Below are 57671 nucleotides of genomic sequence, written 5' to 3'. Positions count from 1 at the left end.
GCGGTTCCGTTTTCGGCGGGGGCCAGTTCGGTGGTCGTGGCACTCGGCTACACCGCCGCCGCAGCCAGCTCAGTGCAGTGTTTTGCCAGCGGCTATCGCACTGTCAATGAAATCCGCAACCCTGCCAAGAATGATCAGCTCGACAGCGAAGAGTGGTACCAATACACCATGATTGCGCTGGATGCCGCCTCGTTGGTCGGGGTGGGTGCATCGTCACTGGCGACGCTCAAACTGGTCCGGCTGAACAAGGCGACCACCGGGAAAAGTGTGAGAGAGGTGCTCCGTGGCTTGAACCGTCAGGAGCGTGCCAAACTCACGAAGGAGCTATTGAGTATCAACGACCCACGCCTGACATCGAAGATGATCAAGTTGAAGCAACTGTCGGGCGAGCTGCCAAAACGGTTCACGCCCACCGAGGTCAAGCACGCGACTGTGACGCAAATCAAGGATGCCTTGGGCGCAGCCATCGGCTTCACCGGCAGCGCGGTTTCGGGGAACGTGCGCACGATTGCGGTGGGGTTGTATGAGGAAGCCGAGCAATGAGTGAGTTTCCCAGTATCCGCAGCTTTCTATCGACCTACTTTCCGGTTTTCATGGGGGCGATATTCGCCTCCATTTTTACCTTGGTGTTTGCGGTGCCGCAGTTTTTCGACAGTTACTTACCCCGCCTTTCCATGGAGGACAACGCCAAGTATTCCTTCCTGGGAGGCATAGCACTCACCTTGGTCATTGTGCATTGCAACTTCATGATTGCCCGTGGATACCCGCAGTGGGTACGGCCGCTGGTGGGGCTACTGGGGCTCTGCTTTCTGGGTGTATTGCCAACCTTTAGTGATCAACCGCACCGCCTCATGTTTGGCTTGAGCTTGCTGTTCCCGTTAATCGGGCTGCTACTGCTCAACAGCCAGCGCCATCGCGAAATGCGTCAGAAACTGCGCGAAGTGCGCCACCTGCGTGAAGCCGTGATTGCCCGCCACAAATCCCTGTGACTGGGTAGATTCCCCACCCCGCTTCACACTCGCGCCACAAATATGTGCGTCACTCGCACCATGGCACCCCCGTCGGCGCCGTTTTGGTGCTGTACTGCACCGGGTCTTACGATAAAGCGCAATGACCGCCGCTCTGGCATAAGTCTTGCGCGCTTTGTTTCCATGCCCTGGCTCGCAGGAGGCCGCCGTGTCGATTCATGTCGCGTTGCACCACGTTACGCATTACCGCTATGACCGCGCTGTCGAACTCGGCCCACAGATCGTGCGGTTGCGCCCGGCCGCCCATAGCCGCACGCGGATTCTGTCCTATGCACTGAAAGTGCTGCCCGAGCAGCATTTCATCAATTGGCAGCAAGACCCCCAAGGCAACTACTTGGCGCGCCTGGTGTTCCCGGAAAAGACCGATGAGCTGCGCATCGAAGTCGACCTGGTTGCCGAAATGGCGGTGTTCAACCCGTTCGACTTTTTCCTGGAGCCCTACGCCGAAAAAATCCCCTTCAGCTACGCCGCCGATGAGCAACGTGAGCTGGCGCCGTACCTGGAAACCCTCCCGCTGACGCCGAAATTCGCGCAGTACCTGGCGGGTATCGACCGTACGCCTTTGCCGGCGGTGGATTTCCTGGTGGGCCTCAACCAGCGCCTGGCCGCGGATATTGGCTACCTGATCCGCATGGAACCGGGCGTGCAAACTCCGGAATTCACCCTGGAGAACGCCTCCGGTTCCTGCCGTGATTCGGCGTGGCTGCTGGTGCAGATCCTGCGCAACCTGGGGCTGGCGGCGCGGTTTGTCTCGGGTTACCTGATCCAGCTCACCGCCGACGTCAAAGCCCTCGACGGCCCTTCCGGCACGGAAGTGGACTTCACCGACCTGCACGCCTGGTGTGAGGTGTATTTGCCCGGTGCCGGCTGGATCGGCCTGGATGCCACCTCGGGCCTGTTCGCCGGTGAAGGTCATATCCCATTGGCCTGTAGTCCTGATCCCTCGTCTGCCGCGCCGATCAGTGGGTTGGTGGAACCTTGCGAGTGCGAATTCACCCACGAGATGTCGGTTGAGCGGATTTGGGAGGCGCCGCGCGTCACCAAGCCCTACACCGAAGAACAATGGCTGGCGATTCAAGCGCTGGGTCGGCAGATCGACGGCGACCTGCTCAAGGACGATGTGCGCCTGACCATGGGCGGCGAGCCGACCTTCGTGTCCATTGATGACCCCGACGGCGCCGAGTGGAACACCGCCGCCCTCGGGCCAGACAAGCGACGCTTGTCTGCCGAGTTGTTCCAGCGCATGCGCAAGCATTACGCACCCAAAGGCCTGGTGCACTTTGGCCAAGGCAAGTGGTACCCCGGCGAGCAATTGCCGCGCTGGTCGCTCAACTGCTACTGGCGCCGCGACGGTGTGCCGATCTGGCACAACAGCGCGCTGATTGCCGATGAACAAGAAGATTACGGCGCTGACGGCGAGACGGCCGGGCGCTTCCTGGCCAGCGTGGCCGAGCGCCTTAAACTGCCGGCGCGGTTTGTGTTCCCGGCCTATGAAGACAATTTCTACTACTTGTGGCGCGAAGGTGCGTTGCCGCAAAACGTCACCGCCCAGGACCCACGCCTGAGCGACGATTTGGAGCGCGAACGCCTGCGCAACGTGTTCAGCCAGGGCCTGGATAAAGTCATCGGCCAAGTGCTGCCGCTGGCGCGCACGGCAGCCAACGACCGCTGGCAGAGTGGTCGCTGGTACCTGCGGGACAATCATTGCCGCCTGGTGCCAGGTGACTCGCCGCTGGGCTATCGCCTGCCGTTGGCCTCGCAGCCGTGGGTGACGGCGGCCGAATACCCGTTCGTGCATCCCTCCGACCCCAATCAGGATCTGCCAGAGCTGCCGACCACGGCCCAACTGCAAACGCACGACGAGCCCGCGCCGAGTGATGAGCGCGTACCGAAGGTGGACCAGTCCGCCGACTGGCTGACCCGCACCGCGTTGTGCGCCGAAGCACGAGCAGGGCGCTTGTACCTGTTCATGCCGCCTCTGGAGCGGGTCGAGGATTACCTTGAGCTGGTGGCCGCCATCGAGGCCACGGCCGAAGAACTGCATTGCCCGGTGCTGCTGGAAGGCTACGAGCCACCGGCCGATACGCGCCTGAGCAACTTTCGTGTGACCCCTGACCCGGGTGTGATCGAAGTGAATGTGCAGCCGTCCGCAACATGGGACGAGTTGGTGGAACGCACCGAATTTCTCTACGAAGAGGCGCGGCAAACCCGCCTTACCACGGAAAAATTCATGATTGACGGGCGCCACACCGGTACCGGTGGCGGCAACCACTTCGTGCTGGGCGGCGCCACGCCCAAGGATTCACCGTTTTTGCGTCGGCCCGATCTGCTGCGCAGCTTGATCAGTTATTGGCATAACCATCCCTCTTTGTCGTACCTGTTTTCCGGCCTGTTTATCGGCCCGACGTCCCAGGCACCTCGGGTGGATGAAGCCCGTAACGATGCGCTGTATGAGCTGGAGATCGCCTTCGCGCAAATGCCTGCGCCCGGTGAGGACTGCCCGCCGTGGTTGGTGGACCGCCTGCTGCGCAACCTGCTGATCGACGTGACGGGCAACACCCATCGCGCCGAATTCTGCATCGACAAACTCTACTCGCCGGATGGCGCCACCGGCCGCCTGGGCCTGCTGGAGCTGCGCGCCTTTGAAATGCCGCCCCATGCACGCATGAGCCTGACCCAGCAGTTGCTGCTGCGTGCCTTGGTCGCACGTTTCTGGCGTGAACCCTATGCGCCGCCGAAGCTGGCGCGCTGGGGCACAGAGCTGCATGACCGTTTCTTGCTGCCACATTTTATCGAGCAAGACTTTGCCGACGTGATCGTCGAACTCAACGCCGCAGGCTACCCACTGCGTGCCGAATGGTTTGCGGCGCACCTGGAGTTCCGCTTTCCCAAGGTCGGCGACTACGCCGTCAGCGGGATCGAACTGGAGCTGCGCCAGGCCCTGGAGCCTTGGCATGTGCTGGGCGAGGAGGGCGCGGTGGGTGGCACGGTGCGCTACGTGGATTCATCCCTGGAGCGCCTGCAAGTCAAGCTCACCGGGCTGGCGCCGCAACGCTACCTGCTGACCTGCAACGGCGTCCCGGTGCCGCTGCACGCCACCGGCCGGGTGGGTGAGTTCGTCGCCGGCGTACGCTATCGCGCCTGGCAACCGGCCAACTGCCTGCAACCGACTATCCCGGTGCATGCGCCGTTGGTGTTCGACGTGCTCGACACCTGGATGCAACGCTCGCTGGGGGGCTGCCAGTATCATGTGGCGCATCCGGGTGGGCGCAATTACGACAGCCTGCCGGTGAATGCCAACGAAGCGGAGAGCCGACGCATGGCACGGTTTTTCCGCTTGGGGCACACCCCCGGGAAACAACCGGTGCCCGCCCTGGTGATCAACGATGAGTTGCCAATGACCCTCGATCTGCGGCGTTTTCCCCCTAAAAATGACTAAACCCAATCCCCCTGTAGGAGCCGGCTTGCCGGCGATGGCGGTGTACCAGCCACCCGCTAGGTTGCCTGAACCAACGCGATCGCCGGCAAGCCGGCTCCTACGGTAGATTGCGGTGGATTTGAATTAAACTGAGCCCCCTTGCCTCTGCCGAGCGTTCCATGTCTGACTTGCTCGACCGTTACCCGCTGACCGCGGGCACTTATCACGAACTGCTGGATGACAGTGGCCAGGTGCGCGCTCATTGGCAGCGCCTGCTCGACCACCTGCAACGCAGCACGCCCGCGCAGTTGGCCCAGCGCCAGGCGCTGCTGACCCGGCAGATCCAGGAAAACGGCGTGACCTACAACGTCTACGCCGACCCCAAGGGCGCCGACCGCCCCTGGGAGCTGGACTTGTTGCCCCATGTGTTGGCCGCCGATGAATGGCAGCAGCTGTCGGCCGGTATCGCCCAGCGTGCGCGCCTGCTCAATGCGGTGCTGGCCGACCTGTATGGCCCGCAACGTTTGATCAAGGAAGGCCTGCTGCCCGCCGAGCTGGTGTTCGGACACAACAATTTCCTGTGGCCGTGCCAGGGCATCCAGCCCCCCGACGGCGCGTTCCTGCACCTGTACGCGGTGGACCTGGCACGCACGCCCGACGGTCGCTGGTGGGTCACGGCCGACCGTACCCAGGCGCCGTCGGGTGCCGGCTATGCGTTGGAAAACCGCACCATCGTGTCCCGTGCGTTCCCGGACCTCTACCGCGATTTGCAGGTGCAGCACCTCACCGGGTTCTTCCGCACGCTGCAGGAAACCCTGGCCCGCCAGGCGCCGGGTGATGATCAGCCGCCGTTGATCGTGCTGCTTACACCCGGGCGGTTCAACGAAAGCTATTTCGAACACCTCTACCTCGCCCGGCAGCTCGGCTACCCGCTGGTGGAGGGCGGCGACCTCACCGTGCGCGACAGTACCGTGTTCCTCAAGACCCTCAGCGGCCTGCGCCGGGTGCACGCGATCATGCGGCGCCTGGACGATGATTTCTGCGACCCGCTGGAACTGCGCACCGACTCGGCCCTGGGCGTGCCCGGCCTGCTCGACGCGGTGCGCCAGGGCAACGTGTTGGTGGCCAACGCCTTGGGTAGCGGCGTGCTGGAATCCCCCGGCCTGCTGGGCTTCCTGCCGAAGATCAACTACTACCTGTTTGGCGAAGAGCTGATCCTGCCGTCCATCGCCACGTGGTGGTGCGGCGAAGCGCCGGTGCTGGCCGAAGCGCTGGAAAAGCTGCCGGAGTTGCTGATCAAGCCGGCCTTTCCGTCGCAAAGCTTTGCCCCGGTGTTTGGTCGTGACTTGAACGACGAACAACGCCAGGCCCTGGCCGATCGCATGCGGGCGCGGCCTTATGCCTATGTCGCCCAGGAATTGGCGCAGCTGTCCCAGGCGCCGGTGTGGCACACCGTGGATGACCACCTGCAACACCGCGCCATCGGCATGCGCGTGTACGCCGTGGCCAGCGACGAGGGTTACCGGGTGCTGCCCGGTGGCCTGACCCGTGTGGCCGCCGAGGCCGACGCCGAAGTGGTGTCGATGCAGCGCGGTGGCGCCAGCAAGGACACCTGGGTGCTCGGCGAACGGGCTGCCGGTGGCGAACACTGGCGTGCCCAGCGCGCCATCGGTGCCCATGATCTGGTGCGCCGCGACCCCTATCTGCCGTCGCGAGTGGTGGAAAACCTGTTCTGGTTTGGCCGCTATTGCGAGCGTTGCGATGACAGCGCGCGCTGGCTGCGAATCGTGCTGGCGCGCTATGTGGACGGCGATGATCCACTGGCGTTGCAGGCGGCGGTGGAGTTGGGCGAGACCCTGCGCCTGCTGCCGGACGAGGGCGAGTTGCCCGAGCGCCTGCAGGCGGCCTTGCTCGGTGATGACTGGCCGTCGAGCCTGCGCGCCAACCTGCAGCGCTTGCAGTGGGCGGCGTCCCAGGTGCGCGGCAAGCTGTCCCGGGAGAACTGGCAGGCGTTGGTCGAGCTGCAGCGCGAAGCGCTGGAGCTGGAAAGCGACACCCCGGACTTTGGCGAGTTGCTGGATTTCCTCAACCGTCTGGTGATGTCCCTGGCGGCGCTGTCCGGGTTTGCCCTGGACGACATGACCCGTGACGAAGGCTGGCGCTTCCTGATGATGGGCCGGCGCATCGAGCGCCTGCAGTTTTTGAGCAGCAGCCTGGCGGCGTTCCTGCGCGGCGTGGCGGTGTTCGACCAGGCGGGGCTTGAGTGGTTGCTGGAACTGGGCAACAGCAGCATCACTTACCGCTCGCGCTACCTGGCGGTGCCGCAGTTGATCCCGGTGCTCGACCTGTTGTTGCTGGACGAGCAGAACCCCCATGCGGTGTTGTTCCAGCTCAAGTTGGTCAGCCGTACGTTGCGGCGGCTCAATGATGATTTCGGCGTGCCCCGGGAAACCGGCCTGGGCCCGTTGGTGGAGCGCCTGGCGCGTTTCGACCTGGGCTGCCTGGAGAACCCGTTGTTTGGCGAGTCCAGCGTGCGTGCCGCACTGGACGGCCTGGCCGACCTGCTGCAAGCGGTGGCCGATGAGAGTGGGCAAGTGTCGGATCGTTTGGCGTTGCGCCATTTTGCCCATGTGGATGATGTCAGCCAGCAAACGGTGTCGGTGTGATGAGTGCGCGCTACCAGATTTTCCACGATACCCACTATCACTACGACAGCCCGGTGTCCCTGGCCCAGCAGTTGGCGCACCTCTGGCCACGGCCCTGTGCCTGGCAGCGTTGCAGCTCGCAACAGCTGGACATCAGCCCACAGCCGTCGTCGCGCCGTGATGAGCTGGATGTGTTTGGCAACCCGATCACCCGCCTGGCGTTTGAGCGGCCCCATGATGAGTTGCTGGTCAACGCCGGCTTGACCGTGGAAGTGCTGGCGCGCCCGGCGCTGGACTTCCAGTTATCGCCGGCCTGGGAACAGACCCGCGACAGCCTCACCTACGGCAGCCAGCCGATGTCCGAGGCGTTGATCGAAGCGTGCCGTTTTCGCTTCGAGTCGCCCTACGTGCACCTGAAAAAGAACTTCGTCGAATTCTCCGAGAGCTGCTTCCCGGCCGGCCGCCCGCTGTTACTGGGCGTGCAGGCACTGATGGAAAAGATCTTCGGCGAATTCACCTTTGATGCCGAAGCCACCCAGGTCGCCACGCCGCTGGTGGAAGTGCTGGAGCGCCGGCGTGGTGTGTGCCAGGACTTTGCCCACCTGATGCTCGCGTGCCTGCGTTCACGGGGCCTGGCGGCGCGTTACATCAGTGGCTACCTGCTCACCCAGCCACCGCCCGGCCAGCCACGGCTGATCGGCGCCGATGCGTCCCACGCGTGGGTCTCGGTGTATTGCCCGGTGTCAGGCTGGGTGGATTTTGATCCGACGAACAACGTTCAGCCGGCGCTGGAACACATCACCCTGGCCTGGGGCCGGGACTTCTCGGATGTGTCGCCGTTGCGCGGGGTGATCCTGGGGGGAGGGAACCATGACCCCGAAGTACGGGTGACGGTGATGCCACTGGAATAGAGCCTGACAGGCTAGCGTGTGTGGGAGCTGGCTTGCCTGCGATGGCCGCTACTCGATCTGACGGATACACCGAGTCGCCTGCATCGCGGGCAAGCCCGGCTCCCACATGAGCGATCATTCCCACACTCTGCGTGGGAACAATCAATTATTCAGCAGGATCTTTTGGTGTTTCGGTCTCGTCGTTCGTTTCTTCACCATCAACTTCGGCGGTCAGACCATTGGCCTCTTCTTCTGCAGCGGCTTTCTTGCGTTGCAGTTTTTCCTCTTTCTTCTGCTCCTTGGCCAAGTCTCTCTGACGTTTGGCGAAGGAGTAATTAGGTTTGGCCATGGGCGATCCTCTAGGGTCGAAGGTGAGGGTGGCGGCGCGCAGCTGCCTTGGGCTGCCATGGTAGCAGCTTAGCAGCGCGCTTGGCCTTCACTTACCGCAGGCGTAGGCGGCCAGCAGGCCGTTGAACAGTTGGTTGAGGTGCATGGCTCGGGCTCCAGTGGGTGATGGCCCGATCATAGGCAGGTCGTTGCACTTTGGCTGGTAGATTGTGTTGATCAGTCTGATAGCCTAAAGTTGTATACAATCTGTTGATGCAGATCATAAGAATTCCTGCCTGCTTCAGGCACCCTTGTCGCAATACGCGTTTTTTAAACCCTGCCTTGGAGATTCACATGTTTGCCAAACTCGTTGCTGTTTCCCTGCTGACTCTGGCGAGCGGCCAGTTGCTTGCTGCAGAGTGCGCGGTCACCGTCGACTCCACCGACCAGATGTCGTTCAACACCAAAGAAATCACCATCGACAAGAGCTGCAAGACCTTCACCGTGAACCTGGAGCACTCGGGCAGCTTGCCGAAAAACGTCATGGGCCATAACTGGGTCCTGACCTCGGCCGCCGACATGCAGCCGGTAGCCACCGACGGCATGGCCGCAGGCATCGACAAGAACTACCTGAAGGAAGGCGACGCACGCATCATCGCCCACACCAAGATCATCGGTGCTGGCGAGAAAGATTCGGTGAGCTTTGATGTGTCCAAGCTGAAGGCGGGCACTGACTACGCGTTCTTCTGCTCGTTCCCGGGCCACATCTCGATGATGAAAGGCACGGTGGTGGTTAAGTAAGACCGCGTCATCGTTCATCGCAGGCAAGCCAGCTCCCACATTCAACCGCATTCTCATGTTGGAATTCGGTCAACTGTGGGAGCTGGCTTGCCTGCGATGGCGATCAAATAATCAATACAAAACTACCTGTCTCACCTCACGGCGCAAACGGCATGACCCGCTTGTGCTCCGTCTTGCGGTAGGTATCGCAGATAATCTTGAACGCTTCCTCACGCACGGGCTCACCGTGCAGGAACGCATCGATCTCGGCGTAGGTCACGCCATGTGACGCTTCGTCCGGCTTGCCCGGCGACAGGTCTTCCAAATCCGCCGTCGGCACTTTCTCGACCAGTGATTCCGGCGCGCCAAAATGCCGTGCAATGGCTCGCACCTGGTTCTTCACCAACCCGCTCAACGGCGCCAGGTCGCACGCGCCATCGCCGAACTTGGTGAAAAAGCCCATCACCGCTTCCGCCGCATGGTCGGTACCAATCACCAACCCACCCGCTGCACCTGCGATGGTGTACTGCGCCACCATGCGCATGCGCGCCTTGGTGTTGCCCAGCACGAAATCACGGGACACCGCCGCCTTGCCTTCAAACGCCGCCACTTCATTGGCCAGCGCCTTCACCGCCGGGCCGATGTTCACGGTGTGGCGTTCGTCGGGCTTGATAAAGTCCACTGACGCCGTGGCATCGATTTCATCGAACTGGGTTTCGTAGGGCAGGCGCACCGAGATAAAGCGGTAGGCTGTATCGCCCGTGCTTTCGCGCAGTTCTTTCATCGCGCGCTGGGCCAGGAGGCCTGCGGTCAGGGAATCCACGCCGCCGCTGATGCCCAGCACCAGGGTCTTGAGCCCGGAATTGCGCAAGCAATCCTGGATGAAAGTGATGCGGCGGGAAACCTCAGCCTCAAGGGCGGCCTGGTCGTTGAACGGTGCTTGAACCTTGAGCTGCTGCGCAATCTCACGCTGTACGGCTTGCATGATTCACTCCTTGCTGGAAAGGGCAGGTACTTTGAAAACGTGCCGCAAATAGGCGACAAAATTGGGATCGGTGCAGTGGGTCTTGCCCGCTTCATCGGAGATCTTCGCGACGGGCTGGCCATTGCAGGCGGTCATTTTAAGCACGATGCTCATCGGCTCCACACCCGGGATGTCGCAGGTCAGGTTGGTGCCGATGCCGAAGCTCACATTGATGCGACCGCGCAGCGCCCGGAATATTTCCAGAGCCTTGGGCAGCGACAGGCTGTCGGAGAACACCAAGGTCTTGCTCATCGGCTCGATGCCGAGCTTGTGGTAATGGGCGATGGCTTTTTCGGCCCATTGCACCGGGTCGCCGGAGTCGTGGCGCAGGCCGTCGAACAGCTTGGCGAAGTACAGATCGAAATCGCCCAGGAACGCGTCGGTGGTGATGCAATCGGTCAGGGCGATGCCCAGCAGGCCACGGTATTCACGCACCCAGCAATCGAGGGCGGCGATCTGGCTGTCGATCAGGCGCGGGCCGAGTTGCTGGTGGGCCATGATCCACTCGTGGGCCATGGTGCCCAGGGGTTTCATGTTGAGCTCGCGGGCCAGGTGCACGTTGCTGGTGCCGACAAAACGCCCGGGGAAGTCATGCTTGAGCACATTGACCACTTCTTCCTGCACGCGGTACGAGAAGCGGCGGCGGGTGCCGAAGTCGGCCACCTGCAACTCGGACAGCTCTTCGCTGCTGGCATTGGCGGTAAGCCAATCGAATTTGCGATACAGCTGCTCGCGGGCCTGTTCAAGGATCACGGTCTGGTAGCGGTAGCGGTTACGCACTTCGCTGACGATGGCCAGCATCGGCACTTCAAACAGGATCACATGCAGCCATGGCCCGCGCAGGCGAATGAATAATTCGCCGTTCTCGATGCCGGTCTGCACGTAACGCAGGTTGAAGCGGAACAGCCCGAGAAAACGCAAAAAATCCGGCTTCATGAAGCTGATGCGTTCCAGGAAACCCAACTGGTCGGGGCTCAGGCTCAACTCGGCGAGGCGCTCGATCTGGTAACGGATCTCCGCCAGGTACGGGCGCAGGTCTTCACTGTTACGGCAACGAAACTCCCATTCAACTTCCACGTTCGGGTAGTTGTGCAGCACCGCCTGCATCATGGTCAGCTTGTAGAAGTCGGTGTCGAGCAGGTTCTGCACGATGCGATCGGCAAACACACTCTCGCTCATAACGGGAATCTCCAGACGGGTCGGCGATGGGCGCCGGCCTTTACGCACAATTAAGGAATGGCGCTAGTGGCGCATAGACCTGTGGGGTTTTGCCAGTGATTTTTTCAGTGCAGCCACTGGCCTCATCGCAGGCAAGCCAGCTCCCACAGATGAAATGCATTCCAAATGTGGGAGCTGGCTTGCCTGCGATGGCGATATTCCAGGCACTAAATCACCTGCTCCATCATCCACTTCACAAACTCCCTCACCTTGGGCACCTCCGCCGAATGCTCTGGGTACGCCAGGTAATACGCATCCTGGCTCGGCATTGCATGCTGCCAGGGAATCACCAACTTGCCGTCCGCCAGTTCCTCCTCCACCAGAAACCGCGGTAACAACGCCACGCCACAACCCACCTGCGCGGCACGAATGCACATATAAAAAGTGTCGAAACGCGGCCCGTGATAACTGTGCTCGGTCTGGTAGCCCTGGCTGGCGAACCAGTCGTGCCAGCCCTGTGGCCGCGAGGCATTTTGCAGCAGCACCAGATCACTCAATTGCGTGGGGTCAGTAAAAGGCCGCGTCGGCAGGCTTTCTGGTGCGCACACCGGCACCAGCTCTTCGCTGAACAGCTTCAGGCTCTCGGTGCCGGGCCGTGAACCCTGGCCAAAGTAGAAGGCCATGTCGGCCTTGCCTTGCAGCAGCTCATCGGGCTCCTGCTCGTTGCACAGGTCCAGGTGGATCTGCGGGTGGCGCAGCCGCCAGCCCTTGAGGCGCGGCACCAGCCAGCGTGCGCCGAAGGTGTAGGGCGTGGACACCCGCAGCACTTCGGTCTCACCACCATAAGAGCGCAGGTAGTGAGTGGACATCTCTACCTGCGTCAGAATCTTGCGCACTTCCACCAGGTACAGGTCACCCGCCGGGGTCATCTGCAGGCGCCGGCGCACGCGGCGGAACAGCAGGTGCTGCAAGAGTTCTTCAAGCTGGGCCACTTGCTTGCTCACCGCGCTCTGAGTGAGGTTCAGCTCCTCGGCGGCGCGGGTGAAGCTCAAGTGGCGGGTGGCGGCTTCGAAGCACTGCAGGGCGGTGATCGAGGGCAAATGTCTTTTGTTCAGCACGGCGTGCCTCTTTTTATGCTTTGCATGAATAAACGGAATGATATCTCGCCTAATCGTCGTTTGTTGGCAAGTCTTGGGCCAGCTACAAATAAGGTCTGGATCGCCGTGTGTGCCGCGGCGCGAATTTTCTGTTTGAGATTGAAGGAGTGACCCATGGTTGCCGCATTGCTTGATCGTCTCGGGGTGAACCCGGCGCTGTACCAGGCGGGCAAACAGCCCGTGCATTCGCCGATTGATGGCAGTCGCATCGGCAGCGTGCAGTGGGAAGGTGCTGCCGAGGTGGAGCAGCAGGTCAGTCGCGCCGAGCATGCATTCGAGGCCTGGCGCAAAGTGCCAGCACCGCGTCGCGGCGAGCTGGTGCGTCAGTTCGGTGACGTGTTGCGCGAATACAAGGCCGACCTGGGTGAGCTGGTGTCCTGGGAAGCCGGCAAGATCACCCAGGAAGGCCTGGGTGAAGTGCAGGAAATGATCGACATCTGCGACTTCGCCGTCGGCCTGTCGCGTCAGCTGTACGGCTTGACCATCGCCTCCGAGCGCCCGGGCCACCACATGCGTGAAACCTGGCACCCGCTGGGTGTGGTCGGTGTGATCAGTGCGTTCAACTTCCCGGTGGCCGTGTGGGCATGGAACACCACCCTGGCCCTGGTCTGCGGCAACGCGGTGATCTGGAAACCCTCGGAAAAGACCCCGCTCACCGCCCTGGCCTGCCAGGCGCTGTTCGAGCGCGTGCTGAAGAATTTCAACGATGCCCCGCAGTACCTCAGCCAAGTCATCATCGGCGGCCGCGATGCCGGCGCCGCGCTGGTGGATGACCCGCGCGTGGCCTTGATCAGCGCCACAGGCAGCACCCGCATGGGCCGTGAAGTGGCCCCCAAAGTCGCCGCGCGCTTTGCTCGCAGCATCCTTGAGCTGGGCGGTAACAACGCCATGATCCTCGGCCCAAGCGCCGACCTGGACATGGCCGTGCGCGCCATCCTGTTCAGCGCCGTCGGTACGGCTGGCCAGCGCTGCACCACCCTGCGTCGCCTGATCGCCCATGAGTCGGTGAAAGAAGAGATCGTTACCCGCCTCAAGGCCGCTTATTCCAAAGTGCGCATCGGCCACCCACTGGAAGGCAACCTGATCGGCCCGCTGATCGACAAGCACGGCTTCGACAACATGCAGGACGCCCTGGAGCAAGCCTTGAGCGAAGGCGGTAAGGTGTTTGGCGGCAAGCGCCAGCTGGAAGACAAATTCCCCAACGCCTACTACGTGTCGCCGGCCATCGTGGAAATGCCCGAGCAGAGCGACGTGGTGTGCACCGAGACGTTCGCGCCAATCCTCTATGTGATCGGCTACAAGGATTTTCCTGAAGCCCTGCGTCTGAACAACGCCGTGCCTCAAGGCCTGTCGTCGTGCATCTTCACCACCGACGTGCGTGAGGCCGAGCAGTTCATGTCGGCGGTGGGCAGCGACTGCGGCATCGCCAACGTCAACATCGGCCCGAGCGGCGCGGAAATCGGCGGCGCGTTTGGGGGTGAGAAAGAAACCGGTGGCGGGCGTGAATCGGGTTCGGATGCATGGCGCGGCTACATGCGTCGCCAGACCAACACCGTGAACTACTCGCTGGAGTTGCCGCTGGCACAGGGCATCACTTTCGACTGATCCACTATCGAAACGCGGTTAAAAATGTGGGAGCTGGCTTGCCTGCGATAGCGGTGTATCAGTCGCCGCCGCCATCGCAGGCAAGCCAGCTCCCACAGTTGATTGGGTTTGCAATTCAGAATAATGGTTGTTTGTTGGGTCTCATCGGAGTCTGGCAATGGCATTACGCGAAACATGCTTGTGGGAACAACTTACCCCTGGCCGGCCGGATCGCGCCGCGCTCAAGGGCGAGGTCAAGGTGGATGTGTGCGTGATCGGCGCCGGCATCACCGGTTTGTCGGCAGCCATTCACTTGCTTGAACAAGGCAAAAGCGTCGCCGTGCTTGAGGCTCATCGCACCGGCCACGGCGGCTCGGGGCGCAACGTCGGGCTGGTCAACGCCGGCCTGTGGATCCCGCCAGACGAGATCGAAGCCGGTTTCGGCGAGGCGGTCGGCAGCCAGCTCAACCGCATGCTCGGCGCGGCACCGTCCCTGGTGTTCAGCCTCATCGATAAGTACAACATTGATTGCCAGCTGCGCCGCGAAGGCACCTTGCACATGGCGCACAACGCCCGGGGCGAGGCGGACCTGCGCAGCCGTGAAGAACAATGGAAGCGCCGTGGCGCGCCGGTGGAATTGCTCACCGGCCAGGCCTGCGAGCAGGCCACCGGCACCAAAAAAATCGCCGCTGCCCTGTTGGATCGGCGTGCCGGCACTCTTAACCCGATGGCTTACACCACCGGTCTGGCGAATGCGGCGGCCGGGCTGGGCGGGCAGTTGTTCGACCATTCCCCGGTTACTCAGCTTGAGCGCCAAGGCGCGCACTGGTCGGTGCAGACCGCCCAGGGTTCGGTGCAGGCGGCGCAGGTGGTGATCGCCTCCAATGCCTACACCGAAGGCGAATGGACCGAGTTGCGGCGCAATTTCTTCCCCGGCTATTACTACCAGGTGGCGTCAGCTCCGCTCACGGACGACGCGGCCCAGCAGATCCTGCCAGGTGGCCAGGGCTCGTGGGACACGCGCCAGGTGTTGAGCAGCATCCGCCGCGATGCCGACGGTCGCCTGTTGCTCGGCAGCCTGGGCAACGGCAATCAGAAACCGGCGTGGTTTCTCAAGGCGTGGGCCGATCGGGTGCAGCAGCACTACTTCCCGTACCTCAAATCGGTGCAGTGGGAGTGCACCTGGACCGGCTGCATTGCCTTCACCCCGGACCACTTGATGCGCCTGTTCGAGCCAGCACCGGGCCTGGTGGCAGTAACGGGCTATAACGGGCGTGGCGTGACCACTGGCAGCGTGGTCGGCAAGGCGTTTGCCGATTACCTGTGTCACCAGAATCCCCAGGCCTTGCCCATTCCCTTCGCGCCGATGCGTCCGCTGGCCGGGGTGGGCCTGCGCAGTTGCCTGTATGAAGCGGGGTTCTCGCTGTATCACGCCGGGCAATGCCTGCGGATCGTGATCTGATCAGCGAAATACCGCCCAGAAGCCTGCATTTTCTTAGCAAGCTACTAATCTGTATTGGTGCAAGTCGTAGCAATCGCGCACTGTAAATGTGCAGTTCCGTTACGCACATTGTTACAGGTGTAGGAACTGTCGTTTATACGCTTGGTTGCAGGTGCGACCTGCCAGGGTTGTACTTTTTGGATCCATTGGTTGCACCTCTTGGTGCTAGGCGGTTGCACGTCCTGGCAAAAGGAGTCGAAACGCCTGTAATAACAATGACACCGTGTCTTTTTGATTAATAAAAACGTAATGGCACGCGCCTTGCTCTGGGCTTTCTCGTGAAAGTTTGCAGTGAACTCGTAGTGCCAATAAACAAAAACCTCGGAGCACCACTCATGTCCCAGACGTTTTACAAGAAAGGTTTTCTGGCCCTCGCCGTGACAGCGGCACTGGGTGTTTCTACGTTTGTTCAAGCTGATGTGAAGATTGGCGTGGCGGGCCCGATGACGGGCGCCAACGCAGCTTTCGGTGAGCAGTACATGAAAGGTGCCCAAGCGGCAGCCGATGTGATCAACAAGGCCGGCGGTATCAACGGCGAGCAGATCAAGCTGGTGGCCGGTGACGATGCCTGCGAACCCAAGCAGGCCGTGGCCGTGGCCAACCGCCTGGCCGACCAGGACAAAGTGATCGGCGTGGTCGGGCACTTCTGCTCCTCCAACACCATCCCGGCGTCCGAGGTCTACGACGAAGCGGGCATTATCATGATCACCCCGGGCTCCACCAACCCACAGGTGACCGAGCGTGGCCTGGGCGCCGTGTTCCGTATGTGCGGGCGTGACGACCAGCAAGGCATCGTGGCCGGCGACTACATCGTCGACGTGCTCAAGGGCAAGAAAGTCGCGGTCATCAACGACAAAGACACCTACGGCAAAGGCCTGGCTGACGCCACTGCTGCCCAGTTGACCAAGCGCGGCGTGAAACCTGTGCTGGAAGAAGGCCTGACCCGTGGCGAGAAAGACTTCAGCGCCCTGGTCACCAAAATCCGCTCCACCGGTGCTGACGTCGTGTACTTCGGCGGCCTGCACCCTGAAGCCGGTCCTCTGGTTCGCCAGATCCGTGAAGCCGGCCTCAAAGACGTCAAGTTCATGTCCGATGACGGTGTCGTGACCGACGAATTGGTGGCCACCGCTGGCGGCGCGCAATACGTAGACGGCGTGTACATGACCTTCGGCGCCGACCCTCGCCTGCTGCCTGACAGCAAGGCCGTTGTGGAGCAATTCCGCAAAGCTGGCGTAGAACCTGAAGGCTACACCCTGTACGCCTACGCCTCGATCCAGGCCCTGGCTGCCGGCTTCAATGGCGCCAAGTCCAACAAGGGCGAAGACGCGGCCAAGTGGCTCAAGGCTCACCCAGTCCAGACCGTCATGGGCAAGAAAGAGTGGGACGGCAAGGGCGACCTGAAAATCTCCGACTACGTGGTTTACCAGTGGGATAAAGACGGCAAATACCACCAGCTGGAAAAACAGAAGTAATCAACGCGACAGCTTGAACACCCTCCATCCCTGTGGGAGCTGGCTTGCCTGCGATTGCATCACAGCAGTACACCTGAAGCACCGCGGTGTCTGCATCGCAGGCAAGCCAGCTCCCACATGGACAGTGGTTGTTTGAGCCCGGCCACAAATCTGTCTTTTCCTCCAGAAGCGCCGCACACCCACCGGTGTGCAGGTGCTCACCGCGTGAGATTGCGTTATGGATGGTATTTTCCTGCAGCAACTGGTCAACGGCCTGACCCTCGGGTCGGTCTATGGCCTGATCGCCATCGGCTACACAATGGTCTATGGCATCATTGGCATGATCAACTTCGCCCATGGCGAGGTTTATATGATTTCCGCTTACCTCGCGGCGATCAGTCTGGCACTGCTGGCTTACTTCGGCATCGAATCCTTCCCGCTGCTCATTCTCGGCACCTTGATCTTCACCGTCGTCGTCACCGGCGTTTACGGTTGGGTCATCGAGCGTGTCGCCTACAAACCGCTGCGCAACTCCACCCGACTGGCACCGCTGATCAGCGCCATCGGCATCTCCCTGATCCTGCAGAACTACGCCCAGATCGCCCAGGGCGCCAAGCAACAAGGTATTCCCACCCTGCTGGCCGGGGCCTGGCGTGTCGACTTCGGCACAGGCTTCGTTCAGTTGACGTACACCAAGGTCTTCATCCTGGTCGCAGCCTTCGCGGGCATGGCCCTGCTGACCTATGTCATCAAATACACCAAGCTCGGCCGCATGTGCCGCGCCACCCAGCAAGACCGCAAGATGGCGTCCATCCTCGGCATCAACACCGACCGCGTGATCTCCTACGTGTTTGTCATCGGTGCCGCCATGGCCGCTCTGGCCGGTGTGTTGATCACCTTGAACTACGGCACCTTCGACTTCTATGCCGGCTTCATCATCGGCATCAAGGCATTTACCGCAGCGGTACTCGGCGGCATCGGCTCCCTGCCTGGGGCCATGCTCGGCGGGATCATCCTGGGTATTTCCGAGTCGTTGTTCTCGGGGTTGATCAACTCTGACTACAAAGACGTGTTCAGTTTCTCCCTGCTGGTGGTGATTCTGATTTTCCGTCCCCAGGGCCTGCTCGGTCGCCCACTCGTGGCGAAGGTGTAAACATGTCTGCTGCCAAATCGATTGATATCAAGAAAAGTGTGGTCGACACGATCCTCGCCGGGCTGATTTCGCTGATTGTGTTCGGCCCGATCGTCGGCGTGGTCCTCGACGGCTACAGCTTCAACCTGGAACCGGCCCGCGTGGCCTCGCTGGTCGCCATCGTGATGGCCGGCCGCTTCGCCCTGAGCCTGTTCCTGCAAACCCCCAAGGGCCTGAAGATCCTTCAAGGTTTCGAGAGCAGTGGCTCCGGCGTGCACGTACTGCCACCGGACTACAAGTCGCGGCTGCGCTGGATCATCCCGGCGCTGATCGTGATCGCGATCGTGTTCCCGATCTTCGCCAACAAGTATCTGCTGACCGTGGTGATCCTCGGGCTGATTTACGTGTTGCTGGGCCTGGGCCTGAACATCGTGGTCGGCCTGGCCGGCTTGCTCGATCTGGGTTACGTGGCGTTCTACGCCATCGGTGCCTACGGCCTGGCGCTGGGCTATCAATACCTCGGCCTGGGCTTCTGGACGGTGCTGCCGCTGGCGGCAATCTGCGCGGCGCTGGCGGGGTGCATACTTGGCTTCCCGGTGTTGCGCATGCACGGTGACTACCTGGCAATCGTGACCCTGGGCTTCGGTGAAATCATCCGCCTGGTGCTCAACAACTGGCTGTCGTTCACCGGTGGCCCGAACGGCATGCCGGTGCCGTCGCCGACTTTCCTGGGCCTGGAGTTCGGGCGCAAGGCGAAGGACGGCGGGATTCCCTTCCACGAGTTCTTCGGCATCGATTACAACCCCAACATCAAGTTCATGTTCATCTACATCGTGCTGTTTTTGGTGGTGCTGGCCGTGCTGTACATCAAGCACCGCCTGACCCGCATGCCGGTGGGCCGCGCCTGGGAAGCCTTGCGCGAAGATGAAATCGCCTGCCGTTCCATGGGCCTGAACCACGTGCTGGTCAAGCTCTCGGCGTTCACCATCGGTGCGTCTACAGCCGGTTTGGCCGGGGTGTTCTTTGCCAGCTACCAGGGCTTCGTCAACCCGTCGTCCTTCACCTTTTTCGAGTCGGCACTGATCCTGGCCATCGTGGTGTTGGGCGGCATGGGGTCGACGGTGGGCGTGGTGATCGCGGCGTTCGTCTTAACCGTCGCGCCGGAACTGCTGCGCAGCTTCTCCGAATACCGTGTGCTGCTGTTTGGCGTGTTGATGGTGGTGATGATGATCTGGCGACCGCGCGGCTTGATCCGCATCAGCCGTACCGGTGTGACCCCACGTAAAGGAGTGGCGCCATGAGCAAGGAAGTCGTCCTTTCCGTTGAACATTTGATGATGCACTTCGGTGGCATCAAAGCCTTGAGCGATGTGAGCCTCAAGGTCGAGCGCAACTCGATCTTCGCCCTGATCGGCCCCAACGGCGCCGGCAAGACCACGGTGTTCAACTGCCTCACCGGCTTCTACAAAGCCAGCGGCGGCAAGATCGAACTCAACGTGCGTGGCAAGCAGACCAATGTGATCCAGCTGCTCGGTGAGCGTTTCCAGCCCATCGACTTTGTTTCGCCGAAAAGCTTCCTCAGCCGCGTCTACTACAAGATGTTCGGTGGCACCCACCTGGTGAACCGCGCCGGCCTGGCCCGGACGTTCCAGAACATTCGCCTGTTCAAGGAAATGTCGGTGCTGGAAAACCTGCTGGTGGCCCAGCACATGTGGGTCAACCGCAACATGCTGGCCGGCATCCTCAACACCAAGGGCTACCGCAAAGCCGAAAGCGACGCCCTCGACCACGCCTTCTACTGGCTGGAAGTGGTGGACCTGGTGGACTGCGCCAACCGCCTGGCCGGTGAGCTTTCCTACGGCCAGCAGCGTCGCCTGGAAATCGCCCGCGCCATGTGCACCCGGCCGCAGATCATCTGCCTGGACGAACCGGCAGCGGGCCTCAACCCTCAGGAAACCGAAGCCCTCAGCGCGATGATTCGCCTGTTGCGCGACGAACACGACCTCACGGTGGTGCTGATCGAACACGACATGGGCATGGTGATGAGTATTTCCGACCACATCGTGGTGCTGGACCACGGCAACGTGATCGCCGAAGGCGGGCCGGACGCGATCCGCAACGACCCGAAAGTGATTGCGGCCTACCTGGGCGCCGACGAAGAGGAGCTGGTATGAGTGCACCTATCCTCGAAATGAAGGACCTGGACGTGTTCTACGGCCCGATCCAGGCCCTGAAAAAAGTCTCGCTGCACATCAACGAAGGCGAAACCGTAAGCCTGATCGGCTCCAACGGCGCGGGTAAATCCACGCTGCTGATGTCGATCTTCGGCCAGCCACGGGCCGAGTCGGGGCAGATCATCTACAACGGCGTCGACATCACCCACAAGTCGTCCCACTACATCGCCTCCAACGGCATTGCGCAGTCGCCGGAAGGGCGGCGGGTGTTCCCCGACATGACCGTCGAGGAAAACCTGCTGATGGGCACCATCCCCATTGGTGACAAGTTCGCCCAGGAAGACATGCAGCGCATGTTCGAGCTGTTCCCACGGCTCAAGGAACGCCGTAACCAGCGGGCCATGACCATGTCCGGTGGCGAGCAGCAAATGCTCGCCATCGCCCGTGCGCTGATGAGCCGGCCCAAACTGCTGTTGCTGGACGAACCCAGCCTGGGCCTGGCGCCGATTGTGGTGAAGCAGATCTTCGCCACCCTGCGCGAGCTGGCGGCCACCGGCATGACCATCTTCCTGGTGGAGCAGAATGCCAACCACGCGCTGCGCCTGTCGGACCGGGCGTATGTAATGGTCAACGGCGAGATCCGCCTGACGGGCACCGGTAAAGAGCTGCTGGTGAACGAGGAAGTGCGCAACGCCTACCTCGGCGGGCACTGATCTAACCAACAACGCGGACCCTATAGGAGCCGGCTTTGTGTGGGAGCTGGCTTGCCTGCGATGCAGACACCTCGGTTTGTCAGGGACACCGAGGTGATGCCATCGCAGGCAAGCCAGCTCCCACATGAGGCGGTTCCCACATTCTTTTTTGTGCTATCCACAGACCGTTCTGGAAATTGTGGAAAACAAATCTGGCTCCCCTCCAAAGCGCGACATATAGCCGCCGCAAATCCCTGTTTTGTCACAGTTTTGACTTGTCCCCATCCGCTGTGGAACCGGCTGTGGGTAACGTGGGAGTAGCTGGCTGAAAGCCAATGAATACGTGGCCTGTAGCGCGACGGTTGTTTTTTGATCAGCGGTTTTTTCGTGACCTGCCGAGGGCTTTGTCAACCTGTTTAAAGACACAGGTATATGACCGATTTATGTCCACTCAGCCTGTGGATAAGTCTGTGATTAAACTCTGGAAAGACCTCCGCAGAGGCCGGAATGACTGGCCTGGAGCCATCGCTCGGTTTTCCTCTCGCTCGATGGGCCTACATACGGCCCCGCCCAGGTCAAGCAAAAAACTTTCTAAAACCGCCTGCAAGCCCCGCATACAGGGGCTTCGGGCTTTTTGCACTTGCCCCCAAAGACTGTGGGCGCAGTTGTGGATAACCTGCGTGCATATGGCTGCAGGCCACGTTTTATAAGGCTTTGCGCGACGTGGTTAATAAATGATCAGGCTTGCATGAAGTTATGCGCATAGCGGTTGCCGCAACGGCGGTGTAAGGGCATTCTGCTGGCTGCTTTTTTTCCCGATGCCCGCAAGGAGAACACCATGTCCGACACGCTGTTTATTACTGGCGCAACTTCTGGTTTTGGCGAGGCCTGCGCCCGCCGTTTTGCCGAAGCCGGCTGGAAACTGGTGCTCACTGGCCGTCGTGCCGACCGCCTCAATGCGCTGGTCGAAGAGCTTTCCAGGCAAACCGAAGTCCACGGCCTGGTGGTGGACGTGCGTGACCGCAAGGGCATGGAAGACGCCATCGCCAACCTGCCGCCGTCGTTCGCCAAGCTTCGCGGGCTGATCAACAACGCCGGCCTGGCCGTGGGCACCGACCCTGCGCCCAAGTGCAACCTCGACGATTGGGAAACCATGGTCGACACCAACATCAAGGGCCTGCTGACCACCACCAACCTGCTGTTGCCACGCCTGATCGCCCACGGCCGTGGCGCGGGCATCATCAACCTGGGTTCCATCGCCGGCAACTACCCGTACCCGGGCAGTCACGTGTACGGCGGCTCCAAGGCGTTCGTGAAGCAGTTCTCGCTGAACCTGCGCTGCGACCTGCAGGGTACCGGCGTGCGTGTGACCAATATCGAGCCAGGCCTGTGTGAGAGCGAGTTCTCGCTGGTGCGCTTTGGCGGTGACCAGGCGCGTTACGACGCGACTTATGCGGGTGCCGAGCCGATCCAGCCGCAGGACATTGCCGACACGATCTTCTGGGTCATGAACACCCCGGCGCATGTGAACATCAACCGCCTGGAGTTGATGCCGGTGAGCCAGACGTGGGCGGGGTTTGCGATTGAGCGTGGGGCCAAGTAAGGCTTTAGACCGCGCCGCGCCCATCGCAGGCAAGCCAGCTCCCACACTTGGATGTGTGAATACATTCAAATGTGGGAGCTGGCTTGCCTGCGATGGCGTCATATCGGTCAAAAACAGGCCATAAGGTACACTCCCCTCCTGAAAGCCCCTCCGCACTGTGCGGATTTAAGGTTTTGACGGGAGGAAATGTGAGTAACCGAGGTGAGCAGGCACTGCTCAAGCAATCAACGATTCTGATGTTCGCCGTCGCGATCGCCGGGATTGTCACGGGTGTGGTATCTGGCGCCCAATCCATTCTGTTCGACGGCTTTTTCTCGCTGATCGCCACCGCCATCAAGGTGTTGATGCTGATCACGGCCAAGCTGATCGCCAAGAAAAGCAACGAACGCTTCCAGTTCGGCTATTGGCACCTGGAACCCATGGTGCTGCTGATCGAAGGCAGTTTCCTGTTGCTGATCGCCATCTACGCGTTCCTCAACGGTGTGTTCGGCATTATCAATGGCGGGCGCGACATCGAGTTGGGGCTGGTGATCATTTATGCGGCGGTGTTCACCGTTGTGGAGTTCGCCTACTTCTTCTACGTGCGTTATCGCAATCGCACGCTCAAGTCGTCGCTGATCCAGTTCGACAACATCAGCTGGCTGGTGGATGCGATGCTGTCGATCGGCTTGCTGATCAGCTTCCTGGCGGCACTGTTGCTCAAGTCCCAGGGCTATGGCAAGTGGGCGGTGTATGTCGACCCGTTAATCCTGATCCTGCTGGCCCTGAGCATGCTGGCGCCAGCGCTGAAGATCCTGCGCCCGGCCTTGCGCGAGGTGCTGGGGATTGCCCCGGACCAGTTGGACGACAAGGTGCGCGAAGTGATGGAAGCGGCCCAGGCCAAGCATGGTTTCGACGACTACGTGTCCTACGTGCAAAAGCACGGGCGGGCGCGGTTTATCGAGATTCATGTGGTGTTGCCGGCGGATTACCCGGTGGACAACGTCGCGACCCTGGATGGGCTGCGCGAAGAGATATCCACAGGGCTGGGGAAACCGGATGCGGCGCGCTGGTTGACGATCAGCTTCACCGGGGATCGCAAGTGGATTGCGTGATCGGCAGTTAGACCGAGGTGAGGCCATCGCCGGCAAGCAGGCTCCTACAGAGGAATGCGATCAACCTGTAGGAGCCGGCTTGCCGGCGATAGGGCCCTAAAGGTCAGCCCAAATGCTGGATCAACCCCTGATAACAGGTCGCCAAATGATAAGGCGTGGTTGACGGCATATCCCGCCGGCTGACAAGCCCCTGATCATTCAGGCACTCATTCCAACCCTTCTCATGCAAGAACCGCAGTTGCAGCGCCCGTAGCTGGCGCTGCAACACCGCTTCGCTGTTCAGCCGCAAGGTGAGTGCCCGCAGGTATTCGGCCTGGGCCCAGATACGCTGCGTGCCATCGCGCACGGTGCCGTCCAGGGCCAGCATGCCGCTGACGGCCCCCGTCACGTTATCCACACCCATTTGCTCGGCGTAGGCAAACGCGCGGGTCAATGACGCATGCAGCGGCGTGCCGCGCAGCACGTCGGACGATTCCAACAAAAAGAACCACTCGAACTGGTGGCCCGGTTCAAACCAGTTATCCACAGCGCCCAGCGGTTTCTCCATCATCACGCCCTGCTGGCGGTCGATGAAGCGCTGCTGCATGGCCGTCGCCAAGGCCAGCAGGGCCGCTTGTACGTCGGCATCGTCGCGCACCGCGAGGGTGGCGAGGAAACCTTCGGCCAAGTGCATCAACGGGTTTTGCAACGGGCCGGACTTGAGGGACGACCAGTTGCGTTCCAGCACCGCTTCGTACAGGCCGTCGCCGGTGGCAAAGCGCTGGGCAACCACTTCCAGGGCGGCGTTGAGCACCGATTCCACCAGCGGCTCGCGCACTTTGGCCCAGTAGTGGGCACAGGCGAAGATGATGAAGGCGTGGGTGTAGAGGTCTTTGCGCTTGTCCAGCGGCTTGCCGGCCGGGTCGATGCTGTAGAACCAGCCGCCGTGCTCGGCATCGTGGAAATGCCGTTGCAAGGAGCGGAACAGCGCAGCGGCGCGTTCCTCGGCAAACGCGGCGCCGGGTTCGCCGATCAGGCTGGCGAACAGGTACAACTGCCGGGCGCAGGCCATGGCGCGGTAGCGTTGCGGGGGCAGCGGCTGATGGTCGGCGTCCAGTGCTTCATAGGGCAAGGCCAGGTCGGCATTCCAGCCCGGGCCTTGCCAGAGCGGCACGATCAGGCTGTGGAAGTGCGTGAGCACGGCGTTCAAGGCGGAGTGTGGAGCGGTGGGCATTGGCTGGCGTCGTCACGGCAGGGGTGTAGGCGCGCATGGTAGCAGGGTTGGGTTCTGTGGTGTCTGTGGGACCGCTATCGCAGGCAAGCCAGCTCCCACATTTGATTGGGTTCGCAGATCAAAATGTGGGAGCTGGCTTGCCTGCGATGAGGCCCTGACAGGCGCCGCAAATCAGCCCGCGAGCAACCAAACCCCAGTCGCCGCCGAAGCCGCCCCGGCAATCCGCACCAACGGCGCCGCCGCAGCCGGCAGGAAACGCACCACGCCATAACCAGCGGCGTGCAGCACGGCGGTCGCCCCCACAAACCCGGCCGCATACGCCCAAGGGCTGGACATGTCCGGCAGTTCAAGGCCATGGGCCACGCCGTGGAACAAGGCAAACAATGCAGTCGCCCCGACGGCCACGAACAACGGCGGGCGAACGGCCAAGGCCACCGCCAGGCCCAGCGCGAGCACCGAGGCGGCAATCCCGCTTTCCAGCGCCGGCAGTTCCAGGCCTTCAAAGCCCAGCAGGCCGCCGATCAGCATGGTGCCGACGAACGCACACGGCAGCGCCCAGCGCGCGTTGCCTTTTTGCTGCGCGGCCCACAGGCCGACAGCGACCATGGCCAGCAAGTGATCGATACCGCCCAGAGGGTGGCTGATGCCGGCCACCAGCCCGTTATCGCCATGCCCGGGGTGAGCAAAGGCGAGGGCGGGGGCGAGCAGCAGGGCGGCGGTGGCGAGAAGTTTGTTGAGACCCATGAGCAGGCTCCTTTCAGGGTGGGATCAGGCCGCAGTCAGCAGGCCCTGACGTTCGATAAAGGCGACGATGTCATCCAGGCCGACACCGGTTTTCTGGTTGCTGAACACAAAGGGTTTGCCGTTACGCATGCGTGTGGTGTCGCTGTTCATCAGCTCCAGCGATGCACCGACCAACGGCGCCAGGTCGATCTTGTTGATCACCAGCAAGTCGGATTTGCAGATACCCGGGCCGCCCTTGCGTGGCAGCTTGTCGCCGGCCGACACATCGATCACGTAGATGGTCAGGTCCGACAGCTCCGGGCTGAAGGTCGCCGACAGGTTGTCGCCACCGGACTCCACCAGGATCAGATCCAGGCCGGGAAAGCGCCGGTTGAGCTGGTCGACGGCTTCCAGGTTGATCGATGCATCCTCGCGGATCGCGGTGTGCGGGCAGCCACCGGTTTCCACGCCGATGATGCGCTCGGGCGCCAGGGCCTGGTTGCGCACCAAAAAGTCAGCGTCTTCACGGGTATAGATGTCGTTGGTGACCACGGCCAGGTTGTAGCGGTCACGCAGGGCCAGGCACAGGGCCAGGGTCAGCGCGGTTTTGCCGGAGCCCACCGGGCCGCCGATGCCGACGCGCAGGGGTTGTGTGTTCATGTGCTTCTCCAAGGTAATGGGGCTCTAGGAACGAAACAGGCGGCTGTACTGGCGCTCATGGGCCATGCACGCCAGGGACAGGCCGAATGCAGCACTGCCGATGTGGTTGAGATCGATGCGGCTGGCGTCCTGCTGGGCTTGCTGCAACAAGGGCAGCAGCTCACTGGTCAGGCGCTGCGCCGCTTGTTGGCCCAGGGGCAGGGTTTTCATCAATACGGCCAACTGGTTTTCCAGCCAGCTCCACAGCCACGCGGCCAAGGCGTCATCGGGGCTGATGTGCCAGGCGCGGGCGGCCAGGGCCCAGCCGAGCGCCAGGTGCGGTTCGGCCTGTTGTTCAAGAAAGTGGCGTGCGGCGGCGTCGAGTTCGGGCAAGCCATTCAATAACTGCTGCAGGGAGTAGCCCATTTGGCGACTCTCTTGATACAGCTCGCGGGTCTCACGGCTGGCGCGGTGTTCCTCGCATAACTGCGCCAGACGCGGCCAGTCCTGCTCGGCGGCGGCGCGGCAATGGGCGAGCAGCAGCGGCGCTTCGAAACGGGCCAGGTTGAGCAGCAATTGGTCGCTGATCCAGCGCCGGGCGCTGGATGCTTCATTGACGCGGCCGTTCTCCACGGCCATCTCCAGGCCCTGGGAATAGCTGTAGCCGCCAATCGGCAGTTGCGGGCTGGCCAGGCGCAGCAGCGCCCATGCTGGGTTCATAGGCGTACGCCGAACTGGTGCAGCTTGGGCGGGTAGTTGAAGTCTTCATCGCCATGGCGCGAATGGTGGTGGCCGCCCCCATAGGCGCCGTGTTCCGGCTGGAACGGTGCCTCGATGGTTTCAGTGGTGGCGCCCAGTTGTTCGAGCATGGCCTTGAGCACGTAATCGTCGAGCAGGCGCAGCCAGCCGTCGCCGACTTGCAGGGCCACATGCCGGTTGCCGAGGTGATAGGCGGCGCGGGTCAGTTCAAAGGCGCTGCTGCAGGTGACGTGCAGCAGTTGTTCAGGGCGTGCGCACACGCGTACGACACGTCCGTCTTCTGCTTGTAGGAATTCGCCATCGTGCAGCGGTGGCTGGCCGCGCTCCAGGAACAGGCCGACGTCTTCACCTTCGGCACTGAAACAGCGCAGGCGGCTTTTGCTGCGGGCTTCGAAATTCAGCAGCAGTTCGGCGGCCCAGAGGGCTTGGGGGGCGATTCGGCGGTGGATCACCAGCATCAGGAAGCTTCCAGCTAAGAGCGATGAAAGAGCTAGAGCAAGGGCCTTGCCAATCACGCCGGGGAGTGGGAATTCCCTGTAGGCAGGCACGGACGTGCCACCCAATAGGGCGTCGAACCATTGGTTGAGTGTTTCAAAATGGTGCGTGCCTGGATTTATAGCACCGGATCCGGGCGTTTTGCGTTGAGAACGGCTCTGCGCTGCATGAAGTTTCTTTCATCTATTTCGCGCTGGTGTTTTTTCGGATTTGTCCTACGCGGTATGGGGATTTGCCGTTCGTGCCGTTACGCGGGGGTTCTTTAGGCTTTGCGCCGTGTTTAATCCACTGCGACGTTCATCATGTTTCGATCAATTTTGTGTTTAGTCATTGTCAGTCTGTCTTTCTTCACGGCCTCGGCCTCGGCCAATGTTCAACCCCGTGCCGCGTTCGGCGCTTCACTGCAGGGCATAAAGCCCACCTCCATCGACGACGTCATCGATCGTGCCCACGAGTTATTGGGTACGCCGTATAAATGGGGCGGGACGTCGGCGGAGCAGGGTTTCGATTGCAGCAGCCTGCTGGTCTATTTGTTCAAGACTGAAGCCAATATCCAGATCCCGCGCACGACGGCGGCCATGCACCGTTCAACGGCGCAGACCATCAAGCGTGAGGCGCTCAAGCCCGGGGACGCGGTGTTCTTCAAGGGCAACGGGCGTGGCCAGGTCAGCCATGTTGGCCTTTATATCGGGGCGGGCAAGTTCATTCATTCGCCGCGCACGGGCAAAAACGTGCGTATCGATTCGTTAAGCAATAGTTACTGGAACAAGCACTACACCACCGCCAAACGCTTTCACACGTCGGGATGACCTTTTTACTCGGTGCTGCCCAGGCCTTGCCAATGCTTGAGGCCGATAAAGATAAAGCGCAGTTGCTGGGTGATTTTCGCCTGGGGCGTGAGGTGGGCCGGCAGGGCCTGGGCCGGAGGGTCGATGATGTCCGGCAGGGTGGCGAACACACTCTTGACGATCAAGTCGGCCATCACATGCAAGCCTTCGGCATCCAGGTGCTGGAGTTTGGGCATCAACGTGAGGTCGGCCGCCAGGTCGCGGGTGATGTCTTCACGCAACGCACCGATGGCCTGGCGCACGGCCAGGCAGCCACCGTATTGCTCGCGGGCGAGGAACAAAAATTGGGAGCGGTTGGCCGAGACCACGTCGAGGAAGATCCGCACGGACGCATCGATGATCCCGCCCATCACGAATTCGTTATGGCGCACCAGGCGAATGGTTGCGCGGAAGGTCTGGCCGACTTCACTGACCAGCACAAGCCCGAGCTGGTCCATGTCGTCAAAGTGGCGGTAGAACCCGGTGGGCACGATGCCCGCGGTCTTTGCTACTTCACGCAGGCTCAAACTGCCAAATCCACGGCCACACTCCATCAGATGGCGGGCTGCGTCCATCAAGGCAAGGCGGGTCTGTTGCTTCTGTTCGGCGCGGGGCAGCATGGCGAGCGGGCTTTGTCGGCAAGTACAGCGACGCACTCTAGCAAAACCGCTTTGCCGGCGTCGAACTTGGCGGGGGTGGTGCGAGGCGTGATCTATAGAAAAGCAAAAGCCCGATCGGCAGATCGGGCTTTTTTCTGGGCCACCACGGGCTTAGCTCTGAGCTTGATGCAGTTCTTGCAGGCGGTCTGCACCACCTTCGGCAACGCCATCGGTGTAAGCGCGTTTGTTGGCTTGTTCAGCGCCGCCTTCAGCCAGGCCTTTCTGTTCCAGGCGATCACGGCCACCTTCAGCAACACCTTCGGTGTAGGCGCGTTTGTTGGCGTGTTCCGAACCGTTTTCAGCAACACCTTTGGCGTAGTCGCGGTTCTCTTCTTCTTGCGAACCGCTGCGAGCCAGGGTCTGGCTGGACTGAACGGCTTGCGCTTTGTTCTGTGGGGTGGCCTGTTCGGCGGCTGGCAGGGCAAAGGCACTGGAGGCCAGGACAGACAGCAGGACGGTAGCGAGTACTTGGCGTTTCATGATGGTTGCTCCTTGGGAGGGCGATAAAGTGGGTACAGGGCTAATGCTACTCTCGATAAGTCGATATAAAAGTTCATAAACACAATGGTAATAATCAACAGAATTGATTGTTCCCGGCAGAGGCTCTAGAACGCGCCTCTCAAGCCCGCGGTTTTGCACCGTGGTGGGTATTTTCGACACGACCCTGGGTAACAATGGTGCGCCGTCGATGCTGGAAACTGTCCGTTCGATCAGAAAACTGGCTTTTTGCGACTAAAACGGTGATCCGGTTAAACCCCCGCGCCGTTTGCCAGTCGTAGCCTTATGAGCTGTAGTTCAGCTAGTCGTATTCAGGAGTCATGTGCAATGACGCGCACTCGTAAAATCGTTGTCTGGAGCTGCGCCAGCTTCGCTCTGTTAATCGCTGCGCTGGTGTTGGTCCTGGTGTTTTTCGATTGGAACCGCATCAAGCCGCCGCTCAATGCCAAAGTCTCCGAAGAGCTGCATCGACCGTTTGCCATCAATGGCAACCTGGCGGTGGTGTGGGCGCGTGAGCCGGATCAAGGCGGCTGGCGTGCCTGGGTGCCGTGGCCCCATGTGATTGCCGAAGACCTGACCTTGGGCAACCCCGACTGGTCGAAGAAACCGCAGATGGTCACCCTCAAGCGTGTGGAATTGCGCATCTCGCCGCTGGCGTTATTGGCCCAGCGTGTAGTGATCCCGCGCATCGACCTCACTGAACCGAGCGCCGACCTGCAACGCTTGGCCGATGGCCGTGCCAACTGGACCTTCACGTTCGACCCCAAAGACCCGAATGCCGAACCGTCGAGTTGGGTAGTGGATATCGGTGCCATCGGCTTCGATAAAGGTCATGTGACCCTCGACGACCAGACCCTCAAGACGCAGTTGGATGTGACTATCGATCTGCTGGGCAAACCGATTCCTTTTGGTGAGATCGTCGGCGCCGCCGATGCCAAGAAGGCCCAGGACAAAGGATCAAACCCCCAGGACTATGCGTTCGGCCTCAAGGTCAAAGGCCAGTACCACGGCCAGAAGCTCGACGGCACTGGCAAGATCGGTGGCCTGCTCGCCTTGCAGGACGCGGCCAAGCCGTTCCCGTTGCAGGCTCAGGTGAAAATCGCCGACACCAGCATCGCCTTGGCCGGTACGTTGACCGACCCCCTCAACCTCGGCGCCCTCGACCTGCGCCTGAAACTCTCCGGCTCCAGCCTGGGCAACCTTTACCCGCTCACCGGCGTCACCTTGCCGGATTCGCCGGCGTATTCCACCGACGGCCACTTGATTGCCAAGCTACATGAAGCCAACGGCGCCTCGTTCACCTACGAGAACTTCAACGGCAAGATCGGCAACAGCGATATCCATGGCAACCTCGGCTACGTCGCCAGCCAGCCACGGCCCAAGCTCACGGGCTCGCTGGTGTCCAACCAACTGTTGATGACCGACCTGGCTCCGCTGATCGGCGCCGATTCCAACGCCAAGCAAAAGGCCCGTGGTGGCGAAAGCAAACAACCCGCGACCAAAGTGCTGCCGGTGGAAGAATTCCGTACCGAGCGCTGGCGCGACATGGATGCCGATGTGGAATTCACCGGCAAGCGCATCGTGCAGAGCGCCGAATTGCCGTTCACTGACCTCTATACGCACCTGGTGCTCAACGATGGTGAACTGAGCCTTGAGCCCCTGCGCTTTGGCGTGGCCGGTGGCAAGCTGGATGCGCAGATTCGCTTGAACGGCCGCACCACGCCGATGGAAGGTCGCGCCAAACTCACCGCGCGCAACTTCAAGCTCAAGCAACTGTTCCCGACGTTCGAACCGATGAAAACCAGCTTTGGTGAGCTCAATGGCGACGCGGACATTGCCGGGCGTGGCAACTCCGTTGCAGCGCTGCTGGGCAGCTCCGACGGCAACCTCAAGATGCTGATCAATGACGGCGCCATCAGCCGTGGCCTGATGGAAATTGCCGGGCTCAACGTGGGCAACTACGTGGTCGGTCGCCTGTTTGGTGACAAGGAAGTGAAGATCAACTGCGCAGCGGCGGACTTCGGCATCAAGACCGGCCTGGCGACCACTCGCCTGTTTGTGTTCGATACCGAGAACGCGATCATCTACATCGACGGCACCGCGAACATGGCCACCGAGCAACTGGACCTGACCATCACGCCGGAGTCCAAGGGCTTTCGCATGTTCTCGTTACGTTCGCCGCTGTACGTCAACGGGCCGTTCATCAAGCCCAATGCTGGCGTGAAAGCCGTACCGCTGATGCTGCGTGGCGCGGGGATGGTGGCGCTGGGTGTGATCGTCGGGCCTGCGGCCGGGCTGCTGGCGCTGGTGGCGCCGAGTGGTGATGTGCCCAACCAGTGCGCGCCGCTGTTGCAGCAGATGAAGGAAGGCAAGGCGCCGAAAACGGTGAAGGGCTAACTGACTAAACCGCAACCAAAAATGTGGGAGCTGGCTTGCCTGCGATAGCGCTGTAACAGTCAACAGATGCGTTGACGGTTGGATAGCTATCGCGGGCAAGCCCGCTCCCACATTGGGTTCAGAGGTGTTGCGGTTTACAGGTCTTGCAGAATGTCCGCCATGTCGTCGGCGTGCTCTTCTTCCTGGGCCAGGATTTCTTCGAACAGGCGGCGGGTGGTTGGGTCTTTGTCGCCGATGTATTGGATGATCTCGCGGTAGCTGTCCACCGCGATGCGCTCAGCCACCAGGTCTTCGTAGACCATTTCCTTGAGGTCCTTGCCCGCGACGTACTGCGCGTGGGAGTGCTTGGACAGCAGGTCCGGGTTGAACTCCGGCTCGCCGCCCAGTTGCACGATGCGTTCGGCCAGTTTGTCGGCATGCTCGGCTTCCTGGGTGGCGTGCTCCAGGAATTCGCTGGCGGCCACGCTGGCCTTGAGGCCGTTGGCCATGAAGTAGTGGCGCTTGTAGCGCAGCACGCAGACCAGCTCAGTGGCCAGCGACTCGTTGAGCAAGCGGAGGATTTCTTCGCGGTCGGCGTCATAGCCTTCAGTGACGGCGCCGTTTTCGACGTGCTGGCGGGCGCGGCTGCGCAGGGTGGCAACGTCGGTCAAGTGTGCTTCAGTCATCTCAATCTCCTGGTGCTAATCCGGTTTTACGCCACGCTCTGTTGGCGTGATCGCTCCAAGTTGTGAGTGTTGGCTGAAGCAAAAAGTTTTATCGGATTTCAAAGGGCATGGCCGGACAGCTTTGCCTCCGCCTGCACCCACTGGAAAAACGCACGCACCGGCGGATGACGCTCACGCCCCGGCACGCACAGGGCGCTGTAGCCGGCGCCGTCGACGTGGACCTGCGGCTTGTAGGGCGCCAGCAAACCGGTGGCAACACTCTCCGACACCAGGATGTTGCTCGCCAGCACCAACCCCTGGCCGGCAATGGCCGCCTGCAACGCGTAATGCTCCTCGTCGTATTCGCGCAGCAAGGCCGTGTGAGCCAGCCATGTCTCGCCTGATTTCTCACACCAAGCCTGCCAGCCCAAGGCGTACAGCTCAGAGTTGTGCCAGCGCACGCTGATCAGCGTCGGCACCTGGCTGCTCGCCCGTGCGACCTGTTCGGGGGCGCCGTACACCGCAAAGCGCTCATCGAACAGGCTCTCGCCGTACAGGTGCGGGTAGTCGCCTAGGCTGTAGCGAATTACCAGGTCGACGCTGGCGTCCTGTTGCAGGTCGACCACGTCGCACTGGGTGTCCAGGCGCAGGCTGATGTCGGGGTGGGCAGCATAAAAACGCCCCAGCCGGGGCACCAGCCACAACGCGGCAAACGCCGGAGTGGTGGAGACGGTGAGCTGCCCGGCGCTGCGTTGCGGGCGCAACGTGTCGAGGCTATGGGCGACGTCCAGCAAGGCGCCGTGCGCGCTGCGAAACAGCCGCTCACCGCCCTCGGTAAGGCGTACCTGGCGTGGCAGGCGCTCGAACAACGGCACGCCCAGCCAGGTTTCCAGGCTGCGAATCTGGTGGGACACCGCCGTGGGCGTCACCGACAGCTCCAGGGCGGCCGCCTTGAAGCTCAATAGTCGCGCTGCCGATTCAAAAGTGCGCAGAGCGGTGAGGGGCAGTGAGGCAAACATCGGGGCTCCATGGATGAAATAAACTCATCCGGATTAACTATTGCTCATTTGTCGGGCCGTGCGCTCATCACTAGATTTGCGAGCAAGAGCGGTGGCCAGTCAGGTCGCCAGAGTCTAACTCGTGAAGGTGATACAGATGAAAAAAATGCTAGTAATTCACGCCAGCCCGCGTGGCGAACGTTCCCACTCCCGACGCTTGGCCGAGTCGTTTCTCGATGCCTGGCAGGCTGGCAACCCGGGTGCACAAGTGACCCGTCGCGAAGTCGGCCGGGCGTTTATCCCCCATGTGACAGAGGCCTTCGTGGCGGCCAATTTCTATCCCGAACCGCAGGCGTTGCCGAAGGTAATGAAGGCCGACCTGCAGTTGAGTGACGAACTGGTGGGCGAGTTGATCGAGCACGAACTGCTGGTGATTTCGATGCCCCTCTACAACTTCGGCGTGCCCAGTGGCCTCAAGGCCTGGATCGATCAGATCGTGCGCATGGGCCTGACCTTCAACATCACCCAGGACAGCAACGGTATCGCCCAGTATGAAGGGCTGTTGAAGGGTAAAAAGGCGCTGATCATCACCAGTCGCGGTGGCAGCGGGTTCGGCCCGGGTGGCGAGTTCGAGTGGATGAACCATGCCGACCCGCACCTGCGCACGGCGTTGGGCTATATCGGTATCGACGATATCAGCGTGATTGCCGCCGAGGGTGAAGAGTCGGACAAAAGTGTATTCAAGCGCTCCTACGACGAAGCCGAGCGCCAATTGCACGATTTCGCCGGGCGCTTTTAAGGTGTCATGAGTCTGTCACCGGGTGGTCATGTCGATTTATGAAACGCTGGTCTAGGATGGGTTCATCGCCTTCCCTATCAGGACCCCTGTGCCATGCCGCACTCCCTTGCCACGCGTTATCCCCTAGTGCTGGTGCCCGGCATGCTGGGGTTCGTGCGCCTGGGGTGGTTTCCCTACTGGTATGGCATCGTCCCTGCGCTGCGCAACGGTGGCGCACAGGTCTTCCCGGTGCAGGTGGCGCCGCTGGATTCCAGTGAGGTGCGTGGCGAGCAATTGCTGGTGCAGATCGAGCGGATCCGCCGCGAAACCGCTGCCGACAAGGTCAACCTGATTGGCCACAGCCAGGGCTCGCTCACCGCCCGTTACGCGGCGGCCAAGCGCCCGGAATGGGTGGCGTCGGTCACCTCGGTGGCGGGGCCCAACCATGGGTCGGAACTGGCAGACCATATCCACACCCATTACCCCGCCGACAGCGTGAAAGGGCGCCTCATGAGTGCGCTGTTTCACTTGGTGGCCGGGGTGATGAGCCTGTTGGAAACCGGTTATCGGGGGCCGCGTTTCAAGGCCGACTTGCACGCCTCCCACCTGTCCCTGACCAGCGCGGGTGTGGCGCTGTTCAACCGCCAGTACCCACAAGGTTTGCCGCAGACCTGGGGCGGGCAGGGCGCAGAAGAGGTCAATGGCGTTCGCTACTACTCGTGGTCTGGCACCTTGCAGCCGGGCAAGACCGATCGCGGGCGCAACCTGCTGGACGGCACGAACCGCAGCTGCCGCTTGTTTGCCCGAAGCTTTGTGCGGGAAAAGGGCCAGTGCGATGGCATGGTGGGACGCTACAGCTCACACTTGGGGTTGGTGATTGGCGACGACTACGCGCTGGACCACTTCGACATCGTTAACCAATCGATGGGCTTGGTTGGGAAGGGGGCTGAGCCGATTCGGTTGTTTGTCGAGCATGCACAGCGGTTGAAAGCCGCGGGGGTTTAGTCGAGAGACCGCGTTATCGTTCATCGCCGGCAAGCCGGCTCCTACAGGGGAACGCATTCCAAATGTAGGAGCCGGCTTGCCGGCGATAGCGCCGGATCAGGCAACACCAACCTCGCGGCGCACCGGCGTCGTCCAACGCTCCGACAAAATCACCCCACCCAAGGTCAGTAAACCGCCGACCAAGTGATACATCGCCAATTGCTCCTTCAACACCACCGCCGCAATCAACGCGGTGATCAGCGGCAGCAGGTTGAAAAACAGCGTGGTACGGCTCGGCCCGAGCGTCTTCACCGAGTGCATCCACGCCAGCGGCGCCAACATCGAGGCGAGCAAGCAGGCGTACAGCACCAGCGGGATGTTCGCCCAGCCCAGGCCCGCTTTTGTCGAGAACAGGAACAGCGGAAACAACACCACCACGGCCACCAGGATCTGCAAGTACAGCAGCACCAGGGGCGGCAGGCGCAGGTGCCACTTTTTCAGCAAGGTGCTGTAGACCGCGTAGGCCAGGGTGGCGACCAACATCATCGCGTCCCCCAGGTTGACCCCGTGTTGCAACAGCGCGCCCAGGCTACCGGCCGAGACCACCACCACCACGCCGGCGAAGGACAGCACGGCACCGGTCAGCGCGCCAAAGGTGAGGCGCTGGCCGAGGCTGATGATCGCGGCCGTCAGCGCCATCAACGGCATCAGCGACAGGATGATGCCCATGTTGGTCGCCGTGGTGACCGTCGCCGCGTAGTACGCCAGGCTTTGGTACACCGCCATGCCGAGTACGCCGAGGATGAAAATCTTGCCCAGGTTCGGGCGGATCTGCGCCCAGTTGGCGATCACCGGCTTGAGCATGAACGGCGTGAACAGCAGCGCCGCCAGCAGCCAGCGGTAAAAGCCGATCTCGGCGGGGAAAATCGAGCCCACGGCGAGTTTGTTGACCACGGTGTTGCCGGCCCAGATAAAGATGGCCAGCAGGGGATACGCGTATTGCATCGAAAGAAACCAGATAGGTTGGTGAGGCAGGATTATCCCTTGTCTGGATCGCAGCCTATACTGCGAACCAGCCAACCGACCTCTGTATCCAGACAACATGCCCAGACACACCGTCCGCCTCGCGGATTTCCCCAGCCTGCCGAGTCCGGTCTACTTCCGTTATTCCGAGTTTGCCCCCGACACCGAGTGCACGCCGCACCGGCATTTCTGGGGTTCGCTGGACTATTCGGCCAGCGGCGTGATGCGCATGGAGGTGGCGGGCAGCCGGTTTATGTCGCCGCCGCAGTACGCCGTGTGGATCCCGCCGGATACCGAACACAGCTCCTACAACGCCCAGGCGATTGTCTACCGCTCCGTGGGCCTGGCGCCGGAGCTGTGCGAGCACCTGCCACAGGTGCCCTGCACCCTGGCCGTCAGTGAGATCCTCAAGGCCATCCTCAGTGACTTTGCCCGGCGCGACGTCAACATCCCGCGGACCGAGGCTGATATTCGCCTGGCCCAGGTGCTGGTGGACCAGCTCAAGCAGGCGCCGGTCCACGATTGCTTCCTGCCCTACGCCCGCCACCCTGGAGTCTTGGGTGTGCTGGAGGGCATGCAGGCCGATCCGGGTGACAACCGCCCCCTGGCGCAATGGGCCGAGCAGGTGCACGTGAGCGAGCGCACCCTGGCCCGGCAATTTGTGCGGGAGGTGGGCATGAGTTTTGGCGAGTGGCGCCAGCGCCTGCGTTACCTGGCAGCGATTGACGCGCTGGGCAGCGAACGCAGCGTGCAGCATGTGGCGTTTGACCTGGGCTACAGCACCGCGTCGGCGTTTATTGCGATGTTCCAGCGCCACGCCGGTTGCACCCCCGAGCAGTACCGTCGGTCGAATATCCGCGCCCGCTGAAGATGTAACAGGCTTTGACTACACTGCTGGGTAGGCCGCGCCCCTTCGGTGCGGTAACAGGGAGAAAACTCCATGAAGATGCTGCGTATTCCGCTGTTGATGATGGGCCTGCTGCTGTGTTCCCAGGGTTTTGCCGCGACCGCCCAGCAAAATAAGATGACCACCTGCAACGCCGACGCCACCACCAAGGCCTTGAAAGGCGATGAGCGCAAAGCCTTCATGAGCACCTGCCTGAAGGCAACCCCGGCCGCCAACGACGCCAAGACCCTGACGCCGCAACAGCAGAAGATGAAAGACTGCAATGCGTCGGCGAAAACCAAGGCGCTGACTGGCGATGCGCGCAAGACATTTATGAGTACGTGTCTAAAAGGCTGATTAAATTTGCCCAGGCGCTGGCGTTCAATGTGGGAGCTGGCTTGCCTGCGATAGCCTCGCCTCGGTCTGACTGAGGCACCGAGTTGCCTGCATCGCAGGCAAGCCAGCTCCCACACTTGATCGCATTCGCAACCAACCCACTCGCTTGATTCCTTCAAGGCTGGCAGACTGCCAATCCTTTAAAGCCGTTCGTTTTGAGGCTGTATGCCAACGTTTTCTCAGCGTCACGTGATATTGCTGGCCAGCTACATCATCATTTTCGGCGGACTGCTGCTGGTACTGCCGCTCAAGTTGCTGCCCAGCCTGCTGGCCGGCCTGCTGGTTTTTGAACTGGTCAATATGCTCACCCCCCAACTGCAACGGCTGATCGAAGGCCGGCGTGCGCGTTGGCTGGCGGTGGCCTTGCTCGGCACCTTGATCGTCAGCGTGCTGACCCTGATCTTTGCCGGCGCCATCAGCTTCTTGCTCCACGAAGCGGAAAACCCCGGGGCCTCCCTCGACAAATTCATGGGCGTGGTCGACCGCGCGCGCGGCCAGCTGCCGCCGTTCCTCGACGCCTACCTGCCGGCCAGCGCTGCCGAGTTCCGCGTGGCCATCGGCGATTGGTTGAGCAAGCACCTGAGCGAGCTGCAACTGGTGGGCAAAGATGCCGCCCACATGTTCGTCACCCTGCTGATCGGCATGGTGCTCGGCGCGATCATCGCCCTGCAGCGCGTGCCCGACCTGACCAAGCGCAAACCCCTGGCCGCCGCACTGTTCGACCGCCTGCACCTGCTGGTCCAGGCCTTTCGCAACATTGTCTTCGCCCAGATCAAGATCGCCGCGCTGAACACCGCCTTCACCGCGATCTTCCTCGCGGTGGTGCTGCCGTTGTGCGGAATCCACCTGCCGCTGACCAAAACCCTGATCGTACTGACCTTCCTGCTCGGCCTGCTGCCGGTGATCGGCAACCTGATGTCCAACACACTGATCACCATCGTCGCGCTGTCGCTGTCGATCTGGGTGGCGGTGGCGGCGTTGGGCTATTTGATCGTGATCCACAAGATCGAGTACTTCCTCAACGCGCGCATCGTGGGCGGGCAGATCAGTGCCAAATCGTGGGAATTGCTGCTGGCGATGCTGGTATTCGAGGCGGCATTCGGCCTGCCTGGCGTAGTGGCGGGGCCGATTTATTATGCGTATCTCAAGAGCGAGCTGAAGCTCGGCGGGATGGTTTGACGCGATAACGGAAGCGCTTTTGCTTCGTGGACTTTAAAGGGACTTAGAGGGAAGTAGACAGTGAGCGACAACATCTACGCGCCGCCAACGGCGCAGTTGAGCGATAGGGTAAAGGCATCGCCTGAGTTTTACGTCATCTCCAAAAAGAAGCTGCTGATTCTCAGCCTGCTCAGTTTTGGGCTGTACACCTATATCTGGTCGTATAAAAACTGGCGCCTGTACAAGGACTTCCACCAGGTGGATATCTGGCCGCTGGCCCGGGCCATTTTCTTTTTTTTCTTCATGCATCAGTTGTATCGACGGGCCGATGATCGCGTGGCCCGCAGCGGTCGCAAATTCGATTTTGACTTCGAACAATGGGCGACCGTGTTCGTGGTGGTCACCTTAGGTTCCAGGTTTTTCGGAGCGGCCGCGAGGCGGATCGATCGCTGGGAGGCCTACGAGCCCCTGACGATTCTGGCGGTGCCGCTGTGTGCCTATATCCTCCAGCAAGCCCAAGGCCTGATCAATTTCGCGGCAGATGATCCAGAAGGCTTGAGCAACGACCGTTTCACGCTGTGGAACTACTTGGTGATCGTGCCGGGCGTGGTCATGTGGTGCCTGACGTTGGTTGGGCTTTGGGCCATCTACTTTGAGGGGAAGGTCTGAGGCTGGACTACCGCCATCGCCGGCAAGCCGGCTCCTACAGGTTTACGCAAACCCTTGTAGGAGCCGGCTTGCCGGCGATCGCGATTTCACTGGCGCGAAGCCTCAGTAGCCGTACCGCTTACTGGCCTCAATCGCCAGACCACTGCCGATACTGCCAAAGATATTGCCTTCCACATGCCGCGCATTCGGCAGCATCGCCGAGATGCTGTGGCGCAGCGCCGGGATCCCGCTGGAGCCGCCGGTAAAGAACACCGTGTCCACCTGCGCCACGCTCACCGAAGCGTCGTTGAGCAATTGCGTCACGCTGCCACGCACGCGCTCCAGCAGGCCGTCGATGGAGGATTCGAACAACGCCCGGCTCAAGTTCACGCTCAAGCCCGCTTCGATACGGTCCAACGCCACGTGGCGGTTTTCTTCGTGGGTCAGCTGGATCTTGGTCTCTTCCACTTCCATCGCCAGCCAGTGCCCGGCGCGCTGTTCGATCAACTTGAACAGGCGGTCGATGCCACCGGTGTCTTCGATGTCGTAGCGCATGCTGCCCAGGGCCAGCTGGGATTTCTGCGAGTACACCGAGTTGATGGTGTGCCAGGTGGCCAGGTTCATGTGGTGGCTGGTGGGCATGTAGGCGCCACTCTTCATGCGGCTGCCGTAGCCGAACAGCGGCATCATGCCGTTGAGCGAGAGCTGCTTGTCGAAGTCGGTCCCGCCGATGTGCACACCGCCGGTGGCGAGGATGTCGTCGTGGCGGTTGTCGTTGTGGCGACGGTCCGGCGACAGGCGCACCAGGGAGAAGTCCGACGTACCACCGCCGATGTCGACGATCAGTACCAGCTCTTCTTTCTCGATGGTGGACTCGTAGTCGAATGCGGCCGCGATCGGTTCGTACTGGAACGAGATGTCCTTGAAACCGATCTTGCGCGCCACGTCCACCAGGGTGTTCTCGGCTTCCTGGTCGGCCAGCGGGTCGTCATCGACGAAAAACACCGGGCGGCCCAGCACCACTTCTTCGAACTCGCGGCCGGCGGTGGCTTCGGCACGGCTCTTGAGTTGGCCGATAAACAGCGCCAGCAGGTCGGTAAATGGCATCGCTGTGCCCAGTACGCTGGTGTCGTGCTTGATCAGCTTGGAACCCAGCAGGCTCTTGAGCGAGCGCATCAAGCGGCCTTCGTAGTTTTCCAGGTACTCGTGCAGTGCCAGGCGACCGTACACCGGGCGGCGCTCTTCGAAGTTGAAGAACACCACCGACGGCAAGGTGATCTTGTCGTCCTCCAGCGCCAGGAGTGTTTCCATGCCGGGGCGGATCCAGCCGACGGTGGAGTTGGACGTGCCAAAGTCGATACCGCAGGCACGGGCTGGGGATGGGTTTTCCATGACAATCAGGTTCCGGTTGAAAAACGGCCGCGCAGTGTATGCCAGTCGAAGGCGGATGCGTAGGCCGACCATCCGTTAAATCACGCTTGAAACTGCACGATTCGCCCCCACATCGGGTACATACGGCAAGCGCCGATAACACTTTGACGCACCCCCAGGCCACATCACTCAACAGGTGCAATGCAGCGCACGTTGTGCCCCGGGCTGTGCGATCTCGATTAAGGATGGTGAACCGCCGATGGATTTCAAAGACTACTACAAGATTCTGGGTGTCGAGCCGACGGCTGACGACAAGGAAATCAAGGCCGCGTACCGCAAGCTCGCGCGCAAATACCACCCGGATGTGAGCAAGGAAAAAGACGCCGAAGCCAAGTTCAAGGACGCGTCCGAAGCCTACGAAGCGCTCAAGAGCGCCGACAAGCGCGCCGAGTACGACGAGCTGCGCAAATACGGCCAGCATGGCCAGCCGTTCCAGGGGCCGCCGGGCTGGCAGAGCCGTGGCGGTTTTGGCGGCGGTGGCGGCGGAGAGGACTTCTCGGACTTCTTCAGTTCGATCTTCGGCTCCCGTGGCGACGGCTTTGGTGGCGGCCAACGTCGCCCGGCCGGGCGCAAGGGCCAGGACGTGGAGATGCAACTGACCGTGTCCCTTGAGGAGACGTTGTCAGCCGAGTCCAAGCAGATCAGCTTCCAGGTGCCGCAGTACGACGCCTCGGGCCGGCATGTGACCAACACCACCAAGAGCCTGAACGTGAAGATCCCCGCCGGCGTGGCCGACGGTGAGCGCATCCGCCTCAAGGCACAGGGCGCGCCAGGTATTGGTGGCGGCGCCAATGGCGACCTGTACCTGATCATCAAGTTTGCGCCGCATTCGAAGTTCGACGTCGAAGGCGAAAACCTGGTGATCACCCTGCCGCTGGCGCCGTGGGAACTGGCGCTGGGCGCCGAAGTGGCGGTGCCGACCCTGACCGGCAAGATCAACCTCAAGGTGCCTGCCGGCAGCCAGAACGGCCAGCGCATGCGTGCCAAGGGCCATGGTTTGCTGAACAAGGCCGGGGAGCGTGGTTTCCTCTACGTGCAACTCAAGGCGGTCATGCCCAAGCAGGCCGATGACGAGACCATTGCGCTGTGGCAGGAACTGGCGAAAAAGGCTGCGTTCAACCCTCGGGAAAACTTTTGATCACACGGCTCGGTAACTAACTACCGCTGAGCGCTCTCGCGGGCATGGTGTGCTGACTCTCTATTTCACAGGAGAGGCACCATGCCCGTTACCCCAGAACTCCCCCCCGCGTCCCTCAGCCTGCATGCTCCGCTGATCGAACAATCCCTGCCCGGCTGGGTCACCCAGGCCACGCCGCAACGACGTGAGGCGCTCAAGCAAAGTCCAGCGTCCGTTCCCGACTGGTATCGCCAAGCCTCCCCCGCGCAACGTCAGGCGCTCAATGATGCCGCCGTCGCCAGTTTCACTGCCCAGACCCAACTGGATCAGGCCGTGGCGACCCTGCAAGACATCGACAGCTTCGCCGAGCCCTTACTGGTCAAGGCACTGCAAGACCAGTTCAACGTGCAGCTGGATGTGCACAAGACGCTGCTGCGGCTGGTCAAACCGGTGGCGCTCGGCGTATTCAACATTGAGATTTCCAGCTTTGAGGCACTGCGCCTTCCTCTGCTGCAAGCGGCACTGCATAACTTCGAAGCCGCCGAAGCCGAATCGGACGCTTTCCATCATACCTCCGGGTTTATCGGCCAGGACTCACAAGGCGGGCAGGCTGCTATCAACACCCCATTAAGCGTGGCGCAGTTCATTGGGCTGTGCCGCTCGTTGGATATTGGCGCGAAATATCAGGCGTACCTGAAAGCGTTTTTCTATCCGGACGATGCCCAGGCGCTGGCAACGCTGCGCTCGACCTTCACGAACGCACAAAAAGGAGCCCTGGGTGCCGCCGCTCAGTTGGCGCTGCTGAACAAAGACATTGAGCAGGCCGACTACCGCATGATCCGATCCGTCATCGACGGTGAGGTCGCCCCCCGGATTGGCGGTAAGCCGGTCTGGTTTCGCGACCTCGCGTTGATGAACCACCGCATGACCGGCTGCATCGTGTTTGTTATCTGCGAGAAATACCGCTACAGCGACGAGCTGATTCTCTACATTCCCAACGACCCCTTCGCGCCGCTCAAACGCCACACTTGGACCAGCCTGCAGACACGGTTCAAACAGCGCTTTACCACGCGTGACGTACCCGAGCCTGGGAATGGCCGTCCCAGCGTTTACCAGCGTTTTTTCAGCCAGTTCGTTGCCTATGCCGACCGGCCGGATTACTTCAGCCAGTTCACCCAGGACGCGTCAGGTACGGTCATTGATGACGTGCTGGCGCCCTTTGCCGCCTTGCTTAAGCAAATAAGCGAGGGCACCAACCCGTTCAGGCTGTTCACCGAGATCAAGGGGGCTCCACCCATGCGGGCAACCCCTCAAGTGCCCAATGACGATCCCTATCTGGCCCCCGCCGCCCGGTCGCGCCCCGGTCACGGTATGTGGCCGGAAAACATCGATCTATGGGGTTACCTGTTCGACCGTCATCGCGAACAACTGATCGCTGACGCGCGCAGCCATGCTGTTCCGACGGCCGATGTGGATGCCCGGGTGCGTTCGGAGAAGTTCGCTCGCCTGCTCAATATCGGCATGCTGGTGTTCAATGCGGTGGCGATGCTAGTGCCCGTGCTGGGCGAAGCGATGATGGTGGTGATGGCGGGCCAGTTGCTGTACGAAACCTTCGACGGCGCCATTGAGTGGGGCGAAGACAACCGCAGGGCCGCCAAGGCACACTTACTCGATGTAGCAGAAAATATCGCCCTGCTTGCGGTCATGGCGGGGGCGGGCAAGGGCCTTGCCAAGCTGGCGGCGGTCAAGCCAGAGCCTGTGATCGAAGCGCTGGAACCCGTGGTGTCGGCAGACGGTAAAGCGCGGTTATGGAGGCCCGACCTCAGCGCTTATGAAAGCCCCGTCACGCTGCCTGAAGGCGCCCGGCCCAATGCCTTGGGGCAATTCCAGGTCAACGGCAAAACCTATATTCGCCAGGCCGGCAAAGTCTATGAACAAACCTTTGACGAAGCGGCGCAGCGCTGGCGTATCCAGCACCTTACCGATGGCCGCGCGTATGCGCCGCCTCTCAGTCACAACCGTGCCGGTGCCTGGCGACACACACTTGAGCGTCCGCAAACCTGGGACCGTCTCACTTTGTTACGGCGCATGGGGCACGTCACTGAGGCTTTTAACGACGAGCAATTGTTAAGCATCGCCGACATCAGCGGTATCGGTGATGCGCAATTGCGCAAGATGCACCTGGACAACGCGCCGCCGCCAGCGGCCCTTGCAGACACCCTGCGCCTGTTCGAAGCGGATCAGGGGGTGACGCGGGTGATCGAACAGGTCGAGACCGGCCAGGCCGTGGACGAGCATTACCTCTACGTGTTGCCCCTGGTGACCGAGATGCCGCGCTGGCCCCTGGGCCGTGTGCTGCAAGTGTTCGACGGGCCGCAACTGTCAGGGGCGTCGATCACGTATGGCGCTGAGCGGCTCTATCCGGGAGCGCCGTATAAACCGCCCATCCGCATCACCCGTGCGGACGTGCTGGGCAGCCAATTGCCGGATCGGATCCTGGCAGCGCTGGATGAATCCGAAGTCACCCAACTGTTGGGCGGCGAGCCGGCCCGGGTGAGGGAAAATCGAGTCCAGGAATTCAGAAAGCAGATCGTCGACCATGCGCGCACCCGTCAGCCGGCGTTGTTTGAAAGTCTTTGTCGGGGCAATGCCAGCAAAGACCCGCTGGTGACAAAGCTGCAGCGGTTGTATCCAGGGCTTGGCGAGTCAGGTGCCGAGGCGGTGCTGGCCGACGCTGACGCGCAGCAACTGGCTGACCTGCGTGCTACCGGTCGCGTACCGCTGCGCCTGCAAGAGCAGGCACGCTGGTACGTGCAGCAGAATCAGCTGGGGCATGCCATTGCCGGTTTACATATGGAAAATCTGGCCTCAGCCGCCAGCAAACGCTTGGCCCTGCACACCCTCGCCAGGCTGCCGGGTTGGTCCGACGCTGTGCGTCTGGAGCTGCGTGAGGAGCACATTGGTGGCCGTTTGCTGGAGGCTATCGGCAGCGACTCCGCTACCCAGCGCAAATATGTGGTCAAGAGTGGCCCGATGTTCCAGGCATTCAACGAGCGTGGCGAGGCACTCAACAGCCTGCCGCGCCAGGGTGACAACTTTTACGCATCGATCATGCACGCGTTGCCCGATGGTTCACGCCAGGCCCTCGGTGTTCCACAGGTGGCGCAGAGCGCGCAATTGCGTCGGGCAATCATTGACCAGGCGGTACGCCAGCGGCCCGAATCCCGAGCCATTGTCGACGGCGGTACGAGGAAAAACCGCTGGTTCAAGCCACCGCAACGCATTTCTGCACAGTTGATCGGTTACCCCGCCAGTGGCGGTGGCCAATTGCACGCACCTCTGCTGGGAAGCCGGGTGCGTGACGTTTACCCGCAACTCACCGACGGTCAGGTCAATGGTTTTATCTTTCAGCGGATGGTGGCCGGTGACAGCGAGCAGCAAATTTTCAATCTGCTTGGCAATCGCCTGCGCGAGTGGCAAAACCTTGAGGGAGTCCTTGATCAGTGGGTGGCTGAACAGGCGCCTCAGCCGCGTGGTGAAGTGTTTGCCGAAAGGAATGGGCGACGGCAAGCGGCACAGGCCATCAAAGACTGCTGGAGGGCGTCGCCCCTGGCGGAATTGCCACGCTTTGGGGACCTGAATCTGTTCCTGGACGAGCCACTACCGTCCCTGGATGCGGACTTTTCCCACGTGCGCAGCCTGAGTATCGGTGGACGCGGCGTCAGCGACACCAATATCGAGCAGGTGCTCGGGTATTTCGCTGAGGTGCAGAAGCTGACAGTCATCGTCACCCACCCGCAGTTGCGCACCGTGCCTGCGGCGCTTGCCAGGGTGCCGCAGGTGTCACGGCTGCATATCGCTTCGAACTTCGCCTTCGACGCCGAGCAAACTGCACGGTTCTCAACGCTCACCGGGCTGACTGAGCTGCACTTGGATGGCGCCGTGCCCCCTGGGCATGTATTGGATGTCAGCCAGATGCAGCAACTGCGCGATTTGAAGATAAGCCGAAGCTATCAGGCAGGACTGCCCACCGGGGTTCTGGACCTGCCGCTGCTGGAGCGTCTGGACCTCAAAGGTACCGCCATCAGCCGTTTGCCAGCGCGTCTATACGAACCGGGGCACGAGCGCCTGTGGTCAGGCTTGTCCCTGGACTGGTCATGCTTTGCGCGGGAAGACTTCCGCCAAGCCTATGACTATGTCCGCAGTCAGCCTATGCATCTGCTGGACCAGGAAGAAATGGTCAGTGGCTATTGCAAGGGTCAGTTGCAGCGCCTGGCCCGACTGGACAGCAGTGGTGCTTATTTCCCGCCGGCGCCTGGCCAGGTCGGAGAGTTGCAGCCGCTGTTCCTCCAGCTTTGGCCCGATGCCCCGGCGCGCTGGTCGGCTATTGAGGCGTTGACGGCGCAGCACGATCTTTTGGTGCAACCCCTGGAAGCCTGGGTTACCAACGGCGTATCCATGGAAGTCATACAGCGCAATAACATGGCAGGCGGTCTCAAACGCAGTTGGTACCAGGGTTTGCTCAAGCGCTATGGCGCGCTGCAGTATTCGGCAGACTTGGAGTTGCCCCGCGTGCGAATCAGCGAGTTTCCCCCGATGCCTCAACAGGGTTTCGAGCATGTGCAATCGCTGAACTTCAAAGGTGCCCGTTTGCCCGCGCAGACGCTGCCGGGTTTTGTGAGTGGTTTCAGCGGCCTGCGCGCTCTGAACCTGGGGGATTGCAGCCTCGCCGACCTGCCCTTGGGTACAGGTGATTGGGCGAGGCTGGAACATCTGGACCTGAGCCACAATCCGCTTGAAGGCCTGGATGTCGGCGCGATGGTCCACCTGCGTACGCTGGGGTTGAGTCACACCAGCCTGTCGGCTTGGCCATTGGGTTGGGAGAATTTGCCTGCACTGGAATGGCTAGATTTGCGCGGCAGCTACATCACCCAAGTGCCGCAGGGGGTGCTGGCTGATGACGCGGCCGTCCTGAGCACCAACCTGCTTGGCACACCGCTGACCGAGGCGGCCAGCTCGCACTGGGCTGCGGCCATGCAGCGGGTGGAACTGAACCAGGGGCTGTCGGCAGGCACCCTGGAGCGTTTTGGCCTGGAGCCCGTTCCCGAGCGGTTTCCACCTCAGGAAACCGGCCGTTCGTTGACCCATCACTTATTGCCCTTGCCCGCTCCGGAAGCGGCGAACAGCCCGCCGCAGCAACGCGTGTTGCGCCTATGGCCTGAGCTTCAGGCTGACGAGCTGCAGCGCTGGGCCACACGGATGGCCGACGAAGGCGTGAGCGAGCAACAGTTGCATACCCGGCTCGATGGGTGGAGTGGCCAGTTCGAGGCACTGGTGCGCCGGCTCAATGGCTGGCTGTTCACCCGTGAAGCCCGTGGTTCAACGTGGACGGTGAGCGCCCAGATCCGCCGGCAGGCGGCTCTGCGGATCGTTGACGCCTGGCGCGAGGGACTGCGCGTGCGCGCTGTCGAACCGCTACGAAGCCTTGAACTGGAAGGCTTGCAATTGGGCGATCTGCCCCGGCTTCCCGACGCATTCGAGCACATTGAAACCTTGAACGCCGCGGGTGTGTTGCTTTCCGAGACTGGCTCCGAAGGTTTCTTCGAAGCGTTTCCCCATGTTCGCACGCTAGTGCTCAATAACAATGCGTTGAGCGAACTGCCCCGTGGGATTGCAGGCATGGCGCATCTGGAACGCCTGGAGCTGGCGGGGAACCTGCTCGCCGAGGGTGACGGGTTGTGTGCCACCCTGGCGCGATACCCCAACCTGCAGTGGCTGGACGTGAGCCAGAATCAGCTAGACGTTTTCAGCGTCGACGGTCTGCCACGCCTGCAAACCCTGCATATCAGCAGCAACCGCTTGGAGGACTGGCCCGACGCAGTGTTGCAGTCGAGCGCCCTGCGTACCCTGGACCTGCGCAACAACAACATCGAGTCCATACCCGCCGAGGCCCTCGACGGAACTCATGATCAATTGATGGAGGGCGTCGACCTGTCCGACAACATTGAATTGTCACGCGACAGCCTGGAGCGCTTACAGGGGTACGCTGCTGATACGGAGCGTTCCGTGGCTCTAGGACTGAGCCGTCGTGAGATCGAAGAGTTGTTGGACGACAACCCGCAAAGTGACGGCGAGACAGTGGAATCCGATGAGGAACTGCCCGAACCGCCACCGGTGGATGAACAGGTGGGTGGTTGGTTGGGTAGTGTGCCGGTCGATGAGCAGAATCTGCGTCGTGAACGGTGGGCGCAATTGCTGAGCGAACCGGGTAATGCGGCCTTCTTCCACCTGCTCGAACGCTTGCAAGACACCGAGGAGTACCGACTGGCGCGTGCCGATCTGACTCACCGGGTCTGGAGGGTGATGGACGCCGTCAACGATGATGCCGAGTTGCGCGGCATCGTGTTTGCCATGTCCAGCACCCACGGCACCTGCGTTGACGGGCGCATGCTCACCTTCAGCAACCTGGAGATCAAGGTTTTCGAGCATGATGCCTTACAACGCATCGACCCCACGCGCTTGGATCAGAAAGGCCCGGCCCTGTTGAAGTTGGCGCGTCAGTTATTCCGCCTCGACAAGGTTGAAGCCTTGGCCAACCAGGAAGCCAGCCCGGGCATGGACGCGGCCGAAGTGCGCCTGGAGTATCGTATCGGCCTGCGTGATGCGCTGGACTTGCCAGGGCAGCCGACATACATGAGGTTCGGCAGGCCCCTGCGCGGCGCGGCGCAGAGCCGGGCGCTGGAGGCCGTGCGTGCGGCGGAAAGCTCCGAGGCGTTTTATGAGTACTTGATTAACGTCGATTACTGGGCTGCTTATCTTGAGGAAAAGTACCCCGCCGAGTTCGCTGAACTGGAACGCGTCAAATCGCAAAAGCGTGAGGCGTTGGAAATCGCCCATCCGCAGATCGACCAGCAATACGCCGAAGCCGCGACCATGCTGGATATCGAGTTGTCCACGGCGCGCAATGAAAAACTGATCGCCCTGTCACGTCGGGAAGTCGCCGAGCAGTCTGCCCAGCCCGGCCCTTCCAGAGACATTGCCTGAGGCACAACAATAACTATCTAGGCTTTGACTGCGGGGGACATCCGATAGGCTGGTTTTTTCAGTCAAGCGGAGTCCCCCATGTCAGAAAACCCTGTGCCCGTTTCCTCTCCCGAAGGAACGTTAAACGTTGACCCTCGAGGTGTTCACTACGACTTTCTCAAGTCGCGCATACCCCGCTGGTTCATGCAGGCCGCACCTGATCGCCAGCGGGCTTTGGCCGATCACCCATTGAGCTTGCCCGCGTGGTATTCCACGGCGCCTGCTGTCGCCAGGCAGGCGCTGGCGGGCGGGCAGACCCGGTTCCAGGAGCGGCTCAACGAGGTCGATGCCTGGTTTGGCCGCATCGAAGCCATTGCGGCATTCGCCGAGCCCAGGCTCAAGGCGGCCATCAAGCAACAATTCAACCTCGATCTGGATGTGCGCAATGTGTATTTTGCGCGCAAATACGGCTTCCAGAAGCGAGATGACCTGTATGGCTTTTTTGTGTTTGACGTAAGCCGTGATTCCGCCCTCGATTACCGCTATCGAGGGGTAACGTTGCTGGAGGCGGCCCTGGCCAATTTCACGCCGCAGGAAGAAGAGCCTATTTCCTGTGATGATTGCCAGATCATCACCCACTGGGGCGACTTCGACGGTGATGTCATCCCCTCGTTTGCCGTGCTGGCCGAGTACGCCGTGCCCATCACGCCTCACGCCTTTGCCAAGCTGTGCCGCACACTGGATCTTGGGGCGCTCTACCAGGCGCATATAAAAGCTGTCGTGCAGCCGGAAAATACCTCGGAAAAAACCAGGCTTGAACAGCAGCTTGAACAGTTCCTGTGCGAACAGTTCGGGCTGTGCCTGGAGGTGGCCCACATGCAGGGCGTCATCAGTGTGTCGGCATTACCCAATGCTGGCCAGGATACTCGCCGGGCAGCCAGGTACGTGGGGCGCGAACAAGCCTGTGAGCTCCGCCGCCCTGCAAGTGTTTGACAGTGTGCTGGTCGGGCCTCTGCTGATCGGACCGGAGCGCCTGGACAGTGGTACGAGCGAGCGTCTGGTGGTCTACCTGCCCGATGACCCGCAACAACCGCTCAAGGAATACGCCAACAGCGGCGAGTTCATGGCGGACCTGCGAGCACGTTTGCACAGCGCCAGTTATCGACGCTTTTTCAGCCGATATATCCCTGCCCGCGAGCAGGGTCTGTTTTTCCAGCGTTTCGATACGCTGTATCAGCCCGCCGGTGAGAAAAAAACCAACCAGGACTATCCGCTCAGAGGGCACCTGCCGCGCCTGCCCATGAACGAAGTCGCGATCACCGGAGCACTGTGGGAACGCGTGCGCCAGGCCTATGTGCGCAAGCAGTTTGCCGATGCCGCCGCGGTGGCTGTGCCGACCGGGGTAGAAGACCAGGTTGCACGTATGGCGCGGCTGGACAGCTACCTGGAGGCCGTAGTGAACGTGCTTAACCTGGCAGCCTTCGTAGTGCCCGGGCTTGGTCCCATCATGCTGACGGTGGGGGCTGCGCAGATGATGTCGGATGTTTTCGAAGGGGTGCATGCCTATGAGCAAGGCGATCTCGGGGGCATGTGGGCACATTTCTCGTCGGTGGCACTCAATACGGCGTTCATCGCCGCTGGCGCCAGCGTATTGCCGCACATCCAGCTAAGCGGCGCGGTCGATCATTTGAAACGTGTGACATTGGCCTCAGGCGAGCAACGTCTCTGGAACCCGGACCTTACAGCCTATGAGTCGGTGAATGGGAAGCCGCAAACCCAACCAGATGCCCACGGCCTGTATGTCGACAACGACGCCACGACCCTGACGATTCAGGATCGTTACTACCGCGTCGAAGCGGACCCGGACAGCGGCGCTTATCGCATCAGCCATCCGAGCCGTCCCGATGCCTACCAGCCGCGCGTGAGGCATAACGGTCAAGGCGCCTGGTTACACGAAGCCGATTGGCCCCAGACCTGGAGCGGTACACAGTTGATGCGGCGCCTGGGTCCGGTCACGGATGGCTTTACCGACAGCGAGCTGGAACAGATTCGCCAGGTCAGCGGTGTCGAAGAGTCACAATTGCGCCGCATGCACACCGAGGGCGAGCCGACACCTGCCGTACTGCTCGATACCGCACACCGGTTTCGCGCCTATGGCGACGCCATCAAAGTCAGCCAGCAGATACACGCCGGCACCCCATCCGATGAGCTGTGCGGGTTTGGCGCCGCGCTGAGTGTTGAGCTGCCTGGCTGGCCGGCGGGCAAGGCCATTGAGGTGCAGGGCGATGTAGAAGGCGCCCCCCTGCGTTATGGCGTCGCGACGCCAGCTGATGACGTGGTGCGTATCCGGCGCAGTGAGTTGATTCAGGGCCAACTGCCTGCTCGTATCGTCGACAGCCTGACCTCAGAGCAACTCCAGCAGATCCTGGGCCAGCACCTGCCTGCCACAAAACCCCAGCGTGCTCTGTTACTGGCCCAGCGCTTGAGTACCCATGGGATAAAAAATCGCGCAAGACTGTTTCAGAGTATCTATAGCGAGCGACTGCCTGCGGGTAATCCGGCGGTGCGCCTCATGCAGCGAGACTTTAAGCATTTGCCAACCTTGATGGTGCAGGAACTGTTGGACAGTGCGTCTGCCGACGAATTGGCGATGGTCAATAGCCGCAATCGCATTCCCCTGCGGCTGGCGGAGGCGGCGCGCAAACTCCAGGCCCGTGTGCGCCTGGCGCATGCCTACGAAGGCCTTTACCTGCGCGACCTGGCCAACGCCGATACCGAAGCGCTGGTACTCAATACCTTGGAGAAATTGCCGGGCTGGCATAACGCTCTACGCCTGGAAGTGCGCGACGCTTCATTCAGTGGAACGCTGCGTGCCGAGTTTGGCCCCACTGGCGCTGACAGCCGTAAGGTGCTGGTACGGATGGGCGATGGGCGCTACCAGCCCTTCGATGAGCAGGGCCAGGAGCTGCATGGCATCAATGGCTTATACGGTGCGCTGCAACGCGCGCTGCCCGACAGCCACCGCAAGGCGATCGGTCTGCCCCATGTGGGTCAGGGGGAGCAACTGGAAGGGTTGGTTATCGACAAAGCGTTGAATCGTGATCAATTGCGTCAGGTGCTGCGCATGCAGCCCGAGCGAAAACCCGCCTGGCGGCAGCCACGGCGCCTGACGGATAACCGCTTGGGCTATCCGCTCAGCGGACGGGGGGCGGGGCGCCCGGTGACCGTTCGGGAGCGTGTACGCATGCTTTACCCCACCATCAACGACCTGCAACTCACTGAATTCCTGCGGGATCAGCCTGCTACGGATGACGCTTGGCTTCGCGCCCTTGAGAACGAGTTTGAGCAACTGGACAACGCCCTCAATCGCTGGTTGGCAACCGGGCCAAGAGACGTGCCGAACCTGAGGGTTCGTCGCCAGATCCGTGATGTGATTCGAAGCGCCTGGCAAAAAAGCTGTGAGTGGGACGTGGATACCCACGACAACTATCGGGGCCAGCGTATTCGCCTGGAAAACAGACGTGTGGGCGCGCAGCTGGCCACCTTGCCGGCGTTACCGGGCAACTTCGATCATGTTTCGAGCTTGCATCTGCCGGGGTGCGGGTTGACCGACCAGAGCAATGGCTTTCTTTCATCATTCCGCGCGCTGCGCATTCTGAACCTGGAGGGTAATAACCTGACACGGTTGCCGGACGTGTGCGCAGGCATGCCTCGGTTGGAAGGGCTGGACCTCTCCGATAACCGGATCGTATTGACCGAACAGACCGCCTCGCACATTCGCGGGATGCACCGGCTCATTTGGGTGGCATTGGAGGGCAACCCGCTGGGGCGCTCGGTGGATATCAGCCGCATGCCTCAGCTCAAATGGCTGTACCTGGCCGGATGTGGCCTGCAGGAATGGCCGCCAGGGCTGTTTGGCGCGCCGCGGCCGCGGGACTTTTTGCTGGGTTTGAGCGGTAACCACCTCAATGCAATCCCCAACGTGGCGCCCGGCTCCGAACGTGCAAGGATCATTGCCCGAAGTGTCGTGACACGTGCTTATCTCTCACCTGAGGTATCCGAAACCCTCAACCTATATACGGAGTCTGTGGGCATGGACCCAAACCGCCGGTTCCCACCCAGGGGCACCCAGGACAGCGCGCACTGGATGAGCGGCATGCCCCAGCAGAACTGGATGAACAAACAACCGGTGTGGGATGACCTTGAAGAGGCGCCAGGCAGCGAGCCGTTTTTTGATGAGCTTCGCAAACTGAGCGAGCACTTGAGCGAGCGCAGCGAGGCCTACAGGGACGACTTGACAGCCAAGGTCTGGCGCATGCTTGAGGCCATGGCGCGCGACAGTGCGTTGCGCGAGCGTTTGTTCGAGATGGCGCTGGCGCCCACCACCTGTGTGGATGCGGGCGCGCAGCTGTTCAATGCCATGGGGGTCGAGGTGTTGCTGCATGAAGCACTGGGGCTAACCGACCCGGGACTGATGCGCCTTGAACTGCTGGACCTCGCCAAAGGCAAGGCGCGCCTCGACGAGCTGGGGCGCATCGCCCATGCGCGGGTAGCCGAGTTGCTGGCTAACGGCCGTCACTTCCCTGAGTACGACAGCGACGACGGCTTGATCCAGAGCTCCGACGCCGAAGGCAACCCGGTTGCCAGCATTGACGAGGTGGAAATTCACCTGGCATACGTCACGCGCCTGGCGGATCGCCTGGACCTGCCCTGGCAGTCGGCCATGTTTTACAACGAGCCTGATGTCACCCCTGCCATGATCGAGCAGGCCTACACCCGTGTCCGCGAGCTGGAGAGCGGCGACCTGTTGCGCGATGGCATCATCGAGCAGCCGTTCTGGGCTGATTACGTGCAAACAACCTTCGCGGCAGACTTCGCACCGGTCAGCGCGAAGAGCGAAGCCTTGATCAACCTGTATACCGCCCAGCAGGAATGGCTCGACGATGACTCGATATCCGCAGAGCGCAAGGATGAACTGCGCAAGATTATCGATGCGTCGGCGCAGGTGTTGGGTAAGTCGGCGTCGCAGGTCAGTCCGGGCCAGGTGATGAGCGACGACGAATACTATGCCGAGATGGCACGCCTGGGCGATGAGCGCAAAAACGTCCTGCGTACCTTGACCGACCGGATCATGGGCCGTGCGTCTTAGAACAGGAAATACCGCTGGGCCATCGGCAGCACCTCCGCCGGTTCGCACCACAGCAATACGCCATCGGCCTTGACCTGATAGGTCTGCGGGTCAACCTCGATCTCCGGCAGGTAGTCGTTGTGGATCAAGTCGGTTTTCTGCACTTCGCGGCAACCCTTGACCACCGCGATCTGCTTCTTCAAACCCAGGGCTTGCGGCACGCCTGCCGCCTGCGCTGCCTGGCTGATAAAGGTCAGGCTGGTGGCGTGCAGCGAACTGCCGAAGCTGGCGAACATCGGGCGGTAGTGCACCGGTTGCGGCGTGGGGATGGAGCCGTTGATGTCGCCCATCAGGCTGGAGGCAATCGCGCCGCCCTTGAGAATCAGGGTCGGCTTGATGCCGAAGAACGCCGGGCGCCACAGCACCAGGTCGGCCCATTTGCCCACCTCGATGGACCCCACGATATGGCTCACCCCATGGGTGATCGCCGGGTTGATGGTGTACTTGGCGATGTAGCGTTTGGCGCGGAAGTTGTCGTTGCCAGGGCCGTCGCCAGGCAGCGGGCCGCGCTGTTTCTTCATCTTGTCGGCGGTCTGCCAGGTGCGGGTGATCACCTCGCCGACGCGGCCCATGGCCTGGCTGTCGGAGCTGATCATCGAGAACGCGCCGAGGTCGTGCAGGATGTCTTCGGCGGCGATGGTTTCGCGGCGGATGCGACTTTCGGCGAAGGCCACGTCCTCGGCAATGCTCGGGTCCAGGTGATGGCAGACCATCAGCATGTCCAGGTGTTCGTCGATGGTGTTGCGGGTGAACGGCCGCGTCGGGTTGGTGGAACTGGGCAGCACGTTGGGGAAGCCGCAAGCCTTGATGATGTCCGGCGCGTGACCGCCACCGGCCCCTTCGGTGTGGTAGGTGTGGATAGTGCGGCCCTTGAGGGCGGCCAAGGTGGTTTCGACGAAACCCGACTCGTTGAGGGTGTCACTGTGGATCGCCACCTGCACATCGTATTCGTCGGCGACGCTCAGGCAGTTGTCGATGCTTGCGGGCGTGGTACCCCAGTCTTCGTGCAGCTTCAGGCCGATGGCGCCGGCCTTGACCTGCTCGATCAACGGTTCCGGCAAACTGGCATTGCCCTTGCCGGTGAAACCGATGTTCATGGGGAACGAATCGCTGGCCTGGAGCATGCGCGCCAGGTGCCATGGGCCGGAGGTGCAAGTGGTGGCGTTGGTGCCCGTGGCCGGGCCGGTGCCACCGCCGATCATGGTGGTCACGCCGCTGGTCAGCGCCTCTTCGATCTGCTGCGGGCAGATGAAGTGCACGTGGGTGTCGATGCCGCCGGCGGTGAGGATCATGCCTTCGCCGGCAATCACTTCGGTGCTGGCGCCGATGGCGATGGTCACGCCGGGCTGCACATCCGGGTTGCCGGCTTTGCCGATGGCGTGGATGCGGCCGTTCTTGAGGCCGACGTCGGCCTTGACGATGCCCCAGTGGTCGATGATCAGTGCGTTGGTGATCAGCGTGTCGACCACTTCATGGGCGAGCAACTGGCTCTGGCCCTGGCCGTCGCGGATGACTTTGCCGCCGCCGAATTTCACTTCTTCGCCGTAGATCGTGAAGTCTTTTTCCACTTCGACGAACAGCTCGGTGTCGGCCAGGCGGACCTTGTCACCGACGGTGGGGCCGTACATGTCGGCGTAGGCTTGGCGGCTGATTTTCATGTGAGAGTGCCCTGAAAAGTTGTGTTGAATATGAAGTCGTTATCGCAGGCAAGCCAGCTCCCACATTTGGAATGCGTTCCCATGTGGGAGCTGGCTTGCCTGCGATGGGGCCCTACAGGTCGCCCATAATCCGGCCGGCAAACCCAAATACTCGCCTGCCACCGCTCAAATCGACCAACTCCACCTCCCGGCTCTGCCCCGGCTCAAACCGCACCGCCGTCCCCGCAGGAATGTTCAGGCGCATGCCGCGGCTGGCCGCACGATCAAACGTCAGCGCGTCGTTGGTCTCGAAAAAATGATAATGCGAGCCCACCTGGATCGGTCGGTCGCCACTGTTGGCCACGCTCAGGCTGAGAGTGCGGCGGCCCGCATTGAGCTCGATCTCGCCAGGCTGGATCAGGTATTCACCAGGAATCATGAAGGTTGCCCCAAGGTCTTGAAGTAGATGGCGGTTGGGTGTGAACGCCCGTCCGGGCTTTGGCAGTAGTCGGGCAACTCACCGAGTTTGGTGTAGCGCAGCGACTGGTAGAAGGCTTCGGCCGGCGAGCCGGCTTCGGTGTCCAGGTACAGCAAGCCGCGCTTGTGCTGGCGCGCGGCAAGTTCCAGTGTGTTCATCAATTGCTGGCCCAGGCCATGGCGGCGCGCCAGGCTGTGCACCATCAGTTTTTGCACTTCGGCGCGGTTCAATCCGTTGGCTTTCTGGCACAGCGCCAACTGCACGCTGGCGATCACTTGTTCATCGCGCACCACCACCCACAGCAGCAGGCTGGCGTCTTGCAGTTGGGTGTGCACGCCGGTGAAGTAATCGCGGGCCTGGGCCTCATCAATGTCGGCCATGAAACCCACCGAGGCGCCATGCTTTACCGCGTCCAGCAACAGCTCAATCAAGCCCAGGCGGTAGTGGGCAAAACTTTCAGCATTGACTCGACGCAGTTGCGCAGCACTCATCGACGTCACTCCTTGGGCGGTTGTGCGCCCGGGTTCAAGGTCAGTTGCATGAAGGTCAGGTCCAGCCAGCGGCCGAACTTGATGCCCACTTGGGGCATTTGTCCGGTGGTGATAAAACCCTGGCGCTCGTGCAGGCGGATCGAGGCCTGGTTGCCGCTTTCGATGGCGGCGACCATCACGTGTTTGCCGCAAGCCCTGGCGCGTTCGATCAGGGCTTCCATCAGGCGCGGGCCGAGGCCCTTGCCGCGCTGGTCGTTGCGCACGTACACCGAGTGTTCGACGCTGTAGCGGAAACCTTCAAACGGGCGCCAGTCGCCAAACGACGCGTAGCCAGTCACTTCATCGTTTTCGATGGCGACCAGAATCGGGTAAGCCTGGGCCTGGCGCGCGGTGAACCACGCCTGGCGGTTGGCGAGGTCCACCGGTTGCTCGTTCCAGATCGCGGTGGTGTTGAGCACCGCGTCGTTGTAGATGTCGCGGATCTGCGCCAGGTCCTGCTCGGTTGCATCACGAATCATGCTCGCACCTCAGGCGATCGGCTGGTGGACGGTGACCAGCTTGGTGCCGTCGGGAAAGGTGGCTTCCACCTGGATGTCCGGGATCATTTCCGGGATGCCTTCCATCACTTGCTCGCGGGTCAGCAAGGTGGTGCCAAAGTGCATCAGGTCAGCCACGGTGCGACCGTCGCGGGCGCCTTCCATCAAGGCGGCGGAGATGTAGGCGATGGTTTCCGGGTAGTTGAGCTTCACACCCCGTGCGAGGCGGCGTTCGGCGACGAGGCCGGCGGTGAAGATCAGCAGCTTGTCTTTTTCCCGTGGGGTCAAATCCATGGTTCAAGATCCTTCATAAAAAAACATTCACGAATACACCGCAGCCCCCTGTAGGAGCCGGCTTGCCGGCGATGGCGATCTCAAGGACGCCATC

Annotated in this window: 47 protein-coding genes (1 of these 47 running past the window's edge); 27 read left to right on the top strand and 20 right to left on the bottom strand. The window is 61.5% G+C overall.

The annotated features are described in order from the left end of the window. The 5 genes from ssp4 to AC07SU_RS19105 all read left to right on the top strand — a co-directional run. Positions 1-543: the 3' portion of an Ssp4 family T6SS effector gene (gene ssp4, locus AC07SU_RS19125; RefSeq protein ID WP_494997899.1), read on the top strand. It extends 378 nt beyond the left edge of the window; 543 of the gene's 921 nt are visible here — the last part of the coding sequence; its start codon lies beyond the left edge, outside the window; it ends in the stop codon at positions 541-543. Next, complete coding sequence (locus AC07SU_RS19120; RefSeq protein ID WP_494997898.1) at positions 540-989, top strand: hypothetical protein; 450 nt, start codon at positions 540-542, stop codon at positions 987-989. The genes ssp4 and AC07SU_RS19120 overlap by 4 nt, the downstream gene beginning before the upstream one ends. Positions 990-1176: 187 nt before the next feature. Further along, on the top strand, positions 1177-4467 hold the full coding sequence (locus AC07SU_RS19115) for a transglutaminase family protein (protein WP_494997897.1): 3291 nt from the start codon (positions 1177-1179) through the stop codon (positions 4465-4467). 158 nt (positions 4468-4625) lie between these two features. Further along, the gene (locus AC07SU_RS19110) at positions 4626-7112 is read left to right on the top strand and encodes a circularly permuted type 2 ATP-grasp protein (RefSeq protein ID WP_494997896.1); all 2487 of its coding nucleotides are present in this window, start codon (positions 4626-4628) and stop codon (positions 7110-7112) included. Then, positions 7112-8002, top strand: a complete 891-nt coding sequence (locus tag AC07SU_RS19105) for a transglutaminase family protein (protein WP_494997895.1) — start codon at positions 7112-7114, stop codon at positions 8000-8002. Before AC07SU_RS19110 ends, AC07SU_RS19105 begins: the two co-directional genes overlap by 1 nt. A gap of 145 nt (positions 8003-8147) precedes the next feature. Here AC07SU_RS19105 and AC07SU_RS19100 read toward each other — a convergent pair whose 3' ends face one another. After that, on the bottom strand, positions 8148-8330 hold the full coding sequence (locus tag AC07SU_RS19100; protein ID WP_178918692.1) for a hypothetical protein: 183 nt from the start codon (positions 8328-8330) through the stop codon (positions 8148-8150). Between the two features lie 332 nt (positions 8331-8662). On the opposite strand from AC07SU_RS19100, the gene azu reads away from it, so the two are divergent. After that, entirely contained in the window at positions 8663-9109 is a 447-nt protein-coding gene (gene azu / locus AC07SU_RS19095) for an azurin (RefSeq protein ID WP_176997115.1), read from the top strand. A gap of 136 nt (positions 9110-9245) precedes the next feature. On the opposite strand, the gene nadE is transcribed toward azu, so the two are convergent. From nadE to AC07SU_RS19080, 3 genes are all read right to left on the bottom strand, one after another. Continuing rightward, positions 9246-10073, bottom strand: a complete 828-nt coding sequence (gene nadE, locus AC07SU_RS19090; RefSeq protein ID WP_494997894.1) for an NAD(+) synthase — start codon at positions 10071-10073, stop codon at positions 9246-9248. A 3-nt stretch (positions 10074-10076) separates the two neighbouring features. Next, entirely contained in the window at positions 10077-11291 is a 1215-nt protein-coding gene (pncB, locus tag AC07SU_RS19085) for a nicotinate phosphoribosyltransferase (protein WP_176997113.1), read from the bottom strand. A gap of 206 nt (positions 11292-11497) precedes the next feature. Continuing rightward, a complete protein-coding gene (locus AC07SU_RS19080; protein ID WP_176997112.1) occupies positions 11498-12388 on the bottom strand; it encodes a LysR family transcriptional regulator in 891 nt (296 codons plus the stop codon). A gap of 153 nt (positions 12389-12541) precedes the next feature. Here AC07SU_RS19080 and amaB point away from each other — a divergent pair, with 153 nt between their 5' ends. The 9 genes from amaB to AC07SU_RS19035 all read left to right on the top strand — a co-directional run bounded on the left by amaB (position 12542) and on the right by AC07SU_RS19035 (position 23657). Then, positions 12542-14032 carry an L-piperidine-6-carboxylate dehydrogenase gene (gene amaB, locus AC07SU_RS19075; protein WP_178918696.1) on the top strand — a complete coding sequence of 497 codons (1491 nt, stop codon included), beginning with the start codon at positions 12542-12544 and terminating at the stop codon, positions 14030-14032. A gap of 157 nt (positions 14033-14189) precedes the next feature. Further along, positions 14190-15473, top strand: a complete 1284-nt coding sequence (gene amaA / locus AC07SU_RS19070; protein WP_494997893.1) for an L-pipecolate oxidase — start codon at positions 14190-14192, stop codon at positions 15471-15473. A 374-nt stretch (positions 15474-15847) separates the two neighbouring features. Beyond that, positions 15848-16984, top strand: a complete 1137-nt coding sequence (locus tag AC07SU_RS19065; protein WP_176997109.1) for a branched-chain amino acid ABC transporter substrate-binding protein — start codon at positions 15848-15850, stop codon at positions 16982-16984. A 217-nt stretch (positions 16985-17201) separates the two neighbouring features. Then, complete coding sequence (locus AC07SU_RS19060) at positions 17202-18116, top strand: ABC transporter permease subunit (RefSeq protein ID WP_058423439.1); 915 nt, start codon at positions 17202-17204, stop codon at positions 18114-18116. Between the two features lie 2 nt (positions 18117-18118). Next, entirely contained in the window at positions 18119-19396 is a 1278-nt protein-coding gene (gene livM / locus AC07SU_RS19055; RefSeq protein ID WP_178918699.1) for a high-affinity branched-chain amino acid ABC transporter permease LivM, read from the top strand. Then, positions 19393-20268, top strand: a complete 876-nt coding sequence (locus tag AC07SU_RS19050) for an ABC transporter ATP-binding protein (RefSeq protein WP_176997107.1) — start codon at positions 19393-19395, stop codon at positions 20266-20268. Before livM ends, AC07SU_RS19050 begins: the two co-directional genes overlap by 4 nt. Beyond that, the gene (locus tag AC07SU_RS19045) at positions 20265-20981 is read left to right on the top strand and encodes an ABC transporter ATP-binding protein (RefSeq protein ID WP_176997106.1); all 717 of its coding nucleotides are present in this window, start codon (positions 20265-20267) and stop codon (positions 20979-20981) included. Before AC07SU_RS19050 ends, AC07SU_RS19045 begins: the two co-directional genes overlap by 4 nt. 817 nt (positions 20982-21798) lie before the next feature. Continuing rightward, positions 21799-22563, top strand: a complete 765-nt coding sequence (locus tag AC07SU_RS19040) for an SDR family oxidoreductase (RefSeq protein WP_176997105.1) — start codon at positions 21799-21801, stop codon at positions 22561-22563. 188 nt (positions 22564-22751) lie between these two features. Beyond that, complete coding sequence (locus AC07SU_RS19035; protein WP_494997892.1) at positions 22752-23657, top strand: cation diffusion facilitator family transporter; 906 nt, start codon at positions 22752-22754, stop codon at positions 23655-23657. Between the two features lie 103 nt (positions 23658-23760). On the opposite strand, the gene AC07SU_RS19030 is transcribed toward AC07SU_RS19035, so the two are convergent. From AC07SU_RS19030 to ureE, 5 genes are all read right to left on the bottom strand, one after another. Next, positions 23761-24870 carry an AGE family epimerase/isomerase gene (locus AC07SU_RS19030; RefSeq protein ID WP_494997891.1) on the bottom strand — a complete coding sequence of 370 codons (1110 nt, stop codon included), beginning with the start codon at positions 24868-24870 and terminating at the stop codon, positions 23761-23763. Between the two features lie 171 nt (positions 24871-25041). Then, a complete protein-coding gene (locus AC07SU_RS19025; protein ID WP_494997890.1) occupies positions 25042-25614 on the bottom strand; it encodes a HupE/UreJ family protein in 573 nt (190 codons plus the stop codon). A gap of 24 nt (positions 25615-25638) precedes the next feature. Continuing rightward, positions 25639-26253, bottom strand: coding sequence for an urease accessory protein UreG (gene ureG / locus AC07SU_RS19020; RefSeq protein WP_016972570.1), 615 nt, complete (start codon positions 26251-26253; stop codon positions 25639-25641). 24 nt (positions 26254-26277) lie between these two features. Beyond that, positions 26278-26952: an urease accessory protein UreF gene (locus AC07SU_RS19015; RefSeq protein WP_494997889.1), complete on the bottom strand. Its 675-nt coding sequence runs from the start codon at positions 26950-26952 to the stop codon at positions 26278-26280. Beyond that, positions 26949-27449, bottom strand: coding sequence for an urease accessory protein UreE (gene ureE / locus AC07SU_RS19010; RefSeq protein WP_176997100.1), 501 nt, complete (start codon positions 27447-27449; stop codon positions 26949-26951). The genes AC07SU_RS19015 and ureE overlap by 4 nt, the downstream gene beginning before the upstream one ends. 339 nt (positions 27450-27788) lie before the next feature. Here ureE and AC07SU_RS19005 point away from each other — a divergent pair, with 339 nt between their 5' ends. Then, positions 27789-28295 (top strand): C40 family peptidase, encoded by a 507-nt coding sequence (locus AC07SU_RS19005; protein WP_176997099.1) that lies wholly within the window; start codon positions 27789-27791, stop codon positions 28293-28295. 5 nt (positions 28296-28300) lie between these two features. Here AC07SU_RS19005 and AC07SU_RS19000 read toward each other — a convergent pair whose 3' ends face one another. Further along, the gene (locus AC07SU_RS19000) at positions 28301-28933 is read right to left on the bottom strand and encodes a TetR family transcriptional regulator (protein WP_110623849.1); all 633 of its coding nucleotides are present in this window, start codon (positions 28931-28933) and stop codon (positions 28301-28303) included. Positions 28934-29083: 150 nt separating this feature from the next. Beyond that, on the bottom strand, positions 29084-29452 hold the full coding sequence (locus AC07SU_RS18995; protein ID WP_494997888.1) for a hypothetical protein: 369 nt from the start codon (positions 29450-29452) through the stop codon (positions 29084-29086). 345 nt (positions 29453-29797) lie between these two features. Here AC07SU_RS18995 and AC07SU_RS18990 point away from each other — a divergent pair, with 345 nt between their 5' ends. Further along, complete coding sequence (locus AC07SU_RS18990) at positions 29798-31867, top strand: AsmA family protein (RefSeq protein WP_494997887.1); 2070 nt, start codon at positions 29798-29800, stop codon at positions 31865-31867. A 134-nt stretch (positions 31868-32001) separates the two neighbouring features. On the opposite strand, the gene AC07SU_RS18985 is transcribed toward AC07SU_RS18990, so the two are convergent. Both AC07SU_RS18985 and AC07SU_RS18980 read right to left on the bottom strand, forming a co-directional pair. Further along, complete coding sequence (locus tag AC07SU_RS18985; protein ID WP_494997886.1) at positions 32002-32532, bottom strand: ferritin-like domain-containing protein; 531 nt, start codon at positions 32530-32532, stop codon at positions 32002-32004. A 98-nt stretch (positions 32533-32630) separates the two neighbouring features. After that, entirely contained in the window at positions 32631-33530 is a 900-nt protein-coding gene (locus AC07SU_RS18980) for a LysR substrate-binding domain-containing protein (protein WP_494997885.1), read from the bottom strand. A 136-nt stretch (positions 33531-33666) separates the two neighbouring features. Here AC07SU_RS18980 and AC07SU_RS18975 point away from each other — a divergent pair, with 136 nt between their 5' ends. Continuing rightward, positions 33667-34308 carry an FMN-dependent NADH-azoreductase gene (locus AC07SU_RS18975; protein WP_494997884.1) on the top strand — a complete coding sequence of 214 codons (642 nt, stop codon included), beginning with the start codon at positions 33667-33669 and terminating at the stop codon, positions 34306-34308. Positions 34309-34401: 93 nt separating this feature from the next. Further along, the gene (locus AC07SU_RS18970) at positions 34402-35292 is read left to right on the top strand and encodes an esterase/lipase family protein (protein WP_494997883.1); all 891 of its coding nucleotides are present in this window, start codon (positions 34402-34404) and stop codon (positions 35290-35292) included. A 96-nt stretch (positions 35293-35388) separates the two neighbouring features. On the opposite strand, the gene AC07SU_RS18965 is transcribed toward AC07SU_RS18970, so the two are convergent. Then, positions 35389-36276: a DMT family transporter gene (locus AC07SU_RS18965; RefSeq protein ID WP_176997092.1), complete on the bottom strand. Its 888-nt coding sequence runs from the start codon at positions 36274-36276 to the stop codon at positions 35389-35391. A 97-nt stretch (positions 36277-36373) separates the two neighbouring features. Here AC07SU_RS18965 and AC07SU_RS18960 point away from each other — a divergent pair, with 97 nt between their 5' ends. From AC07SU_RS18960 to AC07SU_RS18945, 4 genes are all read left to right on the top strand, one after another. Then, complete coding sequence (locus AC07SU_RS18960) at positions 36374-37162, top strand: AraC family transcriptional regulator (protein WP_494997882.1); 789 nt, start codon at positions 36374-36376, stop codon at positions 37160-37162. Positions 37163-37234: 72 nt separating this feature from the next. After that, positions 37235-37537, top strand: coding sequence for a PsiF family protein (locus tag AC07SU_RS18955; RefSeq protein ID WP_494997881.1), 303 nt, complete (start codon positions 37235-37237; stop codon positions 37535-37537). A 204-nt stretch (positions 37538-37741) separates the two neighbouring features. Next, positions 37742-38755, top strand: coding sequence for an AI-2E family transporter (locus AC07SU_RS18950; RefSeq protein ID WP_176997089.1), 1014 nt, complete (start codon positions 37742-37744; stop codon positions 38753-38755). A 60-nt stretch (positions 38756-38815) separates the two neighbouring features. Next, positions 38816-39403 carry a hypothetical protein gene (locus AC07SU_RS18945; RefSeq protein WP_494997880.1) on the top strand — a complete coding sequence of 196 codons (588 nt, stop codon included), beginning with the start codon at positions 38816-38818 and terminating at the stop codon, positions 39401-39403. 102 nt (positions 39404-39505) lie between these two features. Here AC07SU_RS18945 and AC07SU_RS18940 read toward each other — a convergent pair whose 3' ends face one another. After that, complete coding sequence (locus tag AC07SU_RS18940) at positions 39506-40774, bottom strand: Hsp70 family protein (RefSeq protein ID WP_494997879.1); 1269 nt, start codon at positions 40772-40774, stop codon at positions 39506-39508. 238 nt (positions 40775-41012) lie between these two features. Here AC07SU_RS18940 and AC07SU_RS18935 point away from each other — a divergent pair, with 238 nt between their 5' ends. The 4 genes from AC07SU_RS18935 (at position 41013) to AC07SU_RS18920 (ending at position 54102) form a co-directional block, all read left to right on the top strand. After that, a complete protein-coding gene (locus AC07SU_RS18935; protein ID WP_176997086.1) occupies positions 41013-41951 on the top strand; it encodes a DnaJ C-terminal domain-containing protein in 939 nt (312 codons plus the stop codon). Positions 41952-42032: 81 nt separating this feature from the next. Then, positions 42033-48974, top strand: a complete 6942-nt coding sequence (locus AC07SU_RS18930) for an NEL-type E3 ubiquitin ligase domain-containing protein (protein ID WP_494997878.1) — start codon at positions 42033-42035, stop codon at positions 48972-48974. Positions 48975-49052: 78 nt separating this feature from the next. After that, the gene (locus AC07SU_RS18925) at positions 49053-49946 is read left to right on the top strand and encodes a dermonecrotic toxin domain-containing protein (protein WP_494997877.1); all 894 of its coding nucleotides are present in this window, start codon (positions 49053-49055) and stop codon (positions 49944-49946) included. After that, a complete protein-coding gene (locus tag AC07SU_RS18920) occupies positions 49918-54102 on the top strand; it encodes an NEL-type E3 ubiquitin ligase domain-containing protein (RefSeq protein ID WP_494997876.1) in 4185 nt (1394 codons plus the stop codon). The genes AC07SU_RS18925 and AC07SU_RS18920 overlap by 29 nt, the downstream gene beginning before the upstream one ends. Here the strand turns inward: AC07SU_RS18920 and ureC are convergent. The 5 genes from ureC to AC07SU_RS18895 form a co-directional block, all read right to left on the bottom strand. After that, positions 54099-55799, bottom strand: a complete 1701-nt coding sequence (gene ureC, locus AC07SU_RS18915) for an urease subunit alpha (protein ID WP_494997875.1) — start codon at positions 55797-55799, stop codon at positions 54099-54101. The two genes, AC07SU_RS18920 and ureC, sit on opposite strands and share 4 nt — an antisense overlap. A gap of 112 nt (positions 55800-55911) precedes the next feature. Then, a complete protein-coding gene (locus tag AC07SU_RS18910; RefSeq protein ID WP_176997082.1) occupies positions 55912-56217 on the bottom strand; it encodes an urease subunit beta in 306 nt (101 codons plus the stop codon). Beyond that, positions 56214-56747 carry a GNAT family N-acetyltransferase gene (locus AC07SU_RS18905; RefSeq protein ID WP_176997081.1) on the bottom strand — a complete coding sequence of 178 codons (534 nt, stop codon included), beginning with the start codon at positions 56745-56747 and terminating at the stop codon, positions 56214-56216. Before AC07SU_RS18905 ends, AC07SU_RS18910 begins: the two co-directional genes overlap by 4 nt. Before the next feature lie 5 nt (positions 56748-56752). After that, complete coding sequence (locus AC07SU_RS18900; RefSeq protein WP_494997874.1) at positions 56753-57265, bottom strand: GNAT family N-acetyltransferase; 513 nt, start codon at positions 57263-57265, stop codon at positions 56753-56755. A gap of 9 nt (positions 57266-57274) precedes the next feature. After that, positions 57275-57577, bottom strand: a complete 303-nt coding sequence (locus AC07SU_RS18895) for an urease subunit gamma (protein WP_069075162.1) — start codon at positions 57575-57577, stop codon at positions 57275-57277. Between the last annotated feature and the right edge of the window lie 94 nt (positions 57578-57671).

This window comes from Pseudomonas sp. GW821-FHT05H12, from assembly GCF_059419385.1.
This window is presented reverse-complemented; position numbering and strand designations above follow the sequence as displayed.

Bases quoted from the DNA above. Each gene is read 5' to 3' on its own strand.
- AC07SU_RS19120 (WP_494997898.1), top strand. From the start codon at position 540: ATGAGTGAGTTTCCCAGTATCCGCAGCTTTCTATCGACCTACTTTCCG.
- AC07SU_RS19110 (WP_494997896.1), top strand. From the start codon at position 4,626: ATGTCTGACTTGCTCGACCGTTACCCGCTGACCGCGGGCACTTATCAC.
- AC07SU_RS19105 (WP_494997895.1), top strand. From the start codon at position 7,112: ATGAGTGCGCGCTACCAGATTTTCCACGATACCCACTATCACTACGAC.
- AC07SU_RS19100 (WP_178918692.1), bottom strand. From the start codon at position 8,330: ATGGCCAAACCTAATTACTCCTTCGCCAAACGTCAGAGAGACTTGGCC.
- azu (WP_176997115.1), top strand. From the start codon at position 8,663: ATGTTTGCCAAACTCGTTGCTGTTTCCCTGCTGACTCTGGCGAGCGGC.
- nadE (WP_494997894.1), bottom strand. From the start codon at position 10,073: ATGCAAGCCGTACAGCGTGAGATTGCGCAGCAGCTCAAGGTTCAAGCA.
- pncB (WP_176997113.1), bottom strand. From the start codon at position 11,291: ATGAGCGAGAGTGTGTTTGCCGATCGCATCGTGCAGAACCTGCTCGAC.
- amaB (WP_178918696.1), top strand. From the start codon at position 12,542: ATGGTTGCCGCATTGCTTGATCGTCTCGGGGTGAACCCGGCGCTGTAC.
- amaA (WP_494997893.1), top strand. From the start codon at position 14,190: ATGGCATTACGCGAAACATGCTTGTGGGAACAACTTACCCCTGGCCGG.
- AC07SU_RS19065 (WP_176997109.1), top strand. From the start codon at position 15,848: ATGTCCCAGACGTTTTACAAGAAAGGTTTTCTGGCCCTCGCCGTGACA.
- AC07SU_RS19060 (WP_058423439.1), top strand. From the start codon at position 17,202: ATGGATGGTATTTTCCTGCAGCAACTGGTCAACGGCCTGACCCTCGGG.
- livM (WP_178918699.1), top strand. From the start codon at position 18,119: ATGTCTGCTGCCAAATCGATTGATATCAAGAAAAGTGTGGTCGACACG.
- AC07SU_RS19050 (WP_176997107.1), top strand. From the start codon at position 19,393: ATGAGCAAGGAAGTCGTCCTTTCCGTTGAACATTTGATGATGCACTTC.
- AC07SU_RS19045 (WP_176997106.1), top strand. From the start codon at position 20,265: ATGAGTGCACCTATCCTCGAAATGAAGGACCTGGACGTGTTCTACGGC.
- AC07SU_RS19040 (WP_176997105.1), top strand. From the start codon at position 21,799: ATGTCCGACACGCTGTTTATTACTGGCGCAACTTCTGGTTTTGGCGAG.
- AC07SU_RS19030 (WP_494997891.1), bottom strand. From the start codon at position 24,870: ATGCCCACCGCTCCACACTCCGCCTTGAACGCCGTGCTCACGCACTTC.
- AC07SU_RS19025 (WP_494997890.1), bottom strand. From the start codon at position 25,614: ATGGGTCTCAACAAACTTCTCGCCACCGCCGCCCTGCTGCTCGCCCCC.
- ureG (WP_016972570.1), bottom strand. From the start codon at position 26,253: ATGAACACACAACCCCTGCGCGTCGGCATCGGCGGCCCGGTGGGCTCC.
- AC07SU_RS19015 (WP_494997889.1), bottom strand. From the start codon at position 26,952: ATGAACCCAGCATGGGCGCTGCTGCGCCTGGCCAGCCCGCAACTGCCG.
- ureE (WP_176997100.1), bottom strand. From the start codon at position 27,449: ATGCTGGTGATCCACCGCCGAATCGCCCCCCAAGCCCTCTGGGCCGCC.
- AC07SU_RS19005 (WP_176997099.1), top strand. From the start codon at position 27,789: ATGTTTCGATCAATTTTGTGTTTAGTCATTGTCAGTCTGTCTTTCTTC.
- AC07SU_RS19000 (WP_110623849.1), bottom strand. From the start codon at position 28,933: ATGCTGCCCCGCGCCGAACAGAAGCAACAGACCCGCCTTGCCTTGATG.
- AC07SU_RS18995 (WP_494997888.1), bottom strand. From the start codon at position 29,452: ATGAAACGCCAAGTACTCGCTACCGTCCTGCTGTCTGTCCTGGCCTCC.
- AC07SU_RS18990 (WP_494997887.1), top strand. From the start codon at position 29,798: ATGACGCGCACTCGTAAAATCGTTGTCTGGAGCTGCGCCAGCTTCGCT.
- AC07SU_RS18985 (WP_494997886.1), bottom strand. From the start codon at position 32,532: ATGACTGAAGCACACTTGACCGACGTTGCCACCCTGCGCAGCCGCGCC.
- AC07SU_RS18980 (WP_494997885.1), bottom strand. From the start codon at position 33,530: ATGTTTGCCTCACTGCCCCTCACCGCTCTGCGCACTTTTGAATCGGCA.
- AC07SU_RS18975 (WP_494997884.1), top strand. From the start codon at position 33,667: ATGAAAAAAATGCTAGTAATTCACGCCAGCCCGCGTGGCGAACGTTCC.
- AC07SU_RS18970 (WP_494997883.1), top strand. From the start codon at position 34,402: ATGCCGCACTCCCTTGCCACGCGTTATCCCCTAGTGCTGGTGCCCGGC.
- AC07SU_RS18965 (WP_176997092.1), bottom strand. From the start codon at position 36,276: ATGCAATACGCGTATCCCCTGCTGGCCATCTTTATCTGGGCCGGCAAC.
- AC07SU_RS18960 (WP_494997882.1), top strand. From the start codon at position 36,374: ATGCCCAGACACACCGTCCGCCTCGCGGATTTCCCCAGCCTGCCGAGT.
- AC07SU_RS18955 (WP_494997881.1), top strand. From the start codon at position 37,235: ATGAAGATGCTGCGTATTCCGCTGTTGATGATGGGCCTGCTGCTGTGT.
- AC07SU_RS18950 (WP_176997089.1), top strand. From the start codon at position 37,742: ATGCCAACGTTTTCTCAGCGTCACGTGATATTGCTGGCCAGCTACATC.
- AC07SU_RS18940 (WP_494997879.1), bottom strand. From the start codon at position 40,774: ATGGAAAACCCATCCCCAGCCCGTGCCTGCGGTATCGACTTTGGCACG.
- AC07SU_RS18935 (WP_176997086.1), top strand. From the start codon at position 41,013: ATGGATTTCAAAGACTACTACAAGATTCTGGGTGTCGAGCCGACGGCT.
- AC07SU_RS18930 (WP_494997878.1), top strand. From the start codon at position 42,033: ATGCCCGTTACCCCAGAACTCCCCCCCGCGTCCCTCAGCCTGCATGCT.
- AC07SU_RS18925 (WP_494997877.1), top strand. From the start codon at position 49,053: ATGTCAGAAAACCCTGTGCCCGTTTCCTCTCCCGAAGGAACGTTAAAC.
- ureC (WP_494997875.1), bottom strand. From the start codon at position 55,799: ATGAAAATCAGCCGCCAAGCCTACGCCGACATGTACGGCCCCACCGTC.
- AC07SU_RS18910 (WP_176997082.1), bottom strand. From the start codon at position 56,217: ATGATTCCTGGTGAATACCTGATCCAGCCTGGCGAGATCGAGCTCAAT.
- AC07SU_RS18905 (WP_176997081.1), bottom strand. From the start codon at position 56,747: ATGAGTGCTGCGCAACTGCGTCGAGTCAATGCTGAAAGTTTTGCCCAC.
- AC07SU_RS18900 (WP_494997874.1), bottom strand. From the start codon at position 57,265: ATGATTCGTGATGCAACCGAGCAGGACCTGGCGCAGATCCGCGACATC.
- AC07SU_RS18895 (WP_069075162.1), bottom strand. From the start codon at position 57,577: ATGGATTTGACCCCACGGGAAAAAGACAAGCTGCTGATCTTCACCGCC.